The sequence below is a fragment of the Pseudomonas sp. Irchel 3H3 genome (genome assembly GCF_900187635.1).
Taxonomy (GTDB): domain Bacteria; phylum Pseudomonadota; class Gammaproteobacteria; order Pseudomonadales; family Pseudomonadaceae; genus Aquipseudomonas.
In genome coordinates this window covers 225143-282813 of the sequence record NZ_FYEC01000001.1, presented here as the reverse complement: position 1 = coordinate 282813, position 57671 = coordinate 225143, and the positions used below count along the sequence as shown (strand labels likewise).

At 57.6% G+C, this 57671-nt stretch carries 52 protein-coding genes and 1 pseudogene (2 of these 53 running past the window's edge); 41 read left to right on the top strand and 12 right to left on the bottom strand.

The window, feature by feature from the left end; translation table 11 throughout:
- On the top strand, positions 1-329 hold the 3' portion of the coding sequence (locus tag CKW24_RS01300) for an Lrp/AsnC family transcriptional regulator (RefSeq protein ID WP_095164706.1). It extends 145 nt beyond the left edge of the window; only the last 329 of its 474 coding nucleotides appear in the window; its start codon lies beyond the left edge, outside the window; its stop codon occupies positions 327-329.
- Positions 330-396: 67 nt separating this feature from the next.
- Here the strand turns inward: CKW24_RS01300 and CKW24_RS01295 are convergent, their stop codons facing one another.
- Positions 397-1764, bottom strand: coding sequence for an inorganic triphosphatase (locus CKW24_RS01295; RefSeq protein ID WP_095164705.1), 1368 nt, complete (start codon positions 1762-1764; stop codon positions 397-399).
- 156 nt (positions 1765-1920) lie between these two features.
- On the opposite strand from CKW24_RS01295, the gene argE reads away from it, so the two are divergent.
- The 10 genes from argE to CKW24_RS01245 all read left to right on the top strand — a co-directional run bounded on the left by argE (position 1921) and on the right by CKW24_RS01245 (position 12314).
- A complete protein-coding gene (argE, locus tag CKW24_RS01290; RefSeq protein WP_095164704.1) occupies positions 1921-3069 on the top strand; it encodes an acetylornithine deacetylase in 1149 nt (382 codons plus the stop codon).
- 134 nt (positions 3070-3203) lie between these two features.
- A complete protein-coding gene (gene argA / locus CKW24_RS01285) occupies positions 3204-4502 on the top strand; it encodes an amino-acid N-acetyltransferase (protein ID WP_095164703.1) in 1299 nt (432 codons plus the stop codon).
- Between the two features lie 494 nt (positions 4503-4996).
- On the top strand, positions 4997-6370 hold the full coding sequence (locus tag CKW24_RS01280; RefSeq protein WP_095164702.1) for an OprD family porin: 1374 nt from the start codon (positions 4997-4999) through the stop codon (positions 6368-6370).
- 283 nt (positions 6371-6653) lie between these two features.
- Positions 6654-7292 (top strand): peroxiredoxin, encoded by a 639-nt coding sequence (locus CKW24_RS01275; RefSeq protein WP_095164701.1) that lies wholly within the window; start codon positions 6654-6656, stop codon positions 7290-7292.
- 349 nt (positions 7293-7641) lie between these two features.
- Positions 7642-8235, top strand: a complete 594-nt coding sequence (gene ssuE, locus CKW24_RS01270; protein ID WP_095164700.1) for an NADPH-dependent FMN reductase — start codon at positions 7642-7644, stop codon at positions 8233-8235.
- Between the two features lie 90 nt (positions 8236-8325).
- Positions 8326-9291, top strand: a complete 966-nt coding sequence (locus CKW24_RS01265) for a sulfonate ABC transporter substrate-binding protein (RefSeq protein ID WP_095164699.1) — start codon at positions 8326-8328, stop codon at positions 9289-9291.
- A gap of 25 nt (positions 9292-9316) precedes the next feature.
- A complete protein-coding gene (gene ssuD, locus CKW24_RS01260; protein WP_095164698.1) occupies positions 9317-10465 on the top strand; it encodes an FMNH2-dependent alkanesulfonate monooxygenase in 1149 nt (382 codons plus the stop codon).
- Positions 10466-10473: 8 nt separating this feature from the next.
- On the top strand, positions 10474-11262 hold the full coding sequence (gene ssuC, locus CKW24_RS01255; protein ID WP_095164697.1) for an aliphatic sulfonate ABC transporter permease SsuC: 789 nt from the start codon (positions 10474-10476) through the stop codon (positions 11260-11262).
- Positions 11259-12065 carry an aliphatic sulfonates ABC transporter ATP-binding protein gene (ssuB, locus tag CKW24_RS01250; RefSeq protein ID WP_095164696.1) on the top strand — a complete coding sequence of 269 codons (807 nt, stop codon included), beginning with the start codon at positions 11259-11261 and terminating at the stop codon, positions 12063-12065. The genes ssuC and ssuB overlap by 4 nt, the downstream gene beginning before the upstream one ends.
- A 33-nt stretch (positions 12066-12098) precedes the next feature.
- Positions 12099-12314: a molybdopterin-binding protein gene (locus CKW24_RS01245; protein ID WP_003213899.1), complete on the top strand. Its 216-nt coding sequence runs from the start codon at positions 12099-12101 to the stop codon at positions 12312-12314.
- 48 nt (positions 12315-12362) lie between these two features.
- On the opposite strand, the gene CKW24_RS01240 is transcribed toward CKW24_RS01245, so the two are convergent.
- Positions 12363-13013: a TetR/AcrR family transcriptional regulator gene (locus CKW24_RS01240; RefSeq protein WP_095164695.1), complete on the bottom strand. Its 651-nt coding sequence runs from the start codon at positions 13011-13013 to the stop codon at positions 12363-12365.
- Positions 13014-13242: 229 nt separating this feature from the next.
- Positions 13243-14619, bottom strand: a complete 1377-nt coding sequence (locus tag CKW24_RS01235; RefSeq protein WP_095081821.1) for a glutamine synthetase family protein — start codon at positions 14617-14619, stop codon at positions 13243-13245.
- A 278-nt stretch (positions 14620-14897) separates the two neighbouring features.
- Here CKW24_RS01235 and CKW24_RS01230 point away from each other — a divergent pair.
- From CKW24_RS01230 to CKW24_RS01190, 8 genes and pseudogenes are all read left to right on the top strand, one after another.
- A pseudogene (locus tag CKW24_RS01230) lies at positions 14898-15194 on the top strand (gamma-glutamyl-gamma-aminobutyrate hydrolase family protein); the annotation flags it as partial.
- A gap of 161 nt (positions 15195-15355) precedes the next feature.
- The gene (locus CKW24_RS01225) at positions 15356-16714 is read left to right on the top strand and encodes a glutamine synthetase family protein (RefSeq protein ID WP_095164694.1); all 1359 of its coding nucleotides are present in this window, start codon (positions 15356-15358) and stop codon (positions 16712-16714) included.
- A 55-nt stretch (positions 16715-16769) separates the two neighbouring features.
- On the top strand, positions 16770-18134 hold the full coding sequence (locus tag CKW24_RS01220) for an aspartate aminotransferase family protein (protein ID WP_095164693.1): 1365 nt from the start codon (positions 16770-16772) through the stop codon (positions 18132-18134).
- 168 nt (positions 18135-18302) lie between these two features.
- Positions 18303-19415 (top strand): polyamine ABC transporter substrate-binding protein, encoded by a 1113-nt coding sequence (locus CKW24_RS01215; RefSeq protein ID WP_095164692.1) that lies wholly within the window; start codon positions 18303-18305, stop codon positions 19413-19415.
- Positions 19416-19673: 258 nt separating this feature from the next.
- The gene (locus tag CKW24_RS01205) at positions 19674-20768 is read left to right on the top strand and encodes a polyamine ABC transporter substrate-binding protein (protein ID WP_095164690.1); all 1095 of its coding nucleotides are present in this window, start codon (positions 19674-19676) and stop codon (positions 20766-20768) included.
- 74 nt (positions 20769-20842) lie between these two features.
- Positions 20843-21985 (top strand): ABC transporter ATP-binding protein, encoded by a 1143-nt coding sequence (locus CKW24_RS01200; RefSeq protein ID WP_095164689.1) that lies wholly within the window; start codon positions 20843-20845, stop codon positions 21983-21985.
- Between the two features lie 35 nt (positions 21986-22020).
- Positions 22021-22902: an ABC transporter permease subunit gene (locus tag CKW24_RS01195; RefSeq protein ID WP_174244642.1), complete on the top strand. Its 882-nt coding sequence runs from the start codon at positions 22021-22023 to the stop codon at positions 22900-22902.
- A complete protein-coding gene (locus CKW24_RS01190) occupies positions 22899-23789 on the top strand; it encodes an ABC transporter permease subunit (protein WP_095164687.1) in 891 nt (296 codons plus the stop codon). Before CKW24_RS01195 ends, CKW24_RS01190 begins: the two co-directional genes overlap by 4 nt.
- Before the next feature lie 237 nt (positions 23790-24026).
- On the opposite strand, the gene CKW24_RS01185 is transcribed toward CKW24_RS01190, so the two are convergent.
- Complete coding sequence (locus CKW24_RS01185) at positions 24027-24668, bottom strand: HD domain-containing protein (RefSeq protein WP_095164686.1); 642 nt, start codon at positions 24666-24668, stop codon at positions 24027-24029.
- 296 nt (positions 24669-24964) lie between these two features.
- Between CKW24_RS01185 and CKW24_RS01180 the strand changes: the two genes are divergently transcribed.
- Positions 24965-25930, top strand: coding sequence for a GlxA family transcriptional regulator (locus CKW24_RS01180; RefSeq protein WP_095164685.1), 966 nt, complete (start codon positions 24965-24967; stop codon positions 25928-25930).
- A gap of 33 nt (positions 25931-25963) precedes the next feature.
- Here the strand turns inward: CKW24_RS01180 and CKW24_RS01175 are convergent, their stop codons facing one another.
- Positions 25964-28363: a penicillin acylase family protein gene (locus CKW24_RS01175; protein WP_095164684.1), complete on the bottom strand. Its 2400-nt coding sequence runs from the start codon at positions 28361-28363 to the stop codon at positions 25964-25966.
- A 730-nt stretch (positions 28364-29093) separates the two neighbouring features.
- Between CKW24_RS01175 and CKW24_RS01170 the strand changes: the two genes are divergently transcribed.
- From CKW24_RS01170 to serS, 8 genes are all read left to right on the top strand, one after another.
- The gene (locus CKW24_RS01170) at positions 29094-30320 is read left to right on the top strand and encodes an ATP-grasp domain-containing protein (protein ID WP_095164682.1); all 1227 of its coding nucleotides are present in this window, start codon (positions 29094-29096) and stop codon (positions 30318-30320) included.
- 4 nt (positions 30321-30324) lie between these two features.
- Positions 30325-31866, top strand: coding sequence for a phenylalanine aminomutase (D-beta-phenylalanine forming) (locus CKW24_RS01165; RefSeq protein ID WP_095164680.1), 1542 nt, complete (start codon positions 30325-30327; stop codon positions 31864-31866).
- A gap of 108 nt (positions 31867-31974) precedes the next feature.
- The gene (locus CKW24_RS01160) at positions 31975-33246 is read left to right on the top strand and encodes a nucleotide sugar dehydrogenase (protein ID WP_095164678.1); all 1272 of its coding nucleotides are present in this window, start codon (positions 31975-31977) and stop codon (positions 33244-33246) included.
- Between the two features lie 13 nt (positions 33247-33259).
- Positions 33260-34309: an NAD-dependent epimerase/dehydratase family protein gene (locus CKW24_RS01155; protein WP_095164677.1), complete on the top strand. Its 1050-nt coding sequence runs from the start codon at positions 33260-33262 to the stop codon at positions 34307-34309.
- An 88-nt stretch (positions 34310-34397) separates the two neighbouring features.
- Complete coding sequence (locus CKW24_RS01150) at positions 34398-35564, top strand: Gfo/Idh/MocA family protein (RefSeq protein WP_159987264.1); 1167 nt, start codon at positions 34398-34400, stop codon at positions 35562-35564.
- Entirely contained in the window at positions 35542-36450 is a 909-nt protein-coding gene (locus CKW24_RS01145; RefSeq protein WP_095164673.1) for an NAD(P)-dependent oxidoreductase, read from the top strand. Before CKW24_RS01150 ends, CKW24_RS01145 begins: the two co-directional genes overlap by 23 nt.
- A 27-nt stretch (positions 36451-36477) precedes the next feature.
- A complete protein-coding gene (locus CKW24_RS01140; protein WP_095164671.1) occupies positions 36478-37731 on the top strand; it encodes a M20 family metallopeptidase in 1254 nt (417 codons plus the stop codon).
- Positions 37732-37789: 58 nt separating this feature from the next.
- The gene (gene serS, locus CKW24_RS01135) at positions 37790-39082 is read left to right on the top strand and encodes a serine--tRNA ligase (RefSeq protein ID WP_371917565.1); all 1293 of its coding nucleotides are present in this window, start codon (positions 37790-37792) and stop codon (positions 39080-39082) included.
- Between the two features lie 62 nt (positions 39083-39144).
- On the opposite strand, the gene CKW24_RS01130 is transcribed toward serS, so the two are convergent.
- Positions 39145-39732 (bottom strand): DUF6436 domain-containing protein, encoded by a 588-nt coding sequence (locus CKW24_RS01130; RefSeq protein WP_095164669.1) that lies wholly within the window; start codon positions 39730-39732, stop codon positions 39145-39147.
- A gap of 96 nt (positions 39733-39828) precedes the next feature.
- Here CKW24_RS01130 and CKW24_RS01125 point away from each other — a divergent pair, with 96 nt between their 5' ends.
- Entirely contained in the window at positions 39829-40776 is a 948-nt protein-coding gene (locus CKW24_RS01125; protein WP_095164667.1) for an alpha/beta hydrolase, read from the top strand.
- A 21-nt stretch (positions 40777-40797) separates the two neighbouring features.
- On the opposite strand, the gene CKW24_RS01120 is transcribed toward CKW24_RS01125, so the two are convergent.
- Positions 40798-41550 carry a DUF2059 domain-containing protein gene (locus CKW24_RS01120; protein ID WP_095164665.1) on the bottom strand — a complete coding sequence of 251 codons (753 nt, stop codon included), beginning with the start codon at positions 41548-41550 and terminating at the stop codon, positions 40798-40800.
- A gap of 132 nt (positions 41551-41682) precedes the next feature.
- Between CKW24_RS01120 and CKW24_RS01115 the strand changes: the two genes are divergently transcribed.
- Both CKW24_RS01115 and CKW24_RS01110 read left to right on the top strand, forming a co-directional pair.
- Positions 41683-42315 (top strand): 2OG-Fe(II) oxygenase, encoded by a 633-nt coding sequence (locus CKW24_RS01115; RefSeq protein WP_162530217.1) that lies wholly within the window; start codon positions 41683-41685, stop codon positions 42313-42315.
- Between the two features lie 2 nt (positions 42316-42317).
- A complete protein-coding gene (locus CKW24_RS01110) occupies positions 42318-42803 on the top strand; it encodes a DUF523 domain-containing protein (protein WP_095165192.1) in 486 nt (161 codons plus the stop codon).
- A 76-nt stretch (positions 42804-42879) separates the two neighbouring features.
- On the opposite strand, the gene CKW24_RS01105 is transcribed toward CKW24_RS01110, so the two are convergent.
- Positions 42880-43653, bottom strand: coding sequence for a transporter substrate-binding domain-containing protein (locus CKW24_RS01105; protein ID WP_095164661.1), 774 nt, complete (start codon positions 43651-43653; stop codon positions 42880-42882).
- 132 nt (positions 43654-43785) lie between these two features.
- Here CKW24_RS01105 and CKW24_RS01100 point away from each other — a divergent pair, with 132 nt between their 5' ends.
- Positions 43786-44208 carry a DUF4399 domain-containing protein gene (locus CKW24_RS01100; RefSeq protein WP_095164655.1) on the top strand — a complete coding sequence of 141 codons (423 nt, stop codon included), beginning with the start codon at positions 43786-43788 and terminating at the stop codon, positions 44206-44208.
- Between the two features lie 59 nt (positions 44209-44267).
- Here CKW24_RS01100 and serA read toward each other — a convergent pair whose 3' ends face one another.
- Positions 44268-45497 carry a phosphoglycerate dehydrogenase gene (serA, locus tag CKW24_RS01095; protein ID WP_095164654.1) on the bottom strand — a complete coding sequence of 410 codons (1230 nt, stop codon included), beginning with the start codon at positions 45495-45497 and terminating at the stop codon, positions 44268-44270.
- Positions 45498-45703: 206 nt separating this feature from the next.
- Between serA and CKW24_RS01085 the strand changes: the two genes are divergently transcribed.
- The 3 genes from CKW24_RS01085 to CKW24_RS01075 all read left to right on the top strand — a co-directional run bounded on the left by CKW24_RS01085 (position 45704) and on the right by CKW24_RS01075 (position 48904).
- Complete coding sequence (locus tag CKW24_RS01085; RefSeq protein WP_095164653.1) at positions 45704-47098, top strand: FAD-binding oxidoreductase; 1395 nt, start codon at positions 45704-45706, stop codon at positions 47096-47098.
- A gap of 40 nt (positions 47099-47138) precedes the next feature.
- Complete coding sequence (locus tag CKW24_RS01080) at positions 47139-47804, top strand: fumarylacetoacetate hydrolase family protein (RefSeq protein ID WP_095164652.1); 666 nt, start codon at positions 47139-47141, stop codon at positions 47802-47804.
- A 185-nt stretch (positions 47805-47989) separates the two neighbouring features.
- On the top strand, positions 47990-48904 hold the full coding sequence (locus tag CKW24_RS01075; RefSeq protein WP_095164651.1) for an SdiA-regulated domain-containing protein: 915 nt from the start codon (positions 47990-47992) through the stop codon (positions 48902-48904).
- Between the two features lie 85 nt (positions 48905-48989).
- Here CKW24_RS01075 and rpiA read toward each other — a convergent pair whose 3' ends face one another.
- Positions 48990-49661, bottom strand: a complete 672-nt coding sequence (rpiA, locus tag CKW24_RS01070) for a ribose-5-phosphate isomerase RpiA (RefSeq protein WP_095164650.1) — start codon at positions 49659-49661, stop codon at positions 48990-48992.
- Between the two features lie 145 nt (positions 49662-49806).
- On the opposite strand from rpiA, the gene ilvA reads away from it, so the two are divergent.
- Entirely contained in the window at positions 49807-51321 is a 1515-nt protein-coding gene (gene ilvA / locus CKW24_RS01065; protein WP_095164649.1) for a threonine ammonia-lyase, biosynthetic, read from the top strand.
- Positions 51322-51360: 39 nt separating this feature from the next.
- Entirely contained in the window at positions 51361-51786 is a 426-nt protein-coding gene (locus CKW24_RS01060) for a DUF2269 family protein (protein ID WP_095164648.1), read from the top strand.
- A 237-nt stretch (positions 51787-52023) separates the two neighbouring features.
- Here the strand turns inward: CKW24_RS01060 and CKW24_RS01055 are convergent, their stop codons facing one another.
- Positions 52024-52680 carry an HAD family phosphatase gene (locus CKW24_RS01055; RefSeq protein WP_095164647.1) on the bottom strand — a complete coding sequence of 219 codons (657 nt, stop codon included), beginning with the start codon at positions 52678-52680 and terminating at the stop codon, positions 52024-52026.
- Between the two features lie 143 nt (positions 52681-52823).
- Between CKW24_RS01055 and CKW24_RS01050 the strand changes: the two genes are divergently transcribed.
- On the top strand, positions 52824-53303 hold the full coding sequence (locus CKW24_RS01050) for an RNA pyrophosphohydrolase (RefSeq protein WP_095083604.1): 480 nt from the start codon (positions 52824-52826) through the stop codon (positions 53301-53303).
- Positions 53304-53325: 22 nt separating this feature from the next.
- Positions 53326-55605 carry a phosphoenolpyruvate--protein phosphotransferase gene (gene ptsP, locus CKW24_RS01045; protein ID WP_095164646.1) on the top strand — a complete coding sequence of 760 codons (2280 nt, stop codon included), beginning with the start codon at positions 53326-53328 and terminating at the stop codon, positions 55603-55605.
- 136 nt (positions 55606-55741) lie between these two features.
- Here the strand turns inward: ptsP and CKW24_RS01040 are convergent, their stop codons facing one another.
- The gene (locus tag CKW24_RS01040; RefSeq protein ID WP_095164644.1) at positions 55742-56488 is read right to left on the bottom strand and encodes an NRDE family protein; all 747 of its coding nucleotides are present in this window, start codon (positions 56486-56488) and stop codon (positions 55742-55744) included.
- Between the two features lie 136 nt (positions 56489-56624).
- Between CKW24_RS01040 and CKW24_RS01035 the strand changes: the two genes are divergently transcribed.
- Both CKW24_RS01035 and lgt read left to right on the top strand, forming a co-directional pair.
- Entirely contained in the window at positions 56625-57407 is a 783-nt protein-coding gene (locus CKW24_RS01035; protein WP_095164642.1) for a sulfite exporter TauE/SafE family protein, read from the top strand.
- Positions 57408-57489: 82 nt separating this feature from the next.
- On the top strand, positions 57490-57671 hold the 5' portion of the coding sequence (gene lgt / locus CKW24_RS01030) for a prolipoprotein diacylglyceryl transferase (RefSeq protein ID WP_095164640.1). Its footprint extends 634 nt past the window's final position; 182 of the gene's 816 nt are visible here — the first part of the coding sequence; its start codon is at positions 57490-57492; its stop codon lies off the right edge, out of view.

Below are 57671 nucleotides of genomic sequence, written 5' to 3'. Positions count from 1 at the left end.
GGGTGATTCGCGGGCAGGTGACGCTGCTTGACCGCAAGAAGATTGGCCTCAACACGCAGATCTTCGCCGAGGTCAAACTCAACGCTCACGGGCGCTCCAACTTCACCGAATTCACCGAGGCGATTCGCGGTTTTCCCGAGGTGCTGGAGTGTTATGTGCTGATGGGCGCGGTAGATTTCCTGCTGCGCATCGTCACCGCCGACATTGAGGCCTACGAGCGCTTCTTCTTCGAGAAGCTGTCGATGGTGCCGGGGATCCAGGAAGTGAACTCGATCGTGGCCTTATCGCAGATCAAGTCGACGACCAGTTTGCCGGTGTTGCGGGGGTAAAGATTTTTGGTGAATGTGCGGGCCTCATCGCGAGCCGGCCGCAAGCGGGCGGCTCGCGATGACGGTGTTACATGCGCAACAGCATTTTCCACGCACGGTTCTGATACACCGCGATCGCCTGCTGCTTGCGTGCGTCCAGCGCTTCGTCGGTGATTGGCTCGTTGGCCAGTTGCGCCAGTTTGTTCAATTCACCGTACAGGCGATCCATTTCCGGGATGTCCAGCACCGCGCGGGCATGGTGCAACCAGGCCTGGATGCGCTCGATGCGCGGCAGTTGCTCGGCGAGGTCTTCGGGTTGTTGCTGGTAGCGTTGCAATTGCAGCGAAGTGGCTTCTTCACCCAGCAGGCGCGGCAACCAGTTACCCAGTTGCGCGGCGCCCTGGCGATTGCCGCGGGTGTTGCGCTCGGCAGTCCAGGTGCGGGCCAGCAGCCAGCGCGAGGCGTTCAGCGAGAACTGGCCCCAGCGCGGATCTTCGAGTTCTTCGAGGAACTGTTCCGGTGCGGCCTTGCGCACGTCTTCGTCGTCCTGGCCGAACTGCACCAGCGGACGCCAGTCTTCGAGCAAGGCATCCAGGGCCACACGCAGGTCGTGGGTCGACTGACGCGGGGCGGCCTGGCCCAGGCTGCCGATCAGGGCGCGCAGTTCGGCGAGGCTCTCGACCCAGTCTTGCAGCAAGCGCCAGTGACCATTGAAGCGATACTGCTCGGCCAGGCGCTGGCTGCTACCCAGCAGGTACCAGCCCAGCGCGGCGAAGGCGTCGTCCAGCGGCAGTTCGAAGCTCAGTTGCGGGGCCGGCAGGCTCAGCGAATAGCTGTGGGCGTCGAACAGGCGATAGCCACGTTCAGCCTTGCTGATGTCGCACGGCATCAGTGCCAGGGTCGCGGCCAGCTCGGCGGCCAGTTCCAGCAATGCAGCCGGCTCGCCTTCGCGCAGTTCCAGCTCCAGTTCGCAGATTTCTTCTTTCTGTTTGCCGACTACCACGTGGCCGAGGTCCAGGGCGGCTTCGATGACCACCTTGGCCTTGCCGCGACCCCAGGCGATTTCGGCGCGCTCGCGGACGAAGTCGGTGGTGAAGATCGGCTTGAGGGTTTTTTTGTCCAGTTCTGCCAGCTCTTCAGGCCAGCATTCGCCGTCGAGTTTTTTCACGTCGAGCTTGGCTTTGGCCAGGCTCCAGTCGTATTCGTTACGCTCGGACAGGCCGGCGATGCTCTGGCCACGGGTCTTGAGGGTCTGAATCACTTCTTCGCCGTCGCGGCGCAGGCGCAGGGCAACCTTGGCACGGGCCAGGTCACGCTCTGGCGTGTCGAAGTACTGGTTCATCAACTCACGGCGTTCCCAGCCACTTTTGTTGCGTTTTTTCAGTAACGGGTGCTCGCGCAGGGCGGCGAGGGTTTCGCGGCTGACGCGGAGTTTGATTTCGGTTTCTTTCTGCATGGCCGGAAAATCCAGGATCGGGAGCGCAGCCGGGGAAATGTGTGGCTGCCAAGGTCGTGCAGTGTACAGCACTCACTAAACCTGCGCGCCGCGACGGTTTATTCCGGTGACCGGATGGTTCTATGATGGACTTCAATCCGGGAGTTGGAGTCAGCGATGCCTTTGCCATCCATGAAAGACCAGTTCGCTGCACTGATCGCCGCGCCGTCCGTCAGTTGCACTCAAGCTCACCTGGATCAGAGCAATCGGCCGGTCATTGATTTGCTGGCCACCTGGCTCGGCGACCTGGGTTTTGCCTGTGACATCCAGCAGGTCAGCCCCGGCAAATTCAACCTGCTGGCCACCTTCGGCACCGGCCCTGGCGGCCTGGTGCTGGCCGGGCACAGCGATACGGTGCCGTTCGACGGTGCGCTGTGGCAGACCGACCCGCTGAAACTCACCGAAGTCGACGGCCGCTGGGTCGGCCTGGGCAGCTGCGACATGAAAGGCTTTTTTGCCCTGGCCATCGAAGCCGTGCTGCCGTTGCTCGACCAGCCGTTCAAGCAACCGCTGATGATTCTTGCCACCTGCGACGAAGAAAGCTCGATGTCCGGTGCCCGCGCGCTGGCGGCGGCCGGCAAACCCTTGGGCCGGGCGGCGGTGATCGGTGAGCCGACGGGGCTCAAGCCGATCCGCCTGCACAAGGGAGTGATGATGGAGCGCATCGACATCCTCGGGCAAAGCGGTCACTCCTCCGACCCGCGCCTGGGTCACAGCGCCCTGGAAGCCATGCACGATGCGATGGGCGAGCTGCGCGGCTTGCGTCTGCTGTGGCAACGCGAGTTCCGCAACCCGCAGTTCAGCGTGCCGCAACCGACCCTCAACTTTGGCTGCATCCATGGTGGCGACAACCCGAATCGCATCTGTGGCCAGTGCTCCCTGGAGTTCGACCTGCGGCCCTTGCCCGGCATGGACCCCAACGCCCTGCGCGATGCCATTCGACAGAAGTTGGGACCGGTCGCCGAACGTCATCAGGTGAAGATCGACTACGCACCGTTGTTCCCCGAAGTGCCGCCATTTGAGCAGGCGCAAGATTCGGAACTGGTGCAGGTGGCTGAAAGACTCACCGGGCATAGCGCCGAAGCAGTGGCGTTCGGCACTGAAGCGCCTTATCTTCAGCGCCTGGGTTGCGAAACCCTGGTGCTCGGTCCTGGCGATATCGCCTGCGCCCATCAGCCGGGGGAATACCTGGAAATGTCACGTTTGACGCCTACCGTGCATCTATTACGGCAACTGATCGAACATTACTGCCTGACCCCGGCTTGAATCCCGGGGCCAACCACCCGTATTCATGAGGAGAGCGCGCGTGTCGCCAAGCCTGTTCCGACGATAACCACCAGCCCGCTGTGCGTTTTGCTTCGTCCTTTTTTCGGCTGTTATTTATTACAGGTGCAGGTGTTATGCCCGAATACGTCAACTGGCTTCGTCACGCTTCCCCTTACATCAACGCTCACCGCGATTGCACCTTTGTCGTCATGCTGCCCGGCGACGGCGTCGAGCATGCGAACTTCGGCAACATCGTCCACGACCTGGTGCTGCTGCACAGCCTCGGGGTACGCCTGGTGCTGGTACACGGTTCGCGCCCGCAAATCGAAACCCGCCTCGCCGCGCGCGGCCTGACCCCGCATTACCACCACGGGATGCGCATTACCGATGCCGCGACCCTGGAATGTGTGATCGATGCCGTGGGCCAGTTGCGCATCGCCATCGAGGCCCGACTGTCGATGGACATGGCGTCCTCGCCGATGCAGGGCTCGCGCCTGCGGGTAGCCAGCGGCAACCTGGTGACGGCACGGCCGATCGGCGTGCTCGAGGGGGTCGACTATCACCACACCGGCGAAGTGCGCCGGGTCGACCGCAAGGGCATCAACCGCCTACTGGATGAGCGCTCCATCGTGCTGCTGTCACCGTTGGGCTACTCACCCACCGGAGAAATCTTCAACCTGGCCTGCGAAGACGTCGCTACCCGCGCCGCCATTGACCTGGGGGCCGACAAGCTACTGCTGTTCGGCGCCGAAACGGGGCTGATCGATGAACACGGTCGTCTGGTCCGTGAACTGCGCCCGCAACAGGTACCGGCTCACCTGTTACGCCTGGGTGCCAACTACCAGGCCGAACTGCTGGACGCTGCCGCGCAAGCCTGCAGCGCCGGTGTCGGTCGCAGCCACATCGTCAGTTATGCCGAAGATGGCGCGCTGCTCACTGAACTGTTCACCCGTGATGGTGGCGGTACGCTGGTGGCCCAGGAGCAGTTCGAACTGCTGCGCGAGGCGGCCATCGAAGACGTCGGTGGTTTGCTGGATTTGATCAGCCCGCTGGAAGAGCAGGGGATCCTGGTGCGTCGCTCGCGCGAAGTGCTGGAACGCGAGATCGAGCAGTTCAGCGTGGTCGAGCGCGAAGGGATGATCATTGCCTGTGCGGCCTTGTATCAGATTGCCGACTCGGATGCCGGCGAGCTGGCGTGCCTGGCCGTGAACCCGGAATACCGGCACGGCCGGCGTGGTGATGAACTGCTGGAACGGATCGAAAGCCGGGCCCGGGCCCAAGGCCTCAAGACCCTGTTTGTCCTCACTACGCGCACTGCGCACTGGTTCCGCGAGCGTGGTTTTGTGCCGAGCAGCGTTGAGCGCCTGCCGTCGGCGCGGGCCTCGCTGTACAACTACCAACGCAATTCGAAAATCTTCGAAAAAGCCCTCTGATCCCCCCGCTGATGCCCCGGCTTTTGTTGACAAAGGTCGGGGCTGACGGCTGCCGTGTGCCCGAGTGAGAAAATATTTCACTCGATACACAAACTGTAACAATTCCCTTGGATGATGCGCGCTTCGCCCAATGAAGTCGCGTTTTTGATCGTGATTGACGATTGATTAAGGTCTATTCAGACAAACGATCTAAGGGCACTCCGATAAATACCTTTTAGGAATTACACACTTTGTCGCTACCCTGCGTCGCTTCGGCGAGTGTGGATTTGCTATATTCCCGAATCGTATGAAAAACGATGAAATAATTCTTTTTGGGTTTATCAAAAATTCATTAACCTGAACAGACCGAATCATGCGGTTAGACCTTGGTCGTAGACATGCCTTGTTACGATTGACTTGGCGGTCACGCTCTGGCGCTAATCGCGCATCTGTGGATCCGGGGCATCAGACCCTGGACCAAGAAACACAAAAATTAGAAACGAGAGGAGTGAAACATGAACAAGTCCACCTTGGCCCTGGCAGTGGCCGTAGGGGTTGTCGCGCAGCAGGCAGGCGCCGCCGGTTTTATCGAAGACAGCAAGGCCACCCTGGGCCTGCGTAACTTCTACATCAACACCGATAACCGCGACAACAACACCAAAGCCGCTGGTGCACAGAACAAGCAGGAAGAATGGGGCCAAGGCTTCGATCTGCGCTTCACCTCGGGTTACACCCAGGGCACCGTGGGCTTCGGTCTGGATGCCATCGGCCTGGTGGGCGTGAAGCTGGACTCCGGCGGCGGCACCAACGGCGCCACCGCAACTTCCTACGGCGGCACTGTGTTCCCGAGCAAGTCCAACGGTGAAGCCGTGGACAACTTCTCGAGCCTGGGCCTGACCGCCAAGGCGAAGATCTCCCAGACCGAACTGAAACTCGGCACCCTGCAGCCAAAACTGCCGGTGATCGTGACCAACGACGGTCGCCTGCTGCCGCAAACCTTCCAGGGCGGCCAGATCACCACCAACGAGATCAAGGACCTGACCCTGGTCGGTGGCCAGATCGAGCACGCCAAAGGTCGTAACTCCAGCAACAACGAAGAACTGTCGATTGCTGGCGCCAACAGCCCAACTGCTTCGGGTCGCGACAGCAACAAGTTCATCTACGGCGGCGGTGACTACAAGATCACCAAGGACCTGACCGCACAGTACTACTACGGCAACCTGGACGATTTCTACAAGCAACACTTCCTGGGCCTGGTACACAACTGGGCAATCGGCCCGGGCGTGCTGAAGTCGGACTTCCGTTACTTCAACAGCCGCGATGACGGTGCCAACGGCAACGATCCGGCCTACTACACCACCGGTGACTACGGCACTGGCATCACCAAGGGCAAGGTCGACAACAACCTGTTCAGCGGCTTGCTGCTGTACACGGTATCCGGTCACACCTTCGGTGGCGGTTACCAGGTCAGCAACGGCGACAGCGATTTCCCTTGGCTGAACCAGGGTGATGGCTCGTCGGCTTACCTGACTACCGACATGCAGATTGCCAAGTTTGCCCGTGCTGGCGAACGTACCTGGCAAGCTCGCTACTCCTATGACTTCGCTCAAGTGGGCGCACCTGGCCTGACCGCGGGTATCGTCTACCTGCGTGGCGACGACATCGACACCTCGGGTAACGTCGGCACCAGCAAACCACAGACCAAAGTCAACGCCACTGGCGCCAGCGAGTGGGAACGCGACCTGACCGTGGCTTACGTGATTCCGCAGGGCCCGCTGAAGAACCTGGGTCTGACCTGGAAAAACGCCATGTGGCGCAACGACATCCCGGGTCAACGCGACCAGGATGAAAACCGCCTGATCGTCAGCTACTCGATCCCGCTGTTGTAACAGCGCTCGCCAGACTGATAAAAAAAGCCCCGCCAGGCATTGCGCCTGGCGGGGCTTTTGTTTGCCGGCAGACCCACCCCCGTGTGCCCGCCAGCTTCCCTCTTTACAGCAACTCAAGGCCTTCTCGAACCTTGGGCAGCAGCGTGGTCGCTGCGGGCGCGGGCGTCCAGTGAACAGATATTTAATATTCTTTACAGTTATAAATAAATCGATATTTATTCTTTTTAATTAGAAAAAATTCTAGGCACAGTGGGCTCATTCCGCACTCATCAGGAGCAGCACCATGAGCCTCAGACTGGGCGACATCGCCCCCGATTTCGAACAGGATTCCAACGCCGGCACCATTCGCTTCCACGAGTGGCTGGGCGATAGCTGGGGCGTGCTGTTTTCCCATCCGGCGGACTTCACACCGGTGTGCACCACGGAGCTGGGGTTTACCGCCAAGCTCAAGGATCAATTTGCCCAGCGCGGGGTCAAGGCCATTGCCCTGTCTGTCGACCCGGTGGACTCACACCACCGCTGGATCGAAGACATCAACGAAACCCAGGACACCCTGGTCAACTTCCCGATCCTGGCGGACGCCGATCGCAAGGTCTCGGACCTCTACGACCTGATCCACCCGAACGCCAACGACACCCTGACCGTGCGCTCGCTGTTCGTGATCGACCCGAACAAGAAGGTTCGGCTGACCATCACCTATCCGGCCAGCACCGGGCGCAACTTCAACGAAATCCTGCGGGTGATCGACTCGCTGCAACTCACCGACCATTACAAGGTGGCCACGCCGGCCAACTGGCAGGACGGTGACGAAGTGGTGATTGTGCCCTCGCTCAAGGACGAAGCAGAGATCGCCCAGCGCTTTCCCAAAGGTTACCGCGCGGTGAAGCCGTACCTGCGCCTGACGCCGCAGCCTAATCGGTAATTCGCCAGCTCTCGTGGCGCGCCTTATAAACCCATCGCGGGCAAGCGGAACGCCGCCCGGCCCGCTCCCACAATGCATCGCACATAACCTGTGGGAGCGGGCTTGCCCGCGAAGGGGCCGGACCAATCACCGTAAGCATCCGCCGGAACCAGAATCACAATGCAGGGGTTTTCAGGCCGTTTCGACGGCCTTTTTTTATGCCCGGGTAAAGGCAGTCTTGCATATTCATTTTGAGTATAAACAAATGAATAAATATGATTTATAGATATATGAATCACCTGTTAAGGTCACTTCATCACCGCGAGATCGCAAGCTGCGAATCGCCCACTACATGCAAGGAATCAAGGTAATGCTGGTCGTCTCACTCGGAGGAAGTCCCAGCCAACGCTCCCGTTCCGGAGTGCTGCTGGATCGCTCCCAGCGCTGGTTGCAACAACAGGGTGTGGAAGTGGTGAGTTACCAGGTACGGGACTTCCCGGCCGAAGACTTGCTGCATGCCCGCTTCGACAGCCCGAAGGTGATCGACCTGCTGCAACAGATTGCCAATGCTGATGGCCTGCTGATCGCCACGCCGGTCTACAAGGCGTCCTTTTCGGGCGCACTGAAAACCGTGCTGGACCTGCTGCCTGAGCGCGCCCTGAGCCACAAGGTGGTATTGCCAATGGCTACGGGCGGCAGTATCGCCCACATGCTGGCGGTGGATTACGCCCTCAAGCCGGTGCTGTCGGCGCTCAAGGCCCAGGAAATGCTGCATGGCATCTTTGCCGAAGACAACCAGATCGCCTATGGCGAAGGCAGTGCCCAGGCGAAGTTGGCACCGGAGCTGGAGCAACGGTTGAACGAGGCCCTGGAGCAGTTTTTCAGCGCCATGGCCCGCCGTCCGAAGCCGCTCGATCCACACCTGTTGAATGAACGTTTGTTGAGTGCTCGCTGGAGCATTTGAGCCCTACCCGAAGTTTGAAGTACTGGCCTTACTCGCCCGCTAACGGGCAAGCAGGTGCAGCCACAACCCCACTGCAAAAAGGAGAGCGCCATGCGCCCTGTCATTTTGCGTCGCGGTCTGGTCGCTCTGTTTGCTGCGGCTGTGTCCTTCGGCGCCATTACTCAAGCTCAGGCCGAGACGTTACGTATCGGCTATCAGAAATACGGCACCCTGGTGCTGCTCAAAGCCAAGGGCACCCTGGAGAAAAGCCTCGCCGCCCAAGGCGTCGACGTGCAATGGACCGAATTCCCCGGTGGCCCGCAACTGCTCGAAGGCTTGAACGTCGGCTCCATTGACTTCGGCGTGACCGGCGAGACCCCGCCTGTGTTCGCCCAGGCTGCCGGTGCCGATCTGCTCTATGTCGCCTACGAGCCGCCCGCTCCCCGCAGTGAAGCGATCCTGGTGCCGAAGGACTCGGCGATCAAATCGGTACAGGACCTCAAGGGCAAGAAAGTCGTGCTCAACAAGGGCTCCAACGTGCACTACCTGCTGGTGCGCGCCCTGGAAGACGCCGGCCTCAAATACAGCGACATCCAGACCGTATTCCTGCCCCCAGCCGATGCCCGTGCGGCATTCGAGCGTGGCAGCGTCGACGCCTGGGTGATCTGGGACCCGTACCAGGCTGCCGCCGAACAGCAACTGCAGGCACGCACCCTGCGTGATGGCAAAGGCATCGTCGACAACCACCAATTCTACCTGGCCACCAAGCCTTACGCCGAGCAGCACCCGGCCGTGATCAAGACCCTGGTGGATGAAGTCCGTGCCGTCGGTGAGTGGTCCCAGGCCAACCCGGAGGATGTGACCAAGCAGGTGGCGCCACTGCTCGGCCTACCCGCCGACATCACCCTGACCTCGGTGAAACGCCAGGGCTACGGTGCGCACTTCCTGACGCCGGAAGTGGTCGCGGCGCAGCAGAAAATCGCCGACAGCTTCTACCAGCTCAAGTTGATCCCTAAACCCTTGAGCATCAAAGACGTGATCTGGACGCCGCCGGCGACCGTTGCCAAAACCCAGTAACCCGACTTTCCAAGGAGACCACTCCATGAGCCTTAATATTTTCTGGTTCCTGCCTACCCACGGCGACGGCCATTACCTTGGCACCGCCGAAGGCGCGCGCGCCGTTGACCATGGCTACCTGCAACAAGTCGCCCAGGCGGCGGATCGCCTGGGTTTCGGCGGGGTGTTGATCCCTACCGGACGCTCCTGCGAAGACTCGTGGCTGGTGGCGGCCTCGCTGATCCCGGTGACCCAGCGCCTGAAGTTCCTGGTCGCCCTGCGCCCAGGGATCATTTCGCCGACGGTGGCGGCGCGTCAGGCGGCGACCCTGGATCGGTTGTCCGGGGGCCGGGCGCTGTTCAACCTGGTGACCGGCGGTGACCCGGAAGAGTTGGCGGGCGATGGCTTGTTCCTCAGTCACGAAGAGCGTTATCAGGCCAGCGTGGAATTCACCCGGATCTGGCGCCGCGTGCTGGAAGGCGAAACCGTCGATTACGACGGACAACACATCAGCGTCAAAGGCGCCAAATTGCTCTATCCGCCGATCCAGCAACCACGTCCACCGCTGTACTTCGGCGGCTCTTCCGAAGCGGCGCAGGACCTGGCGGCCGAGCAGGTTGAAATGGTCTTGACCTGGGGCGAGCCACCGGCCGCGGTTGCCGAGAAAATCGCGCAAGTGCGGGAGAAGGCAGCCAAGCTGGGCCGTACCGTACGCTTCGGCATTCGCCTGCACGTGATCGTGCGCGAAACCAATGACGAAGCCTGGCAGGCCGCGGACCGGCTGATTTCCCATCTGGATGACGACACTATTGCCCGGGCCCAGGCATCGTTGGCGCGCTTTGACTCGGTGGGCCAGCAACGCATGGCTGCGCTGCACGGTGGCAGCCGCGACAACCTGGAAGTCAGCCCGAACCTGTGGGCCGGTGTCGGCCTGGTCCGTGGTGGTGCCGGCACGGCGCTGGTCGGCGATGGCCCGACCGTGGCGGCACGGGTCAAGGAGTACGCGGACCTGGGCATCGACACCTTCATCTTCTCCGGTTATCCACACCTGGAAGAGTCGTACCGGGTGGCCGAACTGCTGTTCCCGCACCTCGACATCGAACGTCCCGAGTTGCCAAAAACGGGCGGTTACGTCAGTCCGTTCGGTGAAATGGTCGCCAACGACATTCTTCCCAAAGCCGCGTCCCAGAGCTGAGGCGCGCCATGAAGAAGCAAACCCTTATCCACAGTCTCGCGCCCTGGGCCCTGCCGGTGCTGTTGCTGGCGGTGTGGCAGTTGTCGGTGTCGGCGGGCTGGTTGTCGACGCGGATTCTGCCGGCTCCGATCGCGGTGATCGAGGCGGGCGTGAGCCTGGTGCAAAGCGGCGAAATCTGGAAACACCTGGCCATCAGCGGCTGGCGTGCTGGCCTCGGATTTGTCATCGGCGGCGGCATCGGCCTGGTGCTGGGTTTCATCACCGGCCTGTCAAAGTGGGGTGAACGCCTGCTCGACAGTTCGGTGCAGATGATCCGCAACGTGCCGCATCTGGCGCTGATTCCGCTGGTGATCCTGTGGTTCGGCATCGACGAGTCGGCGAAGATTTTCCTGGTGGCCCTGGGCACGTTGTTCCCGATCTACCTCAATACCTACCACGGCATTCGTAACGTCGACCCGGCGCTGGTGGAAATGGCGCGCAGCTATGGCTTGAGCGGTTTCAGCCTGTTTCGCCAGGTGATTCTGCCGGGTGCGTTGCCGTCGATTCTGGTGGGGGTGCGTTTTGCCCTGGGCTTCATGTGGTTGACGCTGATCGTGGCCGAAACCATCTCGGCCAGCTCCGGCATTGGCTACCTGGCGATGAATGCCCGGGAGTTCCTGCAGACCGACGTGGTGGTGCTGGCGATTGTGCTCTATGCGGTACTCGGCAAATTGGCCGACCTCGCGGCCCGAGGCCTGGAACGGGTGTGGCTGCGCTGGCATCCGGCCTATCAAGTGGCCAAGGGAGATGTTGCATGACGGCTCAACAACCGCCGCGCCTGCTGCGCGGGATTCCCCTGGTGGTGCGCAAGCTGCAAAAGACCTTTGGTGCGCGGCAAGTGCTGCGCGACATCGACCTGCATATTCCGGCCGGTCAGTTCGTCGCGGTGGTCGGTCGTAGCGGCTGCGGCAAAAGCACTTTGCTGCGCTTGCTCGCCGGCCTCGACCAGCCAACGGACGGACAATTGCTGGCGGGCTCGGCAGCGCTCAGCGAGGCCCGGGAGGACACCCGGCTGATGTTCCAGGAGGCGCGTTTGCTGCCCTGGAAAAAGGTCATCGACAACGTCGGTCTCGGCCTCAAGGGCAACTGGCGCCAGCAGGCCCTGGATGCCCTGGAGGCGGTGGGCCTGGCCGACCGCGCCGATGAGTGGCCGGCGGCATTGTCCGGCGGGCAGAAACAACGGGTGGCCCTGGCCCGGGCACTGATCCACCAGCCGCGCCTGCTGTTGCTCGATGAGCCGCTGGGTGCCCTGGACGCCCTGACCCGGATTGAAATGCAGCAACTGATTGAGCGCCTGTGGCAGCAGCATGGTTTTACCGTGTTGCTGGTGACCCACGATGTCAGCGAAGCCGTGGCGATTGCCGACCGGGTGCTGCTGATCGAAGAGGGCGAGATTGGCCTGGACCTGCACGTCGAGTTGCCGCGCCCTCGGGTTCGCGGTTCACATCGACTGGCAGCGCTGGAAACCGAAGTGCTCAACCGAGTGTTGGCCCTGCCGGGCGTACCGCCCGAGCCGGAACCTGTTTCACCCTTGCCCACGCAATTGCGCTGGGCTCAATAACTCATCGTTCTTCCCACGACAGGAATCACCCTCATGACTATCAAAGCCATCAACGTTCGCAACCAGTTCAAAGGCACCATCAAGGAAATCGTCGAAGGCGATGTGTTGTCGGAAATCGACGTGCAAACCGCTTCCGGTATCGTCACCTCGGTGATCACCACCCGCTCGGTCAAGGAGCTGGAACTGGTGATCGGCAGCGAAGTGATCGCCTTCGTAAAGTCCACCGAGGTCTCGATCGCCAAGTTGTAAGCCGTGCGCTACGAACAACCCCGAAGGGTGTGAGCCCTTCGGGGTTTTTTATGGGCTTGCTGGGGGATTACCAGCGCGTTTAGGCAGGTAAGGCGGCAGATACAACCCCAGGTACGCATCAAACACCCGCATCCCTTCCTCCGCCATGCGCGGGGTGATCTGCCCATGCTGCTGCACCGAGCGCGCATACACCCGATCACCCAGCTCCATGGCCAGGGCAAACACGTCGACGTCGGTGGGCAGCGCTGGCAGTGCAAAGTGCTGGTCGAAGAGGGTGTGCATCAGGTCGCCCAGTTCGAGGTCGTGCTGGCGGTCGGCCTGGGTGACTTCGGTGAGCCCGTGCTGGGCCAGGATCAACTGGCGGGCGGCGGCGTCTTCGCTGTAGATCTGCAGCATGCGTTGCTCGACCAGCCGCGACAGGTCACGCCAGCCACTGAGGGTGTCATGGTCGATAGGTGCTTGCAGGCAGGCGCGGAACGCGGCGTGGACGTCGGCCGTCAGGGCTTCGAGCAAGGCCGGGACGCTGGCGAAGAAATGGTAGACGGAGGAGGGCGGGATCTCCGCGCGCTCGGCGACACTGTAGATCGACAAACTGGCCACGCCTTCGGCGGCCAGCAGTGTGCGGGCGGCATCGAGGATCGAATCGATTCGCGCCTGGCTGCGGGCGCGGGGTTTACGAAGAGTGGCGGGCCGGGTCATTGAAGTCTCCTGCAGGGCAGGGGGCATTGTACGAGTCGGGTTGTGTGTTGTCTCGTCGGCCGCCATCGCGAGCAAGGATCTGCTACGCACGCAGTATCCGGGTGCTAAACAAGGCCCTGTGGGAGCGAGCTTGCTCGCGATGGCGGCGCTCCGACGATCCGCCAAAGGCGGCCATAAAAAAACGCCGCCGGCCTTATCAGCCGGTGGCGTTTGTTTTTACCGCAACCGCTTACACGGTATGCAGGTACCAGTTGTACTCGAGGTCGGAGATGGAGTGTTCGAATTCCTCCAGCTCGCTCTCTTTACAGGCCACGAAGATATCGATGTATTTCGGATCGATGTACTTGGCCATGACTTCGCTGTCGTCCAGCTCGCGCAATGCGTCGCGCAGGTTGTTCGGCAGGCTCTGCTCGTTCTGCTCGTAGCTGTTGCCTTCCACCGGTGCGCCAGGCTCGATCTTGTTGACCAGGCCGTGGTGCACGCCTGCCAGGACCGAAGCCATCAGCAGGTACGGGTTGGCATCGGCGCCGGCCACACGGTGTTCGATGCGCACGGCATCGGAGGAACCGGTTGGCACACGAATCGCCACGGTGCGGTTGTCCAGGCCCCAGCACGGCGAGTTCGGCACGTAGAACTGTGCGCCGAAACGACGGTAGGAGTTGACGTTCGGGCAGAGGAAGGCCATCTGCGCCGGTAGGGTCTCGAGCACACCGCCGATCGCGTGACGCAGTGCGGCGTTCTGCTCGGGATCCTCACTGGCAAAAATATTCTTGCCGTCTTTATCAAGGATCGAGATGTGGACGTGCAGACCGTTACCCGCCTGGCCTGGGTAAGGCTTGGCCATGAAGGTGGTGTCCATCTCATGGTCGTAGGCGATGTTCTTGATCAGACGCTTGAGCAGTACCGCGTAGTCGCAGGCCTTGATCGGGTCGGCAACGTGGTGCAGGTTGACTTCGAACTGCGCCGGAGCACTTTCCTTGACGATGGCGTCAGCCGGGATGCCTTGCTCCTTCGCACCTTCCAGGATGTCCTGGAGGCAGTCGACGTATTCGTCGAGGTCGTCGATCAGGTAGACCTGTGTCGAGTGCGGGCGTTTGCCGGAAACCGGCGAGCGAGGGGGTTGCGGGCGACCGTTCACGTTCTCCTGGTCGATCAGGTAGAACTCCAGTTCGAAGGCGGCGCAGATAGTCAGGCCCATTTCGTCAAACTTGCGCACTACATTGGCCAGTACTTCACGCGGGTCGGCGAAGAATGGCTCACCTTCGAGTTCGTGCATGGTCATCAACAGTTGCGCGGTAGGGCGCTTTTGCCAAGGCTCATTGCACAGGGTGTCGGGGATTGGATAGCAGATTCGGTCAGCATCGCCGATGTCCAGGCCCAGGCCGGTGCTTTCCACCGTCGAACCATTGATATCCAGAGCAAATAGAGAGGCCGGCAGGTTGATGCCTTTCTCGTAAACCTTGTGGAGACTGGTGCGTTCGATGCGCTTGCCGCGCACCACACCATTCATATCCGCAATCAGAAGGTCAACGTACAGAACCTCAGGATGTTCCTTAAGGAACGCGTTCGCTTCGTTAAGCTGAACGGCACGCGGGGGTACCGACATGATGCAACACCTTTGTTGTTAAAAATATCAATCATTGATCTTTTCAGATTCCAGTCAACCCGAACGGCATGCCGAAGTCAAGCGAGGCCTTTTTTGCCCTAAAAAAGCGCTCGAAGGGCATTTTTGAGGCAGTTTGGGGCGTTTTGATCCCTTTCCCTTCGTTGCCGCCCGCAGGCTTGAGCGGGCCGTGTTGTATTTTTTACGGGGGTGTTGTGTAAAAAAATGAACAAGGCTAAGCTCGAATCAAACCCATAACAGCAATAATACCGGGGTGCTTCATGTCTCGCCTGCCGTCAATCGGCGTGACCACCTGCTCCAGGCAGATCGGTCTGCATGCGTGCCACATCAGTGGCGACACGTCCGTCCGCGCGGCGGCCAAGGGCCTGCCGGCGTTGCCGGAGCAGCTATCCCCGTCCGATATTCTGGACGTTGTGGAAGCCCCTCTCTTTAGTGGCACTTCCTCCAATGTAGATCCTGTTCACTATAGCGGTCCTGCGAGTACGCCGGGAACTGCTCATGATTCTGCACGCGTTGCCACTCCCTGCCCATTGATTCGCGCCGGCGTTGGTGTTCCTGCACGCACGGCTTTTGCTGCAAGTGTGCAAACCAGGCCCCAATGGCAGGTAAGCTTTAACCCGCATGGCTTGGCCATGGCCCAGACACGACAACGCGACGCGGATGCGTCAAACATCGCCTGACTCTTAATGAAGTCAGGACACTCAGCCCAGAGGCATTTATGAGTAACAACCTCGACCAGCTCACCGATTGGTTGAAAGACCACAAGATCACAGAAGTCGAATGCATGATCGCCGACTTGACCGGGATTACCCGCGGCAAGATTTCGCCGACCAACAAGTTCATTGCCGAAAAAGGCATGCGCCTGCCCGAGAGTGTGCTGCTGCAAACAGTGACGGGCGACTATGTCGAAGACGACATCTATTACGAGCTGCTCGACCCGGCCGACATCGACATGATCTGCCGTCCCGACCAGAACGCAGTGTTCCTCGTGCCCTGGGCCATCGAGCCGACCGCCCAGGTGATCCACGACACCTACGACAAGCAGGGCAACCCGATCGAGCTGTCGCCGCGCAACGTGCTCAAGAAGGTCCTCAAACTCTATGCCGACAAGGGCTGGCAGCCGATCGTGGCGCCGGAAATGGAGTTTTACCTGACCAAGCGCAGCGACGACCCGGACTATCCGCTGCAACCGCCGATCGGCCGTTCCGGGCGTCCGGAGATCGGTCGCCAGTCGTTCTCCATTGAAGCGGCCAACGAATTCGACCCGTTGTTCGAAGACGTCTACGACTGGTGCGAACTGCAGGAGCTGGACCTGGACACGCTGATCCACGAGGACGGCACGGCGCAGATGGAAATCAACTTCCGTCACGGTGACGCACTGTCCCTGGCCGACCAGATCCTGGTGTTCAAGCGCACCATGCGCGAAGCCGCGCTCAAGCACGACGTGGCAGCGACGTTCATGGCCAAGCCGATGACGGGCGAGCCGGGCAGCGCCATGCACCTGCACCAGAGCATCATCGACATCGAGACTGGCAAGAACGTCTTCTCCAATGAAGACGGGACCATGAGCCAGCTGTTCCTCAATCACATTGGTGGCCTGCAGAAGTTCATCCCTGAACTGCTGCCGCTGTTCGCCCCCAACGTCAACTCGTTCCGCCGCTTCCTGCCGGACACCTCGGCACCGGTCAACGTGGAATGGGGCGAAGAGAACCGCACCGTGGGCCTGCGGGTTCCGGATGCGGGGCCACAGAACCGTCGGGTGGAAAACCGCCTGCCGGGCGCCGACGCCAACCCGTACCTGGCGATTGCCGCGAGCCTGTTGTGCGGCTACATCGGCATGGTCGAAGGCCTCAACCCAAGCGCCCCGGTAGTTGGACGTGGTTACGAGCGACGCAACCTGCGTCTGCCGTTGACCATCGAAGACGCCCTGGAGCGTATGGAAAACAGCAAGACCATCGAGAAATACCTGGGTCACAACTTCATCACTGGCTACGTCGCGGTCAAGCGGGCCGAGCATGAAAACTTCAAGCGCGTGATCAGTTCGTGGGAACGGGAATTCCTGCTATTCGCCGTCTGACACGCCGGGTGCGGCCCACCAGCCGCACCCTCACCTCACTAGGAAGGAGCGCTTTATGACTAGCAACAACCCGCAAACCCGTGAATGGCAAAGCCTGAGCAACGACCATCACCTGGCGCCGTTCAGTGACTTCAAGCAGCTCAAGGAAAAAGGCCCGCGCATCATCACCAGCGCCAAGGGCGTTTACCTGTGGGACAGCGAAGGCAACAAGATCCTCGACGGCATGGCCGGCCTGTGGTGCGTGGCGATCGGCTACGGTCGCGACGAACTGGCGGACGCCGCCAGCAAACAGATGCGCGAGCTGCCGTACTACAACCTGTTCTTCCAGACCGCTCACCCACCGGTGCTGGAACTGGCCAAGGCGATTGCCGACATTGCCCCGCAAGGCATGAACCACGTGTTCTTCACCGGTTCCGGCTCCGAAGGCAACGACACCATGCTGCGTATGGTTCGCCACTACTGGGCGATCAAGGGCCAGCCGAACAAGAAAGTCATCATCAGCCGCAAAAACGGCTACCACGGTTCGACCGTGGCCGGCGCCAGCCTGGGCGGCATGACCTATATGCACGAACAGGGCGACTTGCCGATCCCGGGCATCGTGCACATTCCGCAACCCTACTGGTTCGGTGAAGGTGGCGACATGACCCCGGAAGAATTCGGGATCTGGGCTGCCAACCAGTTGGAAGAAAAGATTCTCGAAGTCGGTGTCGACAACGTCGGCGCCTTTATCGCCGAGCCGATCCAGGGCGCCGGCGGTGTGATCGTGCCGCCTGAAAGCTACTGGCCGCGCATCAAGGAAATCCTCGCCAAGTACGACATCCTGTTCGTCGCCGATGAGGTGATTTGTGGTTTCGGCCGTACCGGTGAGTGGTTCGGTAGCGATTTCTACGACCTCAAGCCCGACATGATGACCATCGCCAAGGGCCTGACCTCAGGCTACATCCCTATGGGTGGCCTGATCGTGCGTGACAGCGTGGTCGAGGTACTCAACGAGGGCGGTGATTTCAACCACGGCTTTACTTACTCCGGTCACCCGGTGGCAGCAGCAGTGGCCCTGGAAAACATCCGCATCATGCGCGACGAAAAAATTATCGAGCGCGTCCAAGCAGAAACGGCACCGTATTTGCAAAAGCGTCTGCGTGAGCTGAACGACCACCCTTTGGTGGGCGAAGTTCGCGGAGTAGGGCTGTTGGGGGCAATCGAACTGGTTCAGGACAAGGCCACGCGCAAACGTTACGAAGGCAAGGGTGTGGGCATGATCTGCCGGCAGTTCTGCTTCGACAACGGGCTGATCATGCGCGCAGTGGGCGACACCATGATCATCGCTCCGCCGCTGGTGATCACACCGGCAGAAATCGATGAGCTGGTGGCCAAGGCACGCAAGTGCCTGGACCTGACCCTGAGTGTGTTGCAGGGCTAAGTGCTAGGCTCTGAGCGGGAGTTGTATGAACTTTCGCTTAGAGCGGTCAGAAAGCTTGGCCTTTCCTTGAAAGACCGCCATGGATGTTGCCAGACTAGCCACGGTTCCAATCGCCCGGGTTCGGCGCGGAACAGGTGGTTCAAAAAAGAAAAATTTGGAGCATTACGCATGAAGGCACTCGGTAAAAAGCTCGCAGGCAAGACACTCCTTGCCATGTCCCTGATGGGCGTGATGGCGGGCGCGGTTCAGGCAGATGACAAAGTACTGCACGTTTACAACTGGTCCGACTACATTGCGCCGGACACCGTCAAGAAGTTCGAGGCGGAGTCGGGCATCAAGGTTGTCTACGACGTCTTCGACAGTAACGAAACCCTGGAAGCCAAGTTGCTGGCAGGCAAATCCGGCTACGACATCGTCGTGCCGTCGAACAACTTCCTGGCCAAGCAAATCAAGGCCGGTGTCTACCAGAAGTTGGACAAGTCCAAGCTGCCGAACTGGAAAAACCTCAATACCGACTTGCTCAAGGCCGTTTCGGTCAGCGACCCGGGTAACGAGCACGCCTTCCCGTACATGTGGGGCTCGATCGGCATCGGCTTTAACGCCGAGAAGGTCAAGGCTGCACTGGGTGACGACGCACCGACCAACTCCTGGGACTTGATCTTCAAGCCGGAAAACGCCGCCAAGCTCAAAGCATGCGGGATCAGCGTCCTGGATTCGCCAACCGAGATGATTCCGGTGGCACTGCATTACCTGGGCTACCCAACCGACAGCCAGGATAAAAAACAACTGGCCGAAGCTGAAGCGCTGTTCCTCAAAGTGCGTCCTTCGATCGGCTACTTCCACTCCTCCAAGTACATTTCCGACCTGGCCAACGGCAACATCTGCGTGGCTATCGGTTACTCGGGCGACATCTACCAGGCCAAGACCCGCGCCAGTGAAGCCGGTGACAAGGTCAAGGTCAGCTACAACATTCCCAAAGAAGGTGCAGGCAGCTTCTACGACATGGTCGCCATCCCTAAAGATGCCGAGAACGTCGAAGGCGCCTACAAGTTCATGACCTTCCTGCAGAAGCCGGAAATCATGGCCGAGATTACCAACGCCGTACGCTTCCCGAACGGTAACGCCGCTGCAACCCCACTGGTCGATAAAGACATCACCGGCGACCCGGGTGTTTATCCACCGGCGGACGTCCTGGCCAAGCTGTACGCGATTGCCGACTTGCCGGCTGCGACCCAGCGGATCATGACCCGCAGCTGGACCAAGATCAAATCGGGTAAATAACAAGTAGAACCCTTGTAGGAGCGGGTGCCCGCTTGCGGTTTGCTCGCGATGAACCTGAGAGCGCCGCGGGGTGTCAGGAACCCATCGTTATCGTTGACGACCATCGCGAGCAGGCTCGCTCCCACAGGTGTATCTGCATAAAAGTTTTGCTGGATCGGTTTATCGAGGGTAAGTTGCGCGCCGGTTTTGTTGCCAGGCAGCCATGGCTGTCATGTAACGCTGGGCAACTTGGGCCCAACTATTTCAGAGGACCTCCACTTGCCTATTTCTTTGTTTCGTAAAACCATGCTGATTGGCGCCGGTCTGACACTCGCAGTCAGTGTGCAAGCCGCCCCCACCGTGCATATTTATAACTGGTCGGACTACATCGGCGAATCGACCCTGGCGGACTTCGAAAAAGCCACGGGCATCAAGCCGGTGTATGACGTGTTTGATTCCAACGAAACCCTGGAAGGCAAGTTGCTGGCCGGCCGCACAGGTTATGACGTGGTTGTGCCGTCCAACCACTTCCTGGGCAAGCAGATCAAGGCCGGGGCTTTCCAGAAGCTCGACAAGTCGCAACTGCCCAACTACGCCAACCTCGACCCGGTGCTGCTCAAGCGCCTGGAACAGAACGACCCGGGCAACTTGTACGCCGTGCCGTACCTGTGGGGCACCAACGGCATCGGTTACAACGTCGACAAGATCAAGGCGGTACTGGGGGTCGACAAGATCGATTCCTGGGCAGCGGTATTCGAGCCCCAAAACATCAAGAAACTGCAAAGCTGTGGCGTTGCGTTCCTCGACTCCGCCGATGAAATGATGCCCACGGTCCTCAACTACATGGGCCTGGATGCCAACAGCACCAACCCTGCCGATTACAAGAAGGCCGAAGCCAAGTTGCTCGCGGTGCGGCCTTACGTGACGTACTTCCACTCCTCCAAATACATCGCGGATCTGGCCAACGGCGACATCTGCGTGGCCATCGGGTTCTCTGGCGACATGTTCCAGGCCAAGGCCCGGGCAGCAGAGGCCGGCAAAGGCGTGAACATCGCCTACTCGATCCCGAAAGAGGGCGGTGCCCTGTGGTTCGACATGCTGGCGATTCCCAAGGATTCGTCCAACGTCAAAGAAGCCCATGCCTTCATCAACTACTTGCTCAAGCCTGAGGTGATTGCCCAGGTCAGCGATTACGTGGGCTATGCCAACCCGAACCCGGGGTCGGACAAATTGATGGAACAGTCGATCCGCGAAGACGAGTCGGTGTATCCGCCCCAGGCGGTCCTCGACAAGACCTACGTGTCGATCGAGCTGCCACCGAACATTCAACGTTTGATGACCCGCAGCTGGACCAAGGTCAAGTCGGGTAAATAGTGACAAAGGCTCAAACTATCCAAGGGTTCGCCCGTATTGGGCGAACCGCACTCTTTTTGTTGGGAGTTTCGTAAATGGCAGTTGCCTCCGGCGCCTACAAGAAAGCCCTCGAGGGCGACCAGACACCTAAACAGGTGCTGGTCAAAATCGACCGGGTCACGAAGAAGTTCGACGAGACGATTGCCGTGGACGATGTGTCCCTGGAAATCAAGAAAGGCGAAATCTTCGCCTTGCTCGGCGGTTCGGGTTCGGGCAAATCGACCTTGCTGCGCATGCTCGCCGGTTTCGAGCGTCCGACCGAGGGGCGGATTTTCCTCGACGGCGTGGACATCACCGATATGCCGCCGTACGAGCGGCCGATCAACATGATGTTCCAGTCCTACGCGCTGTTCCCGCACATGACCGTGGCACAGAACATCGCCTTCGGCCTCAAGCAGGACAAGATCCCGGCCGCCGAAGTCGACGCCCGGGTGGCCGAGATGCTCAAGCTGGTGCAGATGAGCCAGTACGCCAAGCGCAAGCCGCACCAGCTCTCCGGTGGCCAGCGCCAGCGTGTCGCCTTGGCCCGCTCCCTGGCCAAGCGGCCGAAACTGCTGCTGCTCGACGAACCGATGGGCGCCCTCGACAAGAAACTGCGTTCGCAGATGCAACTGGAGTTGGTGGAGATCATCGAGCGCGTCGGCGTGACCTGCGTCATGGTGACCCACGACCAGGAAGAGGCCATGACCATGGCCGAGCGCATCGCGATCATGCACCTGGGCTGGATTGCCCAGATCGGCAGCCCGATCGACATCTACGAAACCCCGACCAGCCGCCTGGTTTGTGAATTCATCGGCAACGTCAACATCTTCGAAGGTGAAGTGGTGGACGACGCCGAGGGCCATGCACTGATCACCTGCAAGGACCTGGACCGCAACATCTACGTCGGCCACGGCATCAGCACCTCGGTGCAAGACAAGTCGGTGACCTACGCGATTCGTCCGGAAAAACTGCTGGTCACTGCCGATATGCCGACCTGCGAGCACAACTGGTCGAGCGGCAAAGTCCACGACATCGCCTACCTGGGCGGGCACTCGGTGTTCTACGTCGAATTGCCGAGCGGCAAGCTGGTGCAATCGTTCGTGGCCAACGCCGAGCGCCGGGGCCAGCGTCCGACCTGGGGTGACCAGGTCTACGTCTGGTGGGAAGACGACAGCGGCGTGGTACTGCGCTCATGAACATGCGAAAACTCAAGCGTCGACTCAGTCGAATAATTCCCGGTGGCCGCCAGTTGGTCATCGGCGTTCCTTTCCTGTGGCTGTTCCTGTTCTTCATGTTGCCGTTCTTCATCGTGTTGAAGATCAGCTTCGCCGAAGCAGACGTGGCCATTCCGCCGTACACCGAGATCTACAGCTTCGTTGAGCAGAAGTTGCAGGTGCTGCTCAACCTGGGCAACTACGCGATGCTCAGCGAGGATGAGCTGTACATTGCCGCTTACCTCGGTTCGTTGAAGATGGCGCTGATCAGCACCATTTTGTGCCTGTTGATCGGCTACCCGATGGCCTACGCCATCGCCAGTGCGCGCAAGGAAATGCAGACCGTCCTGGTACTGCTGATCATGATGCCGACCTGGACCGCGATCCTGATCCGCGTGTATGCGTGGATGGGCATCCTCAGCAACAACGGCCTGCTCAACGGCTTCCTGATGAGCATGGGCTTTATCGATGAGCCGCTGCAGATCCTCAACACCAACCTGGCGGTCTATATCGGCGTGGTCTATTCCTACCTGCCGTTCATGATCCTGCCGCTCTACGCCAACCTGGTAAAACACGACACCAGCCTGCTGGAAGCTGCGTCCGACCTGGGTTCGAGCACCTTCAACAGCTTCTGGAAAATCACCATTCCGCTGTCGAAGAACGGCATCATCGCCGGCTGCATGCTGGTGTTCATCCCGGTGGTGGGTGAGTTCGTGATCCCGGAACTGCTGGGCGGTCCGGAAACCCTGATGATCGGTAAAGTGCTCTGGCAAGAGTTCTTCAATAACCGTGACTGGCCGGTGGCGTCCGCCCTGGCGGTGGTGATGCTGGCGATCCTGATTGTGCCGATCATCCTGTTCAACCGCAGTCAGGCCAAGGAAATGGAGGGTAAAGAATGAAGCGCTTCCGTTTCTCCAGCCTGATGCTGGTAGTGGGTCTGTTGTTCATCTACCTGCCGATGCTGATCCTGGTGATCTACTCGTTCAACGCCTCGAAACTGGTGACGGTGTGGGGCGGCTGGTCGATCAAGTGGTACGTCGGCCTGCTGGATAACAGCCAACTGATGGGCTCAGTGGTGCGCTCGCTGGAAATCGCCTGCTACACCGCGATTGCCGCGGTGGCGCTGGGGACCCTGGCGGCATTCGTGCTGACCCGGATCACCCACTTCAAGGGCCGTACGCTGTTCGGCGGCCTGGTCACCGCGCCGTTGGTGATGCCGGAAGTGATCACCGGTCTGTCGCTGTTGCTGCTGTTCGTGGCCATGGCGCAGATGATTGGCTGGCCCCAGGAGCGGGGCATCGTCACCATCTGGATCGCCCACACCACGTTCTGTGCCGCCTATGTGGCGGTGGTGGTGTCGGCACGCCTGCGTGAGCTGGACCTGTCGATCGAAGAGGCAGCCATGGACCTGGGCGCGCGGCCATGGAAGGTGTTCTTCCTGATCACCATCCCGATGATTGCGCCTTCGCTGGCAGCGGGCGGCATGATGTCGTTTGCCCTGTCGCTGGACGACCTGGTATTGGCCAGCTTCGTCTCGGGCCCGGGTTCCACCACCCTGCCGATGGAAGTGTTCTCGGCGGTGCGCCTGGGGGTCAAACCGGAGATCAACGCCGTGGCCAGCCTGATCCTGTTGGCGGTGTCGATCGTCACGTTCCTGGTCTGGTTCTTCAGCCGCCGCGCCGAAGAAAACCGCAAGCGGGCGATCCAGCAGGCCATCGAAGAAAGTGCTGCCGACTCCTGGAAACAGCCGGACGCACGTCGGGCCCAGGCGCCGGAAGCGGCTTGAGTCGGGAGGGTTGACCACAATCCTGTGGTCAACCTCTCTACCCCGCCTCAGCGTGATTCAGGTTGCTCGCGGATCCCGCATACACCCATCAACCCTGTGGGAGCGAGCCTGCTCGCGAAGGACGTCAGGACACCGCGCTAAGCCTGGCTTGGCGCGTCATCGTTGACGACCATCGCGGGCAAGCCCGCTCCCACCGTGGTTTTTTGCTGCTCACAGATCCTGCACACCCACCGTTGTTTACGAAACCCAAGGGGATTGGCGGATGACCTGGACGAAGTTCATCGGCTGGAACCCCGGCTCCTGATCCACCAGCACATCCGTCTTGACGTTGCCGAAGGTCGTCTGAGGACGATGGCGCAAGCCGTCGGCAAAGGCGCAGATGATGCACTCCTTGAACCCTTCACCCCGTGGGTGGGCATGCACCACCGCGCTGCGCTGCGTGCTGGTAAAGGCCGCGTAGTCCAGGCCCAGCACGTCCATCTCGACTCCGGCGGTCACCAGTGCGACGGTCGGGCGCAGGTGTTTGGGTACGCCGGGGGTGGTGTGCAGGGCGATCGACAGCCAGACCTGCTCGATGTCGTCATCGCTCAAGCCATAGGGTTTGAGAAAGGCCGCTGCGGCGTTGGCGCCGTCGACTTCAAAGCGCTCATCGTCACTGCGATACCCAGCCACCAGGCCGAGGTCATGGAACATCGCGCCGACGTACAGCAACTGCGGATCGTAGGCCAACTGCTGGCGTTCGCCGCTCAAGGCACCGAACAGGAATACCCGGCGTGAGTGGTGGTACAGCAGGTCGGACTCGATGTCGCGGATGTACTCGGTGGTGGCTTTGGCCAATGCGCTGTCAGGAATCTTGATGCCGGCAATGGTGGTGCTCATGGGAGTTTCCTCATGGTGAGCGCCATGGCGGCGCTGAGGTCACCAGTCTGTTTGCCCCCCTGAAACCGGACAATCGATCCATGGCTGCAATCCCGGCCAATGAGCATGCATATCGCGCCAGCCTCGCTTGTTGGGCCTGGATTGGCTACGGTGCATGCAGACCCTGTAGGAGCGAGTGCCCGCTTGCGGCTTGCTCGCGATGGACGTCAACGATGACCTCGGCTGTCGGGATGAACGCGGCGTCCTCACGCACATCGCGAGCGTTGCAATCTATGCCATGAGAGGCGTTTCGAACCATGAGTAAAACCGTTGCCATCGTGGTGTTCTCCGGCGTCCAGGCGCTGGACGTGACCGGCCCCATGGATGTGTTTTCCGAGGCCAACCGCTTTCTCGAGCCCGAGGAGCATTACCAGTTACAGGTGATCGGCGTCGAACAGGGTCTGCTGCCATGTTCCAACGGCCTGACCCTGCAGGCTCACCAGCACTTCAGCGCGGCGCTGCAGGCCTACGATTTGCTGCTGGTGGCCGGTGGGCCGCAATTGCCCTTTGTCGATTTTGGTCCGGCGTTCGACCATTGGCTGCGCGATGCCAGCGCCCGGGCCCGGCGCTTTGGCTCGATCTGCAACGGCGCCTTCCTGCTGGCCCGCGCGGGATTGCTCGACGGCAGGACGGTCACCACCCATTGGGGCGATGCCGCGGCGTTGGCGGCACTGTGCCCGACTACCCGCGTCGAGGCCGACCGGCTGTATGTCGAGGACGGCGAGCTGTTCACTTCGGCCGGGGTCACGGCCGGGATCGACCTGTCGCTGTACCTGCTGGCCAGGGACCACGGTCCGCAGGTGGCCTTGAGCGTGGCCAAACGCCTGGTGGTGTTTACCCAGCGCGCGGGCGGGCAGTCGCAGTTCAGCCCGTTCCTCACGCCCTATGCCGAGGAAATCTCGCCGGTGGCGCGGGTCCAGCATTACGTGATGGCGAACCTTACGGGCGACCTGGCCATTGTCGACCTGGCAGTGGCGGCGAACATGAGTGCGCGCAATTTCTCCCGGGTGTTCACCCGAGAAGCCGGGGTGACCCCGGCCGAGTTCGTGGAGCAGGCGCGGGTGGACGCCGCCCGGGTGATGCTGGAAAGCTCGCGGGCCGCACTCAAGACCGTCGCTTACCAGTGTGGATTTCGCGATGCCCAGCACATGCGCAGCGTGTTCAATCGACGCCTGGGCGTGACGCCGCTGCAGTTCCGGCTGAACTTTTCGTCGGTGCTTTGAGAGGCTGCGCCTGCCCGCCGTGCGCCTGCAGCGTCAACGCGCCGGCAATAGCTTCAAGGTGCTGCGAGTATTGGCAGTCACTTCTTCCTCGCTGAAATGCGCCTGGTGGTAGACACCCTCGATGTACGCCTCGGCCTGGTCTTGATAGTGCGCATCGAACGGCACGCCGCTCTGGCCGATCGGGTTGATGGTCAGGCCGTGGGCCGGGTCGGCGAAATCGATGATGCGTCGGGTCGACGGGCCATAGGTCACGGTCCAAGGCGCCGGGCCGATTTTCGCCGAGAGGTTGTTCGGCACCTCGTGACTGCCCGGGGCTTCGAACGGGCCGACGTTAAAAATCCGCTCCAGGGGTTTCTGCGTGCCCAGCGGATGGCCGTGGGTGAGGGTGTGGGCCTTGCCCCATTGCCACTGCGTGGCGTCTGCGCCGAGGGTGGTTTTCAGGTGGGCGATACTGGCGTGCCACGCGGCCTTGACCACGTCGGCACGGGTTTCCTGACCCAGGGTGTCGCGGTTGTCCCACCAAGGGGAATCGGGGTTGGCCGCAAGCCTGGGCAGGGCGGCATCGATCACCCGGGTCGTGAGCAGAGTGTCGAAAAAACTATCGCCCAGTTCATCGTGCAGCGCCCCGTCGGCCAGGTTGAACAGGAACTGATTGAACAGCGTGGCGCTAGTCGACTCCAGCGGGTAATCACCTTGCCAGGCGTTCAGTTGATCCAGCCACTGGCGTTCCTGCGGGTCGCTGACCACCTCGCGCAATACCGGCAGCAACGGCGCCAGCAGGCGTTGACCGTAGGCGGTCGTGGTGCCCAGTTGCAGCTCCTGGGTGTTGTCCAGGTCCCACTTGAGGTTCTTGTCGCTCAGTTGCAGGTTGAGCTGTTGACCGCGATCGGCCAGGTTGTAGTAGCCGGGAATCTCCATGCCGGTCGGTGACAATGGCTGGAAGTTGGCGGAGACGATGTAGCCACGGGCCGGGTTCTCTTCCTGCGGGTTGGCACTGAACGGGTAGAAGCCGTCCTTGTCTGCCTGGTTGCTGCTGCCGTCGAGAATGAAGCCTGGCTTGACCCCAGCCGGACGTTTGGGCAGTTGCGCGGCTGCCCACCAGCCGATATCCCCCTTGGCATTGGCCCAGACGATGTTCAACCCAGGAGCCTGGACCTTGGCGGACGCGGCTCGGGCCTTGGCCAGGGTATCGGCGCGGTTGAGTTGGTAAAAACCTTCGAGGATCGGGTTCTGGGTATCGAGGAACGCCCACCACATCGCGATTGGGGTCTTGCCGGCGCTGGCGCCCAGGACATCGTTGATGATCGGGCCGTGGGGCGATTGCCGCAGGGTCAGGGTTACGGGGGCCTGGCCCTTGACGGCAATCTGTTGCTCGCTGTTGATCAGGTCGACCCACTTGCCGCGGTACCAGACCTGGTTGGCGTTGTCCGGATTGACCTTCTCGGCGATCAGGTCGAGGTCGTCGTTCTGGAACATCGTCAGGCTCCAGCCGAAGTCCAGGTTGTGGCCAAGGAAGGCAAACGGCACCAGTGCCTGGTGGTGCCCATAGAGTTCGAAACCAGGCGCCGACAGCTGCGCTTCGTACCACACCGAAGGCGTCGCGAAGCGAATGTGCGGGTCGCCGGCCAACAGCGGTTTGCCGCTCTTGGTGCGACTGCCGGCAACTACCCAGGCATTGCTGCCCTCGAATTGCGGCAGGCCGTGCTCGGCCAGTGCCTGCTGGCTGAGGCGGGCAATGGCGTTGAGGTCTTGCCAGTCAGCGCTGCTGAGGGCCGGCGCGCTGCTGTGGTGCTGGGCCAGCACGCCTTTGGGCTGCCAGTCGAGGTCGAAGATGTTCAGGTAGTCGTTGCCCAGTTGATCGCGCACGTAGGTCAGCAATGGCTCGGTACGAAAGGCCGCGGCAAAGCTGTAGGCCATGTAGCCGGCGACGCTGACGCTGTCCTGGGCGGTGAACGGCCGCTTGGCGATGCCCAGCACATCGAACTCCACGGGCGCGGCGTGCGTGTCCTGATACTGGTTGATCCCGTCCAGGTAGGCCTGCAGGGCCTTCCACGCCGAAGACTCCTTATCCAGCGCGGCCACATAAGTCTCGGCACGCTCGCGAATGCGCAGGCTGCGGAACAGTTTGTCGGTATCCAGCAGCTTGGGCCCGAGCACCTCGGCCAACTCACCCCGGGACAGGCGCCGCATGATTTCCATCTGGAACAGCCGGTCCTGGGCCTGGACATAACCCAGGGCGCGATACAGGTCGATCTCGTTGCCGGCACGCAAGTGCGGGATGCCACGTTCGTCGTAGCGCACGGTCACGGAGCCCTCCAGGTGCTGCAACTGCACCTGACCGTGACGCGATGGTTGTTTGCTGAAAACGTACCAGCCTGCACCTGCGGCGAGAGCAACAATCAGCAGGGCGAGAATGGTCAGGCTACGTTTCATGGTGGTTCCTTGTTGTTATAAATGGCAGCAGTTCCCTGGCGCCACTGTTTAACACGGATTGGCGAATTGGCCCATCACCCGTAGGAGGGATTCGAATTTCAACGTCTTTGCTACTTCGTGGGGTCGATTGGCCAAGGTCGGAAATACCCACACCGCGAGTGTGTAAGCGGCAATCACAAGAAAGTGCCACTGAATCTACGGGCTCTATCTTCTGGTGTTCGTTGTCGTGTCTGGGTTAAACAGTATTGTGTATGAGTTGTTTAAAGCAGTGCCTATAATATAGGTAGTCCCCTGCGCATAATTAGTACATTCCCTACGCAAAGGTTGGTTGCCGGCTTGTACTGCCAAGTATATAAAGTGGATGAGTTAAAAGTGTATGGACAAATGAGAAATTTGTAGGCGGAAGAATGTGATCTATAGCGTTGATGCCGCTGGTCTAAGAGTGGTTTAGCAGCACACATTCCTGGATGAGTAGCGGATTAATGTGGTTGAGGCGATGCACTCATGGGAAACTTCCTTCATTGCTTGGCGAATTGTACTACAAGAATAGCATTGCGAATTATTTCCAGCCTGACTATAAAGAACACAAGTGATTTGGGCGGTGTGATGATCTGCCGCTCTTTGAATTCTTGGTAAGTGATATTCGGTCGGGGCGCTGGTTGTTTTTAGCGTAACTTAATAAAAGCAAGCATCGTTAAAGTATGGTGGGTTTTTAAGGCGGTAGCTTCCAATGAAGACTATTTTGCTATGTGGTAATGGTTTGAGTGGAGAGGTAATTCCTACAATTAAAACGTGGGGCTATAAAGTGGCTTTGATATCGGAGTTTCCACTAGATGTAGGCACGTCGGAAGCAGATATTTTTGTTGAAGCAAACTCGAAGGATCCGAAAGCGGCATTGAGTGCAGCTAAAAGCCTGGTAGAGTCAGGCGTTGAGATCAATGGTGTAATCAGTCTTTGTTGGGATACTGCTATATCGGTCGCTACCATTGCCGCTGAATTAGATTTGTATTCGATTTCGATAGCTTCGGCTATGAAAGCGACGCATAAAGATCTGAGGTCCGATGCATTTCGAACGCATGGTGTCCCCTCTCCCAAATATGCTGTTATAAGCTCGTATGACCAGTTACTTCAGTGCATACAAGAGTTTGAATTTCCAGTTATTTTAAAGCCGATTGATCAATCATCATCCAAAGGTGTGATCAGAGTTGACTCTATAGGAAGTTTAGGTTTCGCATACGCGCACTGTAAAAATTTTTCCGACAAAAAAGATATAATATTGAATGAGTATCTGATCGGGACTGAGCACAGTGTTGAAGGATTGATGGTGGATGGTGATTTTTACCTTACCGCTATATCGGATAGAATTTTCCACTACGAGAAGTATCATCCTTTTTTTGTAGAAGTAGGTGATGTAATGCCTACATCGCTCCCCGAAAAGGTGAGAAATGAACTATATGGCGCTACGCGTGATGCCGCGTTATCACTAGGACTAACCAGAGGAGTAGTTAAAGGAGATCTTGTTTATTCAGCAAGGAAAGGAGTTAGCGTACTCGAAGTTGCCGCACGACTAGGCGGACCACGTTTCGGTACGGAGATGGTTCCGTTAAGCAATGGAACAACCATACTGAAAGCGGCAATACAACAAGCAGTGGGTGACGAAATAAATATGGATTTGTTGCTTCCAAAATTTTCTAAGGGGATGGTAAATAGATCAATTGCTCTGGATCCGGGGATTATACAAAGCATTTCGGATGTAGATTCACTAAAAAAATGTGAGGGGTATTATTCTTTCAAGTGGTGGGGGCGCGAACTTAAAGTCGGTGACGAAATTTCGCCAGTTCAACATGGATGCGGCGGTGTGGCATATATAATTGCTGTTGGATCAACAAGAGCTAAGGCTATCGAAAACGCGGATAGGATAGAGCGGAGAATAAAAATTAATACAAGCCAGAGGTGACGTCATGTTTATATTTAAAACAGGTGAAACTCTTTCTCCTGAGCGACTCGCAGAGATAGCGACAAGTGATACCAAAATTAGCCTAAGCGATGAGACCCGGCGCAGGGTTGATTCGTCCCGACGACAACTAGAAAAATTTGTCTCTGAGGGTCGTATTATATATGGTGTAAATACAAGCATGGGTGGCTTTGTTAATTGGCATGTGCCAATAGAAAAAGCAAATATACTCCAAATGAATCTTATAAGGTCTGTTGCAACAAATGTGGGTAGCTATTTAGGTGAAGTGGATACTAAAGCGATAATGCTTTCGCGAATAAATTCACTGTGTCGAGGGAACTCAGCTATTTCTTTAGAGGTATTAGATGTATTAGTAGCTTTGTACAATAGCGGGATTCTTCCATGTATTCCGGAAAAAGGGTCTTTAGGGACAAGCGGAGATCTAGGGCCACTTGCATGTATTGCTCTTGTATGCACTGGCGAATGGAAAGTCACATACGAAGGTAAGTTGCTCCCGGCGCAAGACGCGCTTACTCTCGCGGGAATAACAAAAGCTTGTTTAAGCTATAAAGAGGGTTTGGCACTCATAAATGGAACCTCGGCGATGACCGGTGTCGCCTGTTGTTTGATTCGAGAAGTTCAAGAGTTGTTAGAGCAATATTGTCTAATAAGTTCTCTAAGTTTTGAAGGGCTACATGCGATAAAGAAACCATTTGATCCAGAAGTCCATAAATTGAAACCTCATCCAGGACAGTTAAAAGTAGCAAAGAAAATTTTTGATTATCTTGAATCATCAAGAATGATCAAACAGGAGACGGAAGCTCAGCAGGAAATTCAGTTAGAGCAAGACGGTTCGGTAAAGCCATCTAATAGTCAAATAGAGGATGCTTATTCGATAAGATGCACTCCGCAAATTCTCGGTCCGGTTGTAGATGGGTTAGAGTATGTTCGGACCATTGTGCAGAATGAATTGAATTCCTCAAACGACAACCCACTTATTGTGCCTGACTCTAATGAGATATTTCATAATGGCCATTTTCACGGGCAATATGTCGCGATGGCTATGGATGTTTTATCGATTGGGCTCACTACATTATCAAATCTTTCTAACCGACGCGTAGATAGGTTCCTCGATAAAAGTAATAGCAATGGGCTTCCGCCGTTCCTTTGTAGTAAAGACCCTGGGTTGAGATTAGGCCTAATGGGGGGGCAATTTATGACTGCCTCATTGACGGCGGAGAATAGATCACTTTGTACTCCTTTATCTATCCAATCACTTTCGACGACTGCAGATTTTCAAGATATCGTCTCATTTGGGCTAGTGGCAGCAAGGCGAGCTCGAGAAATTTTTGAAAATGCTAAATTTATTATTTCTTTCGAGCTGATATGCGCTTGCCAAGCGGCGGAAATACGAGGCGTAGATGGTTTGTCAGATTCAACAACTGTTCTATTCAACAAAGTTAGGGCGATTGTTCCGTTTCTAGATAGGGATTCTATACTCACGGACTACCTAGAGGCTTTGACAAAGGAAGTTGTTGGTCGACATTGAATTAAGATCAAGCAGCGTATTAGTTTGACTAGGTTTTTTTGCCATCATCGTACTATTTTTATGTTGGTTCGCTAATCCAAACTACTTTGAGAAATCTCTGGAGAGTGTATGGATATTGATCAATGTCGTATCGCTGTTATTGGGCTAGGGTACGTAGGACTTCCTCTTGCTGTTGAGTTTGGGCGTTTTTATCCTACTCTTGGATTTGATATTAATGAGAAAAGAATAGACCAGCTTGTAAGCGGCACAGATGTCAGCTACGAGGTTGGTGACGAAGCAATAGCGAGGTCTTCTAAGTTAAAGCTATCTGCAAATCCAGAGGATCTAGCACTCTGTAATGTATATATCGTAGCGGTTCCCACTCCTGCTGAAGATAGTAGACCAAATCTTAATCCTTTGATATTTGCCTGTGAACTGCTCGGGAAAGTGCTAAAAAAGGATGATGTAATTATATTTGAATCAACAGTCTATCCTGGTGCGACCGAAGAAAAATGTGTGCCCTGCATTGAAGAGGTTTCAGGTCTAAAGTTTAATTTAGACTTTTTTGTAGGATATAGTCCAGAGCGAATTAATCCAGGCGATAAAAAACGCGGTCTTACTCAAGTTGTCAAATTAGTGTCAGGCTCGACCGTTAAAACTGAGCAGTTTGTTCGAGAGCTTTACTCAAGCATAATAAAAGCTGGAGTCCACGTTGTAAGCAGTATAAAAATAGCAGAAGCAGCAAAGCTAATTGAAAACGTTCAGCGTGATGTGAATATTGCTTTAATAAACGAGTTCAGCATGATCTTTAATAGGTTGGGAATTGACACTGAAGAGGTGTTGACAGCAGCTGAAACCAAATGGAACTTTCTATCTTTTAGGCCTGGATTGGTTGGTGGGCATTGCATCGGTGTGGACTCGTATTATCTTGCATATAAAGCCGAAGAAATTGGCCATCATGCTGTCATGACACTTTCGGGCAGGCGAATCAATGAAGGTATGGCAGATCACATCGTCGTTGAGCTGATAAAAAAAATGGTTCAGCGGTGTTTTCCAATAAATGGAGCTAGAGTTCTATTGCTCGGTTGTACGTTTAAAGAAAACTGCACTGATCTGCGTAATACCAAGATAGTTGATATAGCCCGCAAGCTAATTGATTATAGAGTGCAGGTAGATATATATGACCCCTTTGCTAACAAAGATGACGTGCTTGATATGTATGATCTTAATACGATTTTATCTCCAGCGTTAGCAGCGTATGACGCTGTAGTACTGGCAGTCGCTCACGATGAGTTTCGATTGTTTGATGAAGAAATCATCCGTTCTTGGGGGAAAGCACAATGTCTGATCTACGATTTGAAATATATTTTGCCTAAGACCTCGAGCGACTTGCGTCTCTAATGTCGGAGTTTATATGAGCAGTCTGATTGAAAACCTTGAAGTGTCATTGAGAAATACAAAGCAAAAATGGTTGATCACTGGTGTCGCAGGATTTATTGGTTCGAATTTACTTGAATATTTACTTTCCGCAGACCAGGACGTAGTGGGGTTGGATAATTTTGCGACTGGACAACAAAGTAACCTTCAGGAAGTAAAATCTAAGCTTGTTAAGCGCCAGTGGGACAGATTTGAATTCATAGAGGGGGATATTAGGAACCTGGAAGACTGTAGGAAGAGTCTCATTGGGGTCGACCATGTATTGCATCATGCGGCTTTAGGGTCAATCCCACGATCTTTGAAAGATCCTTTGGAAACCAATGAAGTTAACATAAGCGGATTTTTGAATATGTTGTTGTCTTCAAGGAACATAGGACTCAAGAGCTTTGTATATGCGTCTTCCAGTTCAGTATATGGAAACGTAGAGAGTGCGCAAATGCATGAGGAACAAACGGGCAAACAGTTGTCGCCTTACGCTGTGACGAAAAGAGCGAATGAATTGTATGCGGATGTTTTCTCTTCATTCTGCGATTACAAAATTATTGGGCTACGGTATTTTAATGTTTTTGGTCCCCGGCAAAATGCAGTAAGTGAATATTCGGCGGTAATACCGCGATGGATTGAGTCGATGCTTCGCAATAAACCTGTCGTGATAAATGGGGGTGGAGACACGAGCCGAGATTTCTGTTTTGTTGGAAATGTGGTCCAGGCCAATATCCTTGCTTCGTTAGCCAATGAAAAAATTACAAGCAATATCTTCAATGTCGCACTGAATTCTCAAACATCTTTGAGCGAACTCTACTGTTTGATAAAAAGTCAGCTCGAAATCTTGGGTTTACAATATGAGTTAACTCCAGTTAAGGCCCCATATAGGGATGGCGACATTCGACATTCATTAGCAGATATAGATCGGATCAAAGAGGAGCTAAGGTATGAACCACGCACGACTGTCGCGACAGGCTTGAGGGAAACTGTGAATTGGTACGTTGAGCATTACCAAAAGTCAAAACTACGCGAGTGCAACTAATATTTCATGTGTGTGTATTTTACGTGTTTTGATAAAGTTATTTGTTCCTGGGGCTAATAATGAATAAGTAAAGCGGGGTGGAGTGATGGTGAGTATTAAAACGGTGGTAATTGGGCTAGGTAGATCTGGTTCGCGTTTCTTACGAGCTGCCCAATATATTGATCCGTCAATCGGCAAGATAGAAATAGTAGGTGTTGCGGACATAGATTCCGAAAAGCTAAATGCTTTAACCGAAATAGATGTACCTTTAGAGTTAGATTTCAAAAAGATCCTAATAGAAGTTCCGTGTGAGCTAATTATAATTGCTACCACTGACAGTTCACATTATGAAATATTAAGATTCATTAAAGATCAATCAATTGGGTATAAAAAAATAATCTGCGAAAAACCCATTGTTACTAGTGAGGAAAATTGTCAATTTGTACGTTCAGCATTTGATGATGAACAGATCTTTGTGAGTTTTGTCGAGCGCTACAGCTCAGCTGTTTCAGCATTGAAAGAATATATTGAAGTCAATAGGCGAAGTGTATCCAGTGCTAATTTTGTTTGGTCAAAGTATCGAATAAAAGATTCACGACCCACTGTGGGAGTAATTTCGGAAATCACCCATCCAGTAGATTTGGCCTGCTATTTAGGTGCTGTAAAAGATGATAATGATTTCCAGCTTCACTTTTCCTGCATTTTAGAAAGCGATTACGTGCGAGGGGGGGCATTTCGACCTGACACGATGACGGCTTGTGCTGAGTTTGAGGGAGGTATGTTACTTAGTGGTACAAGTAGTTATGTTCACAGTCAACGTAGTAGAACGATGGAGTTTCTACTTGCTAACGAATTATCGAAGGTTGTTGAAGTTGCGGTCCTTCACCTAGATAACCCTGGGTGGGACGACGATAGTCTGAGAATTTTTAGAATTGATGGGGATGCTACCTCTCCGAGTCTTGAGATTTCATGTATTACTCAGTCTCAACAGTTTGGTTCGCGCCGGCACATTGAAAAAATCTGTTTATTTCTGGAGGACGTTATCAGCGATATCGGTGGCGGAGGCTCAAAAGCACTTCCAACTAAGTCTCAAGCCCTTTTGGTACAGAAAATCGTAAATGAGTTTGAGAAGGGGAGAGTAATCAGGCGGCGAGGATTTTCTGAGGGGCGTTGTGCCTCAGACGAAAAGGAAATACAGCAATTGTATGAACTGGCTAAGTTAATAAAATTTGGTGTTTCGAAGGAGTTGCCTTATGACTGGAGTAGTCGATATTGATTTGTATAAAAAGACGCCACTAGAAGGGCGTCGCATAGGAATTATAGGTCTCGGTAAAATGGGACGCGGAATTGCTGTAAGCCTAATCAGAAATAGAGCTTCGATTATAAGTTTATCGTATAGCTCACGGGAAGGTATAGCAGAGTTAGTCGAGTTGGGTGGTAATGAAGTAACCACTCCAAAGGACGTCGCTGAGTCGTGCGGAACCATAATTCTGTCACTTCCCTCTACGAAAGAGGTTCAAAGTGTCTGCTTTGGCAGGAATGGATTAATTACAGCACGTCACGATGGTCTATTAATAATTGATACTACGACAGGATGTCCGGTTGAAACCCGACAACTCTCCGAAAAATTGTTGGACCACGGCATTCGTTACGTTGATGCGCCACTCACAAGAGGGCCTAGAGAGGCAAGACGTGGGGAATCAAATGCGATACTTGGGGCGCCAAAGGCGCTGGTGGATGAGGCTTGTACTGTATTAGGTGGGTTTTGTAGATGGGTACTTCATGCTGGAGAAACAGGGGAGGGACAGAAATTAAAGTTGTTAAATAATGCGCTTTCTATGGGAGTTGTTGCGCTGACCGCAAATATGATTGGTGCCGCGCAGGCATTGAATATTAATGTTCATTATTTAAGAGCTTTAATACAGCAGGGAGCAGTAAATAATGCTATTACGCAATCGTTTTTGAGTGCCATTATAGATGATATCGAAGATCCGCTTAAATTTTCAATTGGTGATGCGTTAAAGGACTTGAGTTATTGCTCCGATCTTCTGAGTGGAACTGAAGATTACAAAATGATCGAGGCCGCTCAAGAAGTATTTTTATCCAAGGTTCGACAAGGTCTATCTGAGAAAACTTTGTCATATCTGATTAAACAAGATTGATCTCCTTCTAATTCAAAGGTGACGATAATGTTAAATAATTGTGAGTTCGATGATTGGTTTAATGGTTACAAAAAAGAAATGCTGCCAGAGCTAATAGAGTATTTATCTATTGATACCAGCTTAGGAAAGGAGCGGGAGGCCATTCCTTGTTTGGAGAGCTTACTTGAAAAATATGGTTTTAGGTTCCGTGTTGAGCAATATCATACGGAGCTTGGAACTCATAGGGCTAACACAGTTTCAGATGATAACAATGGAAAAGTAAATATTAGAGCAGAGCTGAATGCGTTGTCTGTCACGGATGGCACGGTTCTATTTAACTCGCACATAGATGTTGTTCCGGCAGAGGGTGTGGGACAAAAGTTACTATCACCTTGGATCGACGGCAATTATGTTTATGGTCGTGGATCATGTGATACCAAAGGAAATCTTTTTTTATTGTTTGGTGCTTTGGCGTATATGAAGCATAAAGAGATCAGTCCTCAATTTAAAATTTTATTGGACTTGGTCTCGGAAGAGGAAATAGGAGGTAACGGAACATTGTCCACTATTCTCCATGGGGTTTATGCAGATATGGTCGTTGTTTTCGAGCCTACTGACTTGGCGGTTCATCGCGGTCACCGAGGGTGTTTGACCTGCGAAATAACTATTATCGGAAAAGCTGTTCATATGGGTAGCATTCTAGAGGGGGTATCTGCGATAACTGTCGCAATGAAATTAATCGAAGGTTTGAACGCTTTAGAAAAAGAGATGGTTCGGGAGTCTCATAGTGACTCTGCCTTTTCAATCTGGAAACGACCTGTACAGATAAATGTGGGTAAGATTTCAGGGGGGGAGTGGCCTGGTTCAGTGCCCGAAAAGTGCAGCTTCACTTTTAATGTAGGTTTTTTGCCAGCCACGTCGGTAGAGGATATCGAAACTTTATTGAAGACTCGAATGAAGTCACTTCTGTCAGAATACCCAGAAGTCAAAGTCGACTTCGATTTTCACGTTGGATTACGAAATAAAGCATATATTGTTTCTGAGGAGGACGCTTTCTTAAAGCGATTAGATCAATCTGTTTCCGAGGCGCGGGGGTTAACAAAGAGCGATGGAATATTTGCTTGGAGGGCTAGCTGTGATGCTCGGCATTATGCCCAAGAAGCCAGTATCCCCACTGCGATTTTCGGTGCAGGTTCTTTAAGTGATGCACACTCAGCTAATGAAAAAATCGATATCGACCAAATGCGATTTGGCATTAAAGCGTTAGCAAGTTTTTTATCTGACCCTTTAGTTGTTGCCTAGATTTTTGGTGCCAGTTCGGTTAGCTGAAGCCGTCTGTTTCCGTAAGTGTTAGAAAAATATGCGGGTATTTAATATGATAGATATAAAACAGTTGCAGGAAAACTATCAGTCGATGAAATCCAATTTGTCGGCAAGAAATATAAGAATCGATTTGGACCGTATTATTTCTCTCTATGAGGACGTTAAATCGCAAAAGCGAGAACTTGAGGATATGCAAGGTCAGTTAAATGCTATTTCGAAAGGGCCCAGAGATAGTGCCTTAACAGCGGAAATTCCAACGTCCGTCGCGATGAGTGCGATGGCCTTAAAAGGTGCCATTATAAAGGCTAAAGAGAGGTTTAATTTACTTGATGCGGAATTTTCATTGTGTATCCGCCAGTTACCAAATTGGACTTCGTCAGACGTGCCAGTTGGCCTCAGCGATGAAGACAACTTAACTGTCCGAGTAAGTGGAGAAATTCCCAAGTTCTCCTTTCCCAGTAAGGACCATCTTGAATTGGGGCGTAATCTCGACTTGCTTGATTTTGACTCGGGTGCAAAAGTCGCAGGTTCAAAGTTTTATTTTCTGAAAAATCAAGCAGTATTCCTCCAGCACGCGCTGAAGAGCTATATTTTCAACAAGGCATTAAAGGCCGGCTTCACGCCTTTGCAGACGCCGGACATATCTTACAATCATATAATGGAAGGCGTAGGGTTTTCTCCCAAGGGGGACGAAAGTAATACATACGAGTTGGGTGGGTTAGATAAAAGTCTTATCGCTACAGCCGAAATATGTATTGCCGGTATGCACTCTGATGAGGTAATTGATTTTGCTCGACTCCCACTGCTTTACATTGCCGAAAGCCATTGTTTCAGGCGAGAAGCTGGGGCTTCCGGTAAGTCTAGTAAAGGCCTTTATAGGGTCCATCAATTTGAAAAATTAGAATTATTTGTATTGTGTCTGCCCGAGGATAGTGCTGAATATCATGAGAAAATTCTTGCATTGCAGGAAGAGATCTATACCGAGCTAGGTATTCCGTACAGAGTCGTACTAAATTGCACTGGCGACTTGGGGGCGCCGGCGTATAGAAAATATGATATCGAGGCCTGGATGCCGGGTAAAGGCACTGCCGGGGAATATGGTGAAATAACGTCAGCAAGTAATTGTACTGACTATCAATCGCGGCGACTTAATATTAAATATAAGGATCCTCTTCTGAAGAAAAATCAGTATGTTCATACTCTCAATGGAACCGCTTCGGCACTAGGAAGAACGATGATCGCGATTTTGGAAAACTTTCAAAAAGCTGACGGCTCTGTAGAAATTCCTGAACCATTAAGACGTTATTTGGATTTTAACAATATTGTCTAAAACCTATCATAAATCCTCGTAGACCAATTTTGCCCATTCTGACTTAAGGTGGGCATATTGCATTAGTTATCTATTATTGTTTTGTTTGCCCAAGGACAGTAACAACCCACCGCCAAAGTGTTGATGGCATTCACCGGACGATCCTCGCTCAGGGCTTGCAAGATCGGCTCGATAAAGCTGTTGCTGGAGTTGCAGGTCAGGCCTTCGCTGTAGGGGCCGAAGTACGCCAGTTTGCCGCCGCGGTCCCAGATCGCTACGGCGGGGCTGGCGGGGACTTGCTCGGAGCCTGGGAGGAGTTCGAGGGGTTTGAGGTTGCTCAAGGTGCTGGGCAGTTGGCCCTGGCTGCCGGGCTTTTGCACCGCGTAGAACTGCACGCCTTGTGGCCCGTAGTGCTCGAGCAGTTCGGCGAGGTGCTGTTGATTACCGACGTTGCAGGGGCAGGCCGGGTCCCAGAAATGCACCACGCGAATCGCCCCGGGGCCGGCCAGGTGCTCGGGAAGGCGCAAGGGGTCACCGGAAAACACCGCCGTGTGCGAACTGAAGGCCCGCAGGTAGCGTCCCTGGAACCAGTCATAGGCCGCCCACAGGACGCCGGCGCATAGCAGGGCGAGCAGGGTGGCAAGCAGTGTCGTGCGGGCGTGCGGGCGCATGGGAAAGCTTCCTCGAAGGTCGCGTAGCTTGCCATGCTTGCCGCGACAGAAGAATATCGCAGGCCCATAAAGTCCGTTTCGCGCTGGAATCCCGATATGCCTGCCACCTTCAATGCCGATCATTTGCGCGCCAGCCTGCAAGCCCTGGCCTGCGCGCAGCCGTTGTCGGAGGAGGGCCGGGCCTATCAGCTGTTCTACGGCCTGGACTTTGCGGGCCGTACCCTGCGTACCGGGCTGGGGCGGTTCGAAGTCGATGGTTATGAGCTGGTCAGTCAGTTCTGGTGGCCCGAGCAGGCCAAGGCGACGCTGTTTCTGTTTCACGGTTTCTACGACCACACCGGGCTCTATCGGCATGTGATCGAGTGGGCGCTGGACCAGGGGTTTGCGGTGATTGCCTGCGACCTGCCGGGGCATGGCCTGTCCAGCGGCGAGCGCGCGAGCATCCGCGATTTTGCCGAGTACCAGGACACCCTGCAGGGGCTGTTCGTCGAGGCGCAATCCATCGATTTGCCGCAGCCGTGGCACCTGTGCGGGCAGAGTACCGGCGGGGCGATCGTGATCGATCATGTGCTCAACCAGGGACAAGACAGCCCGGCGCAGGGTCAGGTGGTGCTGCTGTCGCCGCTGGTGCGGCCGCGTGCCTGGGGTTGGTCGCACCTGAGTTACTACCTGCTCAAGCCATTCGTCAAAGGCATCGCCCGGCGCTTCAGTGAAAACTCCAACGACCCGGCTTTCCTGCCGTTCCTGCAAGCCGACCCGCTGCAACCGCTGCGTCTGCCGACCGCCTGGGTCGGCGCGCTAGCCCGCTGGATCAAGCGTATCGAAGCGGCCCCACGCAGCCACCGGCGGCCGCTGATCATTCAAGGCCAGGCGGACATGACGGTGGATTGGCAGCACAACCTTGAAGTGTTGGCGGGCAAGTTCGATCGGCCCCAGGTGTTGACGCTGCCCGAGGCTCGGCATCATCTGGCCAATGAAACCCTGGCGTTGCGCCAGGAGTACTTCGGGTTTCTGACCAAGCGGATCAAGGGGCGTAATCCGTAACGCCCCTGCCGGCATCGACCTTTACTGATTCAGGTTCGAGGTGCTTTGGCCTACGGCCAGGCCTGCGCGGATCGCGGCCAGTGCTGCCTGGTAATACGCCTGGCCTTCGGCCGATTCGGCAAAGCTGGCGAACTCTTCCAGTTCCGCGTCCGATAGGTCGCGATAGACATACAGCAGGGTGTTGTTCAGGTCGCTGCCGATCTGTTCCATCAGGCGCTGGCGCTGGCCGTTCAACATGCTCTGGGCCTGACCGCCGCCGAGCAGGCCGGGAATCATCTGGCTCAGGCTGTCCGCCGCCACGCCGGCGATCGCCAGGCTGACCTCGGCACCGGCTTCACGGGCCGGCAGTGCACGGGCCAGATGACCAATGATCAACTGACGGGTGTCGCTGGCTTCGATTTTCGGCAGGCCCTTGGCGTTCTTCGCCAGTTGGTCGCGCCGGGTCGCCAGCAGTTCGGCGGCAATGATCTTGCGACCCAGCGGCGATTGGAAAAACCCCAGCGCGGGCTTGGGGTCGGCGAGGTTCTTGCGCAATTGCGCTTCGGCCCGACGATCCATGGCCTGCGGCGCAAAACGCTGATTGCTGTTATTGACCAGCGCCTGGAACACCGCCGGCGGCAAGCTGCTTTGGTAGCGTTGCTGGGCGGCGCTGAGGGCATCGCTAAAATGCGCGCGCTGGTCGGGCCAACCGGCGACCTTGTACAACTGGTCGTGGCCGTCTGCCCAGGAGGGAAAAGTGCAGAGCATCAACAGTGAAAAAAGCAAACGGCGCATAAGGACTCCTGTCGGCAGGCGACTATTCTCCGGGGCCAGACACAGGTTGTCGAGAATTCGTATCATGTTCATCAGCTTATCCGACGATCCTCCGCTATGTGGTGCTGTCGGATTTGCTGGCGCAGGAATACTATGCGCGCCATGCAAATACCCTCCGATCACCCGCTGCTGTTACGTATCGTGGACGACCTCGCTGTGCGCGGCTGGTCGCAGCAGCCCATTTTCCTGCCTCAGGTTCTGACCGGAGCACTGGCGGCTGAGTGCCGTAAACGTGCGGCCGAAGGTGAACTGGCACCGGCGGCTGTCGGGCGCGGGCCGTTTTCGGAGATTCGCGAGGGTATCCGTGGCGATCACATCCAGTGGCTGGAACCGGGCCAGGTCGAGGCGTGCGACCTTTACCTGGGCTTGATGGACAGCCTGCGCGAAGCCATGAACCGCGGCCTGTACCTGGGCCTTGAGGATTTCGAAAGTCATTTCGCGCTGTACCCACCCGGGGCGTTCTACCTCAAGCATGTCGACCGCTTTCGCGACGATGACCGGCGCATGGTTTCGGCGGTGATCTACCTCAACGACGCTTGGCTGCCGGAGCATGGCGGTCAGTTGCGCATGTATCTGGAGGAGGGCATGGAGCACGATGTGGTACCCATCGGTGGTTGCCTGGTGGTATTCCTGTCGGGTGAAGTGCCCCACGAAGTCCTGCCCGCGACCCGCGATCGCCTGTCATTGACCGGCTGGTTTCGTCGGCGCGGTAACGAGTTGTTCTGATGATGCAGAAAATCCTGGTCAGCCGCTGCCTGCTCGGCCACCGCGTACGTTACGACGGTGGGGCCAGCGGCCCGTTCGATCAATTGCAGCAGTGGATCGCCGAAGGGCGGGTGGTCGCGTTGTGCCCGGAAGTCGCCGGTGGCTTGCCCACGCCACGGGCGGCGGCGGAGATTCCCGGCGGTCAGGGTGCGCAGGTGCTGGACGGTCACGCTCGGGTGATCACCACTGAAGGCGAGGATGTCAGCGCCGAGTTCCTGTCAGGTGCACAGCAGGCCCTGGCGCTGGTGCAGCAGCACGCCATCCGGATCGCCGTGCTCAAGGCCAACAGCCCGTCCTGCGGCAATCTGCTGACGTATGACGGGACCTTCAGCGGGGTCAAGGTCAGCGGTGAAGGCGTCACCGCAGCCCTGCTGGCACGGCATGGGGTGCAGGTGTTCAGCGAGCTGCAACTGGCTGAAGCTGCGGCTGCGCTGGCTGGCCTTGCCTGACGGGCTGTGCAGATTCGCTGTGGGAGCGCGCCGGGCGGCGTTCCGTCTGCTTGCTCCCACAAGGACCCATCGACAATTAAGGTTTTGGCGGCTGGGTCGCGTCCATGCCGAACCATTTTTCTGACAGCGCCATCAGGCGCCCATCTTTCTTGATCCGTTGCAGGGCCTGGTCGAGGCTGGCCTGGAAGGCCGGGTTGCCCTTCTGGAAGGGTATCGCCAGGCTCAGGGTCGGGCCGACCTTGGCGCCTTCCTTGACCGGCAGCCGGCTGTCGCGGATGGCATAGGGGATCAGCAGGCGATCGCTGATGGCGGCGTCGAGCTGTTTGTCGGCCACGTCCTTGAGGGGCTGCTGCGCGTCGGGGTAGCTGTGCAGGTCGATGCCTTCGACGCTGCGGGCCTGGTCGACGAACTGGCTGCCTTGCGCCACGCCCAGGGCCTTGCCGTTGAGGGCCAGGAGGGAGCCAAGCGGACGTTGTTCTTCCTGGCGCACGATCAGTTGTGCACTGGAATAGCTGTAAGGTTCGCTGAAATCGAAACGATCCTTGAGTTCCGGGGTCAGTGCTATGTGATTGATGGCGATGTCGTACTTGCCGCTCTCGACGCCTGGCAGCAGGTCCGTGGAGTCGGTCACCACGAAGTCGGCGCGTACATCCAGCTCCCTGGCCAGCAGTTGGCCGAGCTCGACTTCGAAGCCGGTAAGCCGGCCGTCATCCTTGAAGTTGAACGGCGGGGTGTCGGCTTCCAGCGCAATGCGCAGTTCGCCACGGTCGTTTACATCGTCAATCAGTTCGGCATGAGCCAATGGGCTCACAAGGGGCAGCAACAGTATCAGGCCAGGCAAAAAGCGCATGGTCACTCCTTGAATTCGTTATGTGCGGCGCGCTGCTGCGGCGCGCTTTGCTATGGTGTTGAGGTCCTTCGACAACGAATCGCCACGAAGTTGTCACACTCATAAAGATTAAGCGTAAAACTGGAGAAAAGAATGAAAACCTTTATGTCACGTGCTGTTTTGGCCAGTCTGTTACTCGGTGCTTCTATGATGGCCAGCGCTGCGACCCCCGCCCCGGCTGGGGCCAAGGCGTTTATCGTCACCCCGGAAAATGGCGCCACCGTGGACAAGACCTTCAAGGTCAAGTTCGGCATTGAAGGCGTAGCGCTGGCTCCGGCGGGCGATGCCACCAAAAACACCGGCCACCACCACCTGCTGATCGACACCGGCCCGATCGCCGCAGGCCAGGTGATTCCGGCTGACGCCCAGCACGTGCATTTCGGCAAGGCCCAGACCGAAACCGAACTGACCCTGACTCCCGGCACGCACACCTTGCAGCTGGAGTTGGGCGACAAGAATCACATGGCCTTCGAGCCACCGATCATTTCGGAAAAAATCACTGTGACGGTGAAGTAAGCCGTCCAGGCATAAAAAAGGGAGCCCCGCGGGGCTCCCTTTTTATTGACGCTTGAGCGTTAGAACAACACGCGGCAACGAATGGTGCCGTTGATGTGTTGCAGCTTCTCTTGCGCCAGGTCCGAGTACTCGGCGTCGACGTCGATCACGACGTAGCCGACTTTCTCGTTGGTCTGCAGGAACTGACCGGAAATGTTGATGCCGTTTTCGGCGAAGACCTTGTTGATCTCGCTCATCACACCCGGGATGTTCTCGTGGATGTGCAGCAGGCGGTGCTTGCCAGGGTGAGCCGGCAGGGCCACTTCCGGGAAGTTGACCGAGGACACCGACGTACCGTTGTCGCTGTACTTGACCAGCTTCTCGGCCACTTCCAGGCCGATGTTGGCTTGCGCTTCAGCGGTGGAGCCGCCGATGTGCGGGGTCAGGATCACGTTGTCCAGGCCACGCAGCGGGCTTTCGAACTCTTCGTCGTTGGAGCGTGGCTCCACCGGGAATACGTCGATGGCAGCGCCGATCAGGTGCTTGTCCTTGATCGCTGCGGCCAGGTGGTCCAGTTCAACCACGGTGCCGCGAGCGGCGTTGATCAGGATGCCGCCCTTCTTGATGGCGCGGATTTCCTTCTCGCCGATCATCCACTGGGTCGCAGCAGTTTCCGGAACGTGCAGGGTGACGATGTCGGACATGCCCAACAGCTCGTGCAGGTTGCCGACCTGGGTGGCGTTACCCAGTGGCAGCTTGGTCACGGTGTCGTAGAAGTAAACCTGCATGCCGAGGCCTTCAGCCAGCACCGACAGTTGAGTGCCGATCGAACCGTAGCCGACGATACCCAGCTTCTTGCCCCGGATTTCGAAGGAGTTGGCCGCACTCTTGATCCAACCGCCACGGTGGCAGGAGGCGTTCTTCTCCGGGATGCCGCGCAGCAGCAGGATCGCTTCGGCCAACACCAGCTCGGCAACGGAGCGGGTGTTGGAGTACGGCGCGTTGAACACAGCGATACCGCGTTCGCGGGCAGCGTTCAAATCCACCTGGTTGGTGCCGATGCAGAAACAGCCGACGGCGACCAGCTTCTTCGCGTGATCGAAGATCTCTTCGGTCAGTTGAGTGCGTGAGCGAATGCCGATGAAGTGCGCATCAGCGATCTTTTCCTTCAACTGGGCTTCCGGCAGAGAACCGGTGAGGTACTCGATGCTGGTGTAGCCAGCCGACTTGAGAACGTCGACAGCCGATTGGTGGACGCCTTCGAGAAGAAGGAACTTGATCTTGCTCTTATCGAGAGAAGTCTTGCTCATCTGCGTAAACCTGTATCCCGGAGAAAAATGGCAGGGAGGGGAGCAGCCCAGAGCTGACCCGAACGGCAGGAACGCCGTCACCGCAGAACAGCCTTTGGGCACTACCCTGCGGGGTCGGTATGCTAGCATATGCACCCCGCTAAACACTCATTCCTGCGACGTGAAGCGTTCTCAGGATGACCATGAATTGTTCGAGAGTTCTTTCGATGACCAATCCTGCCCTGATTGATGAGCTGAAGACCCTGGTTGAGCCTGGCAAGGTGTTGACCGACGCCGACTCCCTGAATGCTTACGGTAAGGATTGGACCAAGCATTTCGCCCCAGCCCCGACGGCTATCGTGTTCCCCAAGACCACCGAGCAGGTCCAGGCCATCGTGCGCTGGGCCAACCAGCACAAGGTTGCCCTGGTGCCGTCCGGCGGACGTACAGGGCTGTCGGCTGCTGCGGTGGCCGCCAATGGCGAAGTGGTGGTTTCGTTCGACTACATGAACCAGATCCTCGATGTGAACCTGACTGATCGCACCGTGGTGTGCCAGCCAGGCGTGGTCACCGAGCATCTGCAGAACGTGGCTGAAGAAAAGGGCTTGTATTACCCGGTGGACTTCGCCTCGGCCGGTTCCAGTCAGATTGGCGGCAATATCGGCACCAATGCCGGCGGGATCAAGGTCATTCGCTACGGCATGACCCGCAACTGGGTGGCGGGCATGAAAGTGGTCACCGGCAAGGGCGACCTGCTGGAGTTGAATCGCGACCTGATCAAGAACGCCACCGGCTACGACATGCGCCAGCTGTTCATCGGCGCCGAAGGTACCCTGGGTTTTGTGGTCGAAGCGACCATGCGCCTGGATCGCGCGCCGAAAAACCTCACTGCGATGGTCCTCGGCACCACCGATTTCGATTCGATCATGCCGGTGCTGCACGCCTTCCAGAGCAAGCTGGACCTGACCGCCTTCGAGTTTTTCTCCGACAAGGCCCTGGCCAAGGTCCTCGCTCGTGGCGACGTGCCTGCGCCATTCGAGTCAGAATGCCCGTTCTACGCGCTGCTGGAATTCGAAGCGACCACCGAGGAAGTGGCCAACCACGCCCTGGAAACCTTCGAACACTGCGTTGAACAGGGCTGGGTGCTCGATGGCGTGATGAGCCAGAGCGAATCCCAACTGCAAAACCTGTGGAAACTGCGCGAGTACATCTCCGAGACCATTTCCCACTGGACTCCGTACAAGAACGACATTTCGGTCACTGTGTCGAAAGTCCCGGCATTCCTGAAGGAAATCGACGCGATCGTCGGCAAACACTACCCGGACTTCGAAATCGTCTGGTTCGGCCACATCGGCGACGGCAACCTGCACCTGAACATCCTCAAGCCGGAAAACCTGAGCAAGGACGAGTTCTTTGCCAAGTGCGCTACGGTCAACAAGTGGGTGTTTGAAACCGTCGAGAAATACAACGGCTCGATCTCGGCCGAACACGGCGTGGGCATGACCAAGCGCGATTACCTGACCTACAGCCGTTCGCCGGTGGAAATCGAGTACATGAAAGCCGTCAAGGCAGTATTCGACCCGAACGGCATCATGAACCCGGGCAAGATCTTCGCTGTTTGAAGGTGCGGTACCTGAAGAATCCCTAAGGCAGGAGGCGGTAATGAGCTATCAGCACCAGTATGTCGACGGTACCCGTATTCATTTCCCACTGGGGAAAGTGGTGTGCATCGGGCGCAACTACGCCGAACACGCCAAGGAACTGGATAACCCGGTACCGACCGAGCCGTTGTTGTTCATCAAGCCGGGCAGTTGCGTGGTGCCGCTGGAAGGTGGTTTTGCGATTCCGACCGAGCGCGGCTCGGTGCATTACGAGGCGGAAATCGCGGTGTTGATCGGCAAACCCTTGTCGACCAAGCCAAGCCGTGAAGAAGTGCTGGATGCGATCTCCGGGTTCGCCCCGGCCCTGGACCTGACCCTGCGCGACAAGCAGGCCGAGCTCAAGGCCAAGGGGCTGCCGTGGGAAATCGCCAAGTCGTTCGACGGTGCCTGTGTGCTGGCGCCGTTCGTGGTCAGCAGCACCTTTGCCGACCTGACTGATATCGGCATTCGCCTGACCATCAATGGCGAAGTCCGCCAGGACGGTAACAGCAGTGCCATGCTCAACCCGATCGTGCCGATGATCCAGCACATGGCCGGTTGCTTCTCGCTGCAGGCCGGTGACGTGATCCTCACCGGTACGCCGGTGGGCGTCGGCCCGCTGAATGTCGGGGATGAACTGGTCCTGGAACTGCCGGGTGCCGGCAGCTTCGCCAGCAGCGTGCGCTGATCGGCACAGCACTGAACCTGTGGGAGCGGGCTTGCCCGCGATAGCGGTGTATCTGACACATTGATGCTGAATGTGCCTACGCCATCGCGGGCAAGCCCGCTCCCACAGGGTCTTCCTATGCCATTAAGCTTGAATTCATCAACGCGTGATATTTCATCCGCCCGATTGCTTTTTGAGCTCGCCCCATGCGCCGACTTGCCCGCCCCAAGCCCCTTGCCCTGCTCGTGTTGATCGCCGCCTTGCTGGCGTTGGCCATGCTGGGCCAGTACTACCGCCTTTACGAGCGCAGCTGGTTCAACCTGCAAGCCTGGTTGCACCCGGCCGGTGAGCATTCGATGGCGCTCAACGACTATCGAGTGGTGATCGAGGCGAAGCCGATCGAAGGCCTGGACGATGACGTCTCGGCCTTGACCTTTGATCCGGTGCGTAAAAGCCTGTTCACCGTCACCAACAAGAATTCCGAACTGGTCGAGATGTCCCTCGACGGGCGCATCCTGCGCCGGGTCGCGCTGATCGGCTTTGGCGACCCGGAAGCCGTGGAGTTCATCAGCGCCGACACCTACGTGATCAGTGATGAGCGCCAGCAAAGGCTGATCAAGATTCATCTCGAAGACGACACCACCTTCCTCGACGCCGCAGATGCCGAGCAGATGACCCTGGGCGTGCACATGACCCGCAACAAGGGGTTCGAAGGCCTGGCCTACGACTCCAAGGGCAAGCGCTTGTTTGTCGCCAAGGAACGCGACCCGATGCTGATCTATGAAGTGCAGGGTTTCCCCCATTACAACCCGGAGAAATCCTACGCCGTGCACGTGATCAACAATCCCAAGCGTGATGCCGGGCTGTTTGTGCGCGATCTCTCGAGCCTGCAATACGATGAGCGCAGCGGCCATTTACTGGCGCTGTCGGACGAGTCGTTCCTGGTGTTGGAACTGGATATCGACGGGCGGCCGTTAAGCACCATGTCGTTGAACAAGGGGCGTCAGGGCCTGCAAAAGACCGTGCCGCAAGCGGAGGGGATCGCCATGGATGACGACGGGACCTTGTACCTGGTGAGCGAGCCGAACCTGTTCTACGTCTTCAAGAAGCCCAATCCGTAGGAGCAAGCTTGCTCGCGATGAGGCCGGCACCGCCAACATCCATGGTGCCTGGCATGCCGCTATCGCGAGCAGGGTGGCGCCTGCCTCAGGCCTTGAGGGTCTTCACGCCTTCGCTGGTGCCCAGCAGCAACAAGTCCGCCGGACGGGCGGCGAACAGGCCGTTGGTGACCACGCCGACGATGGCGTTGATCTGCTGCTCCAGCTCCACCGGGTTGGTGATCTGCATGTTGAAGACGTCGAGGATGATGTTGCCGTTGTCGGTCAACACGCCTTCACGGTACACCGGGTCGCCGCCCAGTTTCACCAGCTCGCGAGCCACGTGGCTGCGGGCCATCGGGATCACTTCGACCGGCAGCGGGAAATTGCCCAGCACCGGCACCAGCTTGCTCGCGTCGGCGATGCAGATGAAGGTCTTGGCCACGGCCGCAACGATCTTCTCGCGGGTCAGGGCAGCGCCGCCGCCCTTGATCAGGTTCAGGTGCTCGTCACTTTCATCGGCGCCGTCGACGTAGAACTCCAGGTCGCTGACCGTATTGAGCTCATACACCGGGATCCCGTGGCCCTTGAGGCGCGCGGCGGTGGCTTCGGAGCTGGCGACCGCGCCGTCGAAGGCGCCCTTGTGCTGGGCCAGGGCGTCGATGAAGCAGTTGGCGGTGGAGCCGGTGCCGACCCCGACGATGCTCTTGTCGTCGAGTTTGGGAAGGATGAAATCGACGGCGGCCTGCGCCACTGCCTGTTTGAGTTGATCCTGGGTCATGCGGGCTCCGAGGTGCCATGAGGGGGACAGAAGGCCGGCATTATAGCGCCATGGCCGGCTAAAACCTCTGCATTCGTGTGGTCGCCCGGGCAAAAGCCGGGTTAGACTCCGTGGTCCTGCCCAACCCGCTCAGTGATGCTTTCCGATGCTTGAACAGTACGTCAAAAAGATCCTCACCTCGCGCGTTTATGACGTTGCCGTAGAAACCCCTTTGCAGACTGCCCGCCAGCTCTCCGAGCGGCTGGGCAACAAGATCTGGCTCAAGCGCGAAGACTTGCAGCCGGTGTTCTCGTTCAAGATTCGCGGCGCTTACAACAAGCTGACCCAGTTGACCGACGAAGAGCGTGCGCGCGGCGTGGTCACCGCCTCGGCGGGCAACCACGCGCAAGGCCTGGCCCTGGCGGCCAAGGTGCTGGGGGTCAAGGCGACCATCGTGATGCCCAAGACCACCCCGGAGATCAAGGTCGAAGGCGTGCGTTCGCGCGGCGGCAAAGTAGTGCTGCACGGGGATTCGTTCCCAGAGGCCCTGGCCTATTCGCTGAAGCTGGTCGACGAAAAAGGCTACGTCTACATTCACCCCTACGATGATCCGCACACCATTGCCGGGCAGGGCACGGTGGCCATGGAAATCCTGCGCCAGCATCCGGGTCCGCTGGACGCGATCTTCGTGCCGGTGGGCGGTGGCGGCCTGATCGCCGGGATCGCGGCCTACGTCAAATACCTGCGCCCGGACATCAAGATCATCGGCGTCGAGCCGGATGACTCCAATTGCCTGCAAGCGGCCATGGCCGCCGGCGAGCGGGTGGTGCTGCCGACCGTGGGGATCTTTGCCGACGGTGTTGCCGTGGCGCAGATCGGCCAGCACACCTTCGATATCTGCAAAGACTATGTCGATGAAGTGATCACCGTCAGCACCGATGAAATCTGCGCGGCGATCAAGGACATCTACGACGACACCCGCTCGATCACCGAGCCGGCCGGCGCCCTGGGCGTAGCCGGGATCAAGAAGTACGTCGAATTGCGCGGCGTCACCGGGCAGACCCTGGTGGCCATCGACTCCGGCGCCAACGTCAATTTCGATCGCCTGCGCCATGTGGCCGAGCGCGCCGAGCTGGGCGAGGGTCGCGAGGCCATTATCGCGGTGACCATTCCGGAGCAGCCGGGCAGCTTCAAGGCGTTCTGCGAAGCCATCGGCAAGCGCCAGATCACCGAATTCAACTACCGCTACAACACCGGCAGTGAGGCGCACATCTTTGTCGGCGTGCAGACCCATCCGGAGAACGATCCGCGCAGTGCGCTGATCGCCAGCCTGAGCGAGCAGGGTTTCCCGGTGCTCGACCTGACCGACAACGAACTGGCCAAGTTGCACATTCGCCACATGGTCGGCGGTCGTGCGGCCCACGTGGTCGATGAAGTGATCCTGCGTTTCGAATTTCCGGAACGCCCGGGCGCGCTGTTCAACTTCCTCAACAAGCTCGGTGGGCGCTGGAACATCTCGATGTTTCACTACCGTAACCACGGCGCAGCCGACGGCCGAGTGGTCGCGGGCCTGCAGGTGCCGCACGACGAGCGCCACCTGGTGCCGGCGGCGTTGGCGGAAATCGGCTACCCGTATTGGGATGAAAGCGACAATCCGGCCTATCAGCTGTTTCTGGGCTGAACGGCTACGCTGATGCACAGGACTTGAGGGAATTGACGTATGGAAACTTTAACCGCGCTGAAAATGGCTCATATGGTGGCAACCGTGTTGCTGCTGGCCGGTGCTCTGGGCCTGGCGGTCTGGGTCTGGCGGACCCAGCGCAATGGTGATGCCACGGCGCCGGTGCGCACCTTGCAACGGCCAAGGCTGTTCGTTTGGCTGCTGATGGGCCTGGCGCTGCTGAGCATGCCGTTCACCGGCTGGTGGATGGTGCACCTGATTGGTTGGCCGCTGGGGCAAACCTGGTTGCTGGCCTCCAGTGTGCTCTACACCGTGGCGGCGCTGAGTGGTTTCTGGTTGCTGGCGCGGCTCAACCGCCAGCGCACGGCGCCGGTTGGTAGCGGCAGATTCACCTTTGCCCTGGCGTTGGTCAGCTTGGTCAGCTTGATCGCGATTGCCGGCTTGATGGGTGCCAAGCCGGTTTAGCAGCTTGGTACCGAGGTGACCCTAATCGCGGGCAAGCCCGCTCCCACAGGTTTTGCCGGGTGGCATAGATTGCATGCACACCCGAGCCCCCTGTGGGAGCGGGCTTGCCCGCGATGGCATTCTCAGCCGCGCAACGAAATTACCGGCCAAGCCCGCTCCCACAGGTTTTGCCGGGTGGCATAGATTGCATGCACACCCGAGCCCCCTGTGGGAGCGGGCTTGCCCGCGATGGCATTCTCAGTCGCGCAGCGAAATCACCGGCCAACCACGCTTCTCGGCTTCGGCCCGCAGATTCGGGTCCGGATCAACCGCCACCGGGTTGGTCACCTGCTCCAGCAGCGGCAGATCATTCATCGAGTCGCTATAGAAATAACTGCCTTCCAGCGACAACCCAGTCTCCTCCAGCCAACGATTCAAGCGCGTCACCTTGCCTTCGCGAAAGCACGGTACATCGGTGCTGCGCCCGGTGTAGCGGCCCTCGTGCATTTCGCATTCGGTGGCGATCAGGGTTTCCACTCCCAGGTGCTCGGCAATCGGTGCAGTGACGAAACGGTTGGTGGCGGTGATGATCACCAACTTGTCGCCGGCGGCGCGGTGCTTGGCCAGCAGTTCCACCGCCTTGGGCAGCATGAGCGGCTCGATGCAGTCGCGCATGAAGTCGCGGTGCCATTCATCGAGCTGGGCCATCTCGGTGCGGCCGAGGATTTCCAGGCAGAAGTTCAAGTACGCGGCATTGTCCAGCTTGCCGGCCAGGTAATCCTGGTAGAACTCGTCGTTGCGCGCTTTGTACGCGATGGGGTCGAGGATCTCCCGTTCACACAGGTAATCGCCCCATGCGTGATCGCTGTCACCGCCCAAAAGTGTGTTGTCCAGATCGAATAAAGCCAGGCGCATTGCAGTTACCCGCTGATAAGTCAGTAAAAAGGGGTTAAGAATACGGTCTTTTCACAAGAGTGCACATAAGGTAGGAAGCTTCGTTGCCGCCTTCACAACCTTTGTGGAACAATGCGGCGACATGCGTTTGCGAGGTTGTTGCCGTGATCGACCCCGATGGTTTCCGCCCCAATGTGGGGATCATTCTGACGAATGATGCCGGCCAGGTGCTATGGGCTCGCCGTATCAATCAAGATGCCTGGCAGTTTCCTCAAGGTGGAATCAACCCTCAGGAGACGCCGGAAGACGCCTTGTATCGCGAGCTGAACGAAGAAGTCGGCCTGGAGCGCGAAGATGTTGAAATTCTCGCCTGCACGCGCGGCTGGTTGCGCTATCGTTTGCCGCAACGTCTGGTCCGTACCCACAGCCAACCGCTGTGCATCGGCCAGAAACAGAAATGGTTTCTCCTGCGCCTGGTCTCCAACGAGCAGCGGGTGCGGATGGATTTGACCGGTAAACCGGAATTCGATGGCTGGCGTTGGGTCAGTTATTGGTATCCGTTGGGCCAGGTGGTGACATTCAAGCGCGAGGTTTATCGCCGCGCTCTCAAAGAGCTTGCCCCGCGCCTTCTAACGCGCGACTGACGACGGAGTTCGACCCCGAGCCATGCTCAATACGCTGCGCAAGATCGTCCAGGAAGTTAACTCCGCCAAGGATCTCAAGGCGGCGTTGGGCATTATTGTATTGCGCGTCAAAGAGGCCATGGGCAGCCAGGTCTGCTCGGTCTACCTGCTCGACCCCGAAACCAACCGTTTTGTGCTGATGGCCACCGAGGGCTTGAACAAGCGCTCGATCGGCAAGGTCAGCATGGCGCCCAACGAAGGCCTGGTGGGCCTGGTGGGCACGCGTGAAGAACCGTTGAACCTGGAAAACGCCGCCGACCACCCGCGCTATCGCTACTTCGCCGAGACCGGTGAAGAGCGTTATGCCTCGTTCCTCGGCGCGCCGATCATTCACCACCGCCGCGTTGTCGGCGTCCTGGTCATCCAGCAAAAAGAGCGGCGGCAGTTCGATGAGGGTGAAGAAGCCTTCCTCGTGACCATGAGCGCTCAGCTCGCCGGCGTAATTGCCCACGCCGAGGCCACCGGTTCGATCCGCGGTCTGGGGCGCCAGGGCAAGGGCATCCAGGAAGCCAAGTTCGTCGGCGTCCCGGGTTCGCCAGGCGCTGCAGTCGGTACCGCGGTGGTCATGCTGCCACCGGCGGACCTCGATGTGGTGCCGGACAAGACCATCACCGACATCGACGCCGAGCTGGGCCTGTTCAAGACCGCCATCGAAGGCGTGCGCGCCGACATGCGGGCCTTGTCGGCCAAGCTGGCGACCCAGTTGCGCCCGGAAGAGCGCGCGCTGTTCGACGTCTACCTGATGATGCTCGACGATGCTGCGCTGGGCAGCGAAGTCACCACCGTGATCAAGACCGGCCAATGGGCCCAGGGCGCGTTGCGCCAGGTGGTCACCGATCACGTCAACCGTTTTGAACTGATGGACGACGCCTACCTGCGTGAGCGGGCCTCGGACGTCAAGGATCTCGGCCGCCGCCTGCTGGCTTACCTGCAGGAAGAGCGCCAGCAAAACCTGGTCTACCCGGAAAAGACCATTCTGGTCAGCGAAGAACTGACGCCGGCAATGCTCGGCGAGGTGCCGGAAGGCACGCTGGTCGGCCTGGTCTCGGTCCTGGGTTCCGGCAACTCCCACGTCGCGATCCTGGCGCGAGCCATGGGCATCCCGACGGTGATGGGCCTGGTCGACCTGCCGTATGCCAAGGTCGATGGCATCGAATTGATCGTCGACGGCAATCGGGGCGAGGTCTACACCAACCCCAGCGACGTGTTGCGCAAGCAATTCGCCGAGGTGGTCGAAGAAGAGAAGCAACTGGCGCTGGGGCTCGACTCCCTGCGCGACCTGCCCTGCGTGACCCTCGACGGCCACCGCATGCCGCTGTGGGTCAACACCGGCCTGCTGGCGGACGTGGCACGGGCGCAGAAGCGCGGCGCCGAAGGGGTGGGCCTGTATCGCACCGAAGTGCCGTTCATGATCAATCAACGGTTCCCTAGCGAAAAGGAGCAGCTGGCGATCTATCGCGAGCAACTCGCCGCCTTCCACCCGCAACCGGTGACGATGCGCAGCCTGGACATCGGCGGCGATAAGTCACTGTCGTACTTCCCGATCAAGGAAGACAACCCGTTCCTCGGCTGGCGCGGGATTCGCGTCACCCTCGACCACCCGGAAATCTTCCTGGTCCAGACCCGCGCCATGCTCAAGGCCAGTGAAGGCCTGAACAATTTGCGCATTCTCCTGCCGATGATCTCCGGCACCCACGAACTCGAAGAAGCCCTGCACCTGATTCACCGTGCCTGGGGCGAAGTGCGCGACGAAGGCACCGATGTGCCGATGCCGCCCGTGGGCGTGATGATCGAGATTCCGGCGGCGGTCTACCAGACAAAGGAATTGGCGCGGCAGGTGGACTTCCTGTCGGTCGGCTCCAACGACCTGACCCAGTACCTGCTGGCCGTGGACCGCAACAACCCGCGGGTAGCGGACCTGTACGACTACATGCACCCAGCGGTGCTGCAGGCCCTGCAGACCGTGGTGCGCGATGCCCACGCCGAAGGCAAGCCGGTGAGTATTTGCGGCGAGATGGCCGGCGACCCGGCTGCGGCCGTGCTGTTGATGGCGATGGGTTTTGACAGCCTATCGATGAACGCCACCAACCTGCCGAAAGTGAAGTGGATGCTGCGCCAGATCAACCTCAGCTGGGCCAAGGACCTGCTGGCCGAGCTGATGACCATCGACAACCCGCAAGTTATCCACAGCTCGCTGCAACTGGCGCTGAAGAACCTCGGCCTGGCGCGGATGACCAATCCGGCGGCGATCAAGCCGCTCTGAACCTGCGGCGGTGTCATCGCGGGCAAGCCCGCTCCCACAGGGTTTGGTGTTGATCACAAAATAGTGGGCCTACACAAATCCACTGTGGGAGCGGGCTTGCCCGCGATGGGGCCAGTCCAGGCAACACCACACCACCTCAAAGCCTGATCTGCACTTCCCCAAGATGCCCGCCATACGGCCCGAAACTGCGCTCCACCATCACCCGTGAACCATCCGCCTGGACAATCAGCGCGGTACTCGCGCGCGTGCCGTAGGTGGTACTGGCAATAAACACGCTGGACAGCAGGCTCTCGGTCGCCAGCCCGACCCCAGTATCCGGCAAGTCACCGAACGGTGCCGTCTGGGGATCGCCCAGCAAAGCCAGCAGCGCTTGCGGCTGCGGATCATCGAGTACTTCGCTCAGCGCCGCCTTGGCCTTGAGCAGCTTGGGCCAGGGGGTATCGAGCCCGGCGTTGGACACACCGTAGACTCCGGCAGTCAGTTGGCGCGGCGCGGTCTCTTGCGCGTTGTAGTGCCAGAGTTCCTGGCGATTGCCGATCAGCAGGTTAAAGCCGGCATACTCCAGCGATCTGCCGACAACATCGGCCAAATACTGGTCTATGGGCAATTCGCCGGTGAGGAACCGCGCCACCAGTTCGCCACGGGATTTACGCGCCGGCGGCTGGTGCGGATTGCGGATGTTGGTCAGGGCGGCAAAACGTCCGTCTGCGCCAATGCCCAGCCAAGTGCCTCCGGCCTCCAGGTCGCGCCCGGCATGCACCTGTGGCGCTTCGGGCCATGCCGCCAGCGGCAGGCTGGGGCGGGCATAGAACTCGTCACGGTTGGCCGCGACGATCAGGGGAGTGCCGTGGTCCGGGCGCCAGGCAAAAACAATCAGGCACATAAGGTGGTCCTTGTGTGTTTTTCTGCCCACTGTACGCAGACATCGCTCATCGATCCATCGTCATCCACAGTGGAGCCTGGGGCCCCGCATCCGTTACCATGCGGCTGCTTTTTTTGCGAAGCGGACAAGGACGATCATGGAATTTTTGCTCTATTTGCTGCTGGGCGCCTGTGCAGGCGTGCTGGCCGGGCTGTTTGGGGTGGGTGGCGGGATCATCATCGTGCCGGTGTTGGTGTTCAGCTTCACTTTGCAGGGTTTTGATGCGTCGGTGCTGACCCACCTGGCCGTCGGCACTTCGCTGGCCACCATCATATTCACCTCGATCAACGCGGTGCGTGAACACCAGCGCAAAGGCGCGGTGCGCTGGCCGATTTTTGCCTGGATGACCCTGGGGATCCTGCTCGGGGCCGGCTTCGGCGCGCTGACCGCCGAGGCGATCTCCGGTCCGCACCTGCAGAAGATCATTGGTGTGTTTGCCCTGGTGATCGCCGTGCAGATGGCCCTGGAGCTCAAGCCCAAGGCCAGTCGAACGGTTCCCGGCAAGTTCGGTCTGACCGTGGCCGGTAGCGTGATTGGCTGGGCCTCGGCGATCTTCGGGATTGGTGGCGGCTCGCTGACCGTGCCATTTCTGACCTGGCGCAGTGTGCCGATGCAGCAGGCCGTGGCGACGTCGTCCGCCTGCGGGTTGCCGATCGCCTTGGCAAGTGCATTAAGTTTCATGATTCTGGGCTGGCATGATCCCCTGTTGCCCGCTCATAGTCTGGGTTTCGTTTATTTGCCGGCGCTGCTGGGCATTGCCCTGACCAGCATGGTCTTCGCCCGCTTTGGCGCGCGACTGGCCCACCGGTTGTCGCCGCGATTGCTGAAAAGGCTGTTTGCCGCTTTGCTGCTGTGCGTGGGCACCAGTTTCCTGCTCTGAGGCAGGGCGCAATCCTGGCTTAATCTCGGCGTGGCAGGGTCGCGCCAGGAATTTTAGGTTTCAACTCTAACGAGGAGTCGCAATGCTGCCTTACCCGCAGATTGACCCGGTGGCCCTGGCCATTGGCCCGCTGAAAATCCACTGGTACGGCCTGATGTACCTGGTCGGCATCGGCGGTGCCTGGCTGTTGGCATCACGCAGGTTGAACCGCTTCGATCCGACCTGGACCAAGGAAAAACTCTCCGACATGGTCTTCTGGATGTC

Bases quoted from the DNA above. Each gene is read 5' to 3' on its own strand.
- CKW24_RS01295 (WP_095164705.1), bottom strand. From the start codon at position 1,764: ATGCAGAAAGAAACCGAAATCAAACTCCGCGTCAGCCGCGAAACCCTC.
- argE (WP_095164704.1), top strand. From the start codon at position 1,921: ATGCCTTTGCCATCCATGAAAGACCAGTTCGCTGCACTGATCGCCGCG.
- argA (WP_095164703.1), top strand. From the start codon at position 3,204: ATGCCCGAATACGTCAACTGGCTTCGTCACGCTTCCCCTTACATCAAC.
- CKW24_RS01280 (WP_095164702.1), top strand. From the start codon at position 4,997: ATGAACAAGTCCACCTTGGCCCTGGCAGTGGCCGTAGGGGTTGTCGCG.
- CKW24_RS01275 (WP_095164701.1), top strand. From the start codon at position 6,654: ATGAGCCTCAGACTGGGCGACATCGCCCCCGATTTCGAACAGGATTCC.
- ssuE (WP_095164700.1), top strand. From the start codon at position 7,642: ATGCTGGTCGTCTCACTCGGAGGAAGTCCCAGCCAACGCTCCCGTTCC.
- CKW24_RS01265 (WP_095164699.1), top strand. From the start codon at position 8,326: ATGCGCCCTGTCATTTTGCGTCGCGGTCTGGTCGCTCTGTTTGCTGCG.
- ssuD (WP_095164698.1), top strand. From the start codon at position 9,317: ATGAGCCTTAATATTTTCTGGTTCCTGCCTACCCACGGCGACGGCCAT.
- ssuC (WP_095164697.1), top strand. From the start codon at position 10,474: ATGAAGAAGCAAACCCTTATCCACAGTCTCGCGCCCTGGGCCCTGCCG.
- ssuB (WP_095164696.1), top strand. From the start codon at position 11,259: ATGACGGCTCAACAACCGCCGCGCCTGCTGCGCGGGATTCCCCTGGTG.
- CKW24_RS01245 (WP_003213899.1), top strand. From the start codon at position 12,099: ATGACTATCAAAGCCATCAACGTTCGCAACCAGTTCAAAGGCACCATC.
- CKW24_RS01240 (WP_095164695.1), bottom strand. From the start codon at position 13,013: ATGACCCGGCCCGCCACTCTTCGTAAACCCCGCGCCCGCAGCCAGGCG.
- CKW24_RS01235 (WP_095081821.1), bottom strand. From the start codon at position 14,619: ATGTCGGTACCCCCGCGTGCCGTTCAGCTTAACGAAGCGAACGCGTTC.
- CKW24_RS01225 (WP_095164694.1), top strand. From the start codon at position 15,356: ATGAGTAACAACCTCGACCAGCTCACCGATTGGTTGAAAGACCACAAG.
- CKW24_RS01220 (WP_095164693.1), top strand. From the start codon at position 16,770: ATGACTAGCAACAACCCGCAAACCCGTGAATGGCAAAGCCTGAGCAAC.
- CKW24_RS01215 (WP_095164692.1), top strand. From the start codon at position 18,303: ATGAAGGCACTCGGTAAAAAGCTCGCAGGCAAGACACTCCTTGCCATG.
- CKW24_RS01200 (WP_095164689.1), top strand. From the start codon at position 20,843: ATGGCAGTTGCCTCCGGCGCCTACAAGAAAGCCCTCGAGGGCGACCAG.
- CKW24_RS01190 (WP_095164687.1), top strand. From the start codon at position 22,899: ATGAAGCGCTTCCGTTTCTCCAGCCTGATGCTGGTAGTGGGTCTGTTG.
- CKW24_RS01185 (WP_095164686.1), bottom strand. From the start codon at position 24,668: ATGAGCACCACCATTGCCGGCATCAAGATTCCTGACAGCGCATTGGCC.
- CKW24_RS01180 (WP_095164685.1), top strand. From the start codon at position 24,965: ATGAGTAAAACCGTTGCCATCGTGGTGTTCTCCGGCGTCCAGGCGCTG.
- CKW24_RS01175 (WP_095164684.1), bottom strand. From the start codon at position 28,363: ATGAAACGTAGCCTGACCATTCTCGCCCTGCTGATTGTTGCTCTCGCC.
- CKW24_RS01170 (WP_095164682.1), top strand. From the start codon at position 29,094: ATGAAGACTATTTTGCTATGTGGTAATGGTTTGAGTGGAGAGGTAATT.
- CKW24_RS01165 (WP_095164680.1), top strand. From the start codon at position 30,325: ATGTTTATATTTAAAACAGGTGAAACTCTTTCTCCTGAGCGACTCGCA.
- CKW24_RS01160 (WP_095164678.1), top strand. From the start codon at position 31,975: ATGGATATTGATCAATGTCGTATCGCTGTTATTGGGCTAGGGTACGTA.
- CKW24_RS01155 (WP_095164677.1), top strand. From the start codon at position 33,260: ATGAGCAGTCTGATTGAAAACCTTGAAGTGTCATTGAGAAATACAAAG.
- CKW24_RS01145 (WP_095164673.1), top strand. From the start codon at position 35,542: ATGACTGGAGTAGTCGATATTGATTTGTATAAAAAGACGCCACTAGAA.
- CKW24_RS01140 (WP_095164671.1), top strand. From the start codon at position 36,478: ATGTTAAATAATTGTGAGTTCGATGATTGGTTTAATGGTTACAAAAAA.
- serS (WP_371917565.1), top strand. From the start codon at position 37,790: ATGCGGGTATTTAATATGATAGATATAAAACAGTTGCAGGAAAACTAT.
- CKW24_RS01130 (WP_095164669.1), bottom strand. From the start codon at position 39,732: ATGCGCCCGCACGCCCGCACGACACTGCTTGCCACCCTGCTCGCCCTG.
- CKW24_RS01125 (WP_095164667.1), top strand. From the start codon at position 39,829: ATGCCTGCCACCTTCAATGCCGATCATTTGCGCGCCAGCCTGCAAGCC.
- CKW24_RS01120 (WP_095164665.1), bottom strand. From the start codon at position 41,550: ATGCGCCGTTTGCTTTTTTCACTGTTGATGCTCTGCACTTTTCCCTCC.
- CKW24_RS01115 (WP_162530217.1), top strand. From the start codon at position 41,683: ATGCGCGCCATGCAAATACCCTCCGATCACCCGCTGCTGTTACGTATC.
- CKW24_RS01110 (WP_095165192.1), top strand. From the start codon at position 42,318: ATGCAGAAAATCCTGGTCAGCCGCTGCCTGCTCGGCCACCGCGTACGT.
- CKW24_RS01105 (WP_095164661.1), bottom strand. From the start codon at position 43,653: ATGCGCTTTTTGCCTGGCCTGATACTGTTGCTGCCCCTTGTGAGCCCA.
- CKW24_RS01100 (WP_095164655.1), top strand. From the start codon at position 43,786: ATGAAAACCTTTATGTCACGTGCTGTTTTGGCCAGTCTGTTACTCGGT.
- serA (WP_095164654.1), bottom strand. From the start codon at position 45,497: ATGAGCAAGACTTCTCTCGATAAGAGCAAGATCAAGTTCCTTCTTCTC.
- CKW24_RS01085 (WP_095164653.1), top strand. From the start codon at position 45,704: ATGACCAATCCTGCCCTGATTGATGAGCTGAAGACCCTGGTTGAGCCT.
- CKW24_RS01080 (WP_095164652.1), top strand. From the start codon at position 47,139: ATGAGCTATCAGCACCAGTATGTCGACGGTACCCGTATTCATTTCCCA.
- CKW24_RS01075 (WP_095164651.1), top strand. From the start codon at position 47,990: ATGCGCCGACTTGCCCGCCCCAAGCCCCTTGCCCTGCTCGTGTTGATC.
- rpiA (WP_095164650.1), bottom strand. From the start codon at position 49,661: ATGACCCAGGATCAACTCAAACAGGCAGTGGCGCAGGCCGCCGTCGAT.
- ilvA (WP_095164649.1), top strand. From the start codon at position 49,807: ATGCTTGAACAGTACGTCAAAAAGATCCTCACCTCGCGCGTTTATGAC.
- CKW24_RS01060 (WP_095164648.1), top strand. From the start codon at position 51,361: ATGGAAACTTTAACCGCGCTGAAAATGGCTCATATGGTGGCAACCGTG.
- CKW24_RS01055 (WP_095164647.1), bottom strand. From the start codon at position 52,680: ATGCGCCTGGCTTTATTCGATCTGGACAACACACTTTTGGGCGGTGAC.
- ptsP (WP_095164646.1), top strand. From the start codon at position 53,326: ATGCTCAATACGCTGCGCAAGATCGTCCAGGAAGTTAACTCCGCCAAG.
- CKW24_RS01040 (WP_095164644.1), bottom strand. From the start codon at position 56,488: ATGTGCCTGATTGTTTTTGCCTGGCGCCCGGACCACGGCACTCCCCTG.
- CKW24_RS01035 (WP_095164642.1), top strand. From the start codon at position 56,625: ATGGAATTTTTGCTCTATTTGCTGCTGGGCGCCTGTGCAGGCGTGCTG.